55 protein-coding genes and 1 tRNA gene (1 of these 56 only partly in view) are annotated in these 55941 nt (G+C 60.9%); 28 read left to right on the top strand and 28 right to left on the bottom strand.

Annotated elements, in window-relative coordinates; genetic code table 11:
* From EJA72_RS28480 to EJA72_RS28420, 13 genes are all read right to left on the bottom strand, one after another.
* Nucleotides 1-1301: the beginning of an error-prone DNA polymerase gene (locus tag EJA72_RS28480; RefSeq protein WP_178129622.1), read on the bottom strand. 1798 nt of this gene lie to the left of the window's left edge; the window shows 1301 of its 3099 coding nt (coding positions 1-1301); the start codon lies at nt 1299-1301; its stop codon lies off the left edge, out of view.
* Nucleotides 1277-2692: a DNA polymerase Y family protein gene (locus EJA72_RS28475; RefSeq protein WP_157715197.1), complete on the bottom strand. Its 1416-nt coding sequence runs from the start codon at nt 2690-2692 to the stop codon at nt 1277-1279. Before EJA72_RS28475 ends, EJA72_RS28480 begins: the two co-directional genes overlap by 25 nt.
* 7 nt (nt 2693-2699) lie before the next feature.
* The gene (gene imuA, locus EJA72_RS28470) at nt 2700-3317 is read right to left on the bottom strand and encodes a translesion DNA synthesis-associated protein ImuA (protein WP_157715196.1); all 618 of its coding nucleotides are present in this window, start codon (nt 3315-3317) and stop codon (nt 2700-2702) included.
* Nucleotides 3317-3934 carry a transcriptional repressor LexA gene (gene lexA / locus EJA72_RS28465; protein WP_157715195.1) on the bottom strand — a complete coding sequence of 206 codons (618 nt, stop codon included), beginning with the start codon at nt 3932-3934 and terminating at the stop codon, nt 3317-3319. The genes imuA and lexA overlap by 1 nt, the downstream gene beginning before the upstream one ends.
* Nucleotides 3935-4062: 128 nt before the next feature.
* On the bottom strand, nt 4063-4356 hold the full coding sequence (locus EJA72_RS28460) for a DUF971 domain-containing protein (RefSeq protein WP_157715194.1): 294 nt from the start codon (nt 4354-4356) through the stop codon (nt 4063-4065).
* Nucleotides 4353-5315, bottom strand: a complete 963-nt coding sequence (locus EJA72_RS28455) for a HEAT repeat domain-containing protein (protein ID WP_157715193.1) — start codon at nt 5313-5315, stop codon at nt 4353-4355. The genes EJA72_RS28460 and EJA72_RS28455 overlap by 4 nt, the downstream gene beginning before the upstream one ends.
* Entirely contained in the window at nt 5312-6160 is an 849-nt protein-coding gene (locus tag EJA72_RS28450) for an ABC transporter ATP-binding protein (RefSeq protein ID WP_157715192.1), read from the bottom strand. The genes EJA72_RS28455 and EJA72_RS28450 overlap by 4 nt, the downstream gene beginning before the upstream one ends.
* Nucleotides 6160-6942, bottom strand: a complete 783-nt coding sequence (locus tag EJA72_RS28445; protein WP_178129621.1) for an ABC transporter permease — start codon at nt 6940-6942, stop codon at nt 6160-6162. The genes EJA72_RS28450 and EJA72_RS28445 overlap by 1 nt, the downstream gene beginning before the upstream one ends.
* 137 nt (nt 6943-7079) lie before the next feature.
* The gene (locus EJA72_RS28440; RefSeq protein ID WP_157715190.1) at nt 7080-8486 is read right to left on the bottom strand and encodes an ABC transporter substrate-binding protein; all 1407 of its coding nucleotides are present in this window, start codon (nt 8484-8486) and stop codon (nt 7080-7082) included.
* 259 nt (nt 8487-8745) lie between these two features.
* Nucleotides 8746-8991, bottom strand: coding sequence for a ferredoxin family protein (locus EJA72_RS28435; protein ID WP_008060065.1), 246 nt, complete (start codon nt 8989-8991; stop codon nt 8746-8748).
* Between the two features lie 26 nt (nt 8992-9017).
* Nucleotides 9018-10748 carry a fumarate reductase/succinate dehydrogenase flavoprotein subunit gene (locus EJA72_RS28430; protein WP_157715189.1) on the bottom strand — a complete coding sequence of 577 codons (1731 nt, stop codon included), beginning with the start codon at nt 10746-10748 and terminating at the stop codon, nt 9018-9020.
* On the bottom strand, nt 10745-11497 hold the full coding sequence (locus EJA72_RS28425; protein WP_157715188.1) for a GntR family transcriptional regulator: 753 nt from the start codon (nt 11495-11497) through the stop codon (nt 10745-10747). The genes EJA72_RS28430 and EJA72_RS28425 overlap by 4 nt, the downstream gene beginning before the upstream one ends.
* A 219-nt stretch (nt 11498-11716) precedes the next feature.
* Entirely contained in the window at nt 11717-12604 is an 888-nt protein-coding gene (locus EJA72_RS28420) for a Dyp-type peroxidase (RefSeq protein WP_157715187.1), read from the bottom strand.
* Between the two features lie 186 nt (nt 12605-12790).
* Here EJA72_RS28420 and EJA72_RS28415 point away from each other — a divergent pair, with 186 nt between their 5' ends.
* Both EJA72_RS28415 and EJA72_RS28410 read left to right on the top strand, forming a co-directional pair.
* On the top strand, nt 12791-14416 hold the full coding sequence (locus EJA72_RS28415) for an NADP-dependent glyceraldehyde-3-phosphate dehydrogenase (RefSeq protein WP_157715186.1): 1626 nt from the start codon (nt 12791-12793) through the stop codon (nt 14414-14416).
* A gap of 47 nt (nt 14417-14463) precedes the next feature.
* A complete protein-coding gene (locus EJA72_RS28410) occupies nt 14464-15504 on the top strand; it encodes an FUSC family protein (protein ID WP_157715185.1) in 1041 nt (346 codons plus the stop codon).
* 26 nt (nt 15505-15530) lie between these two features.
* Here EJA72_RS28410 and EJA72_RS28405 read toward each other — a convergent pair whose 3' ends face one another.
* On the bottom strand, nt 15531-16424 hold the full coding sequence (locus EJA72_RS28405) for a DMT family transporter (protein WP_157715184.1): 894 nt from the start codon (nt 16422-16424) through the stop codon (nt 15531-15533).
* A 135-nt stretch (nt 16425-16559) separates the two neighbouring features.
* Between EJA72_RS28405 and EJA72_RS28400 the strand changes: the two genes are divergently transcribed.
* The gene (locus tag EJA72_RS28400; protein WP_059182827.1) at nt 16560-16997 is read left to right on the top strand and encodes an Lrp/AsnC family transcriptional regulator; all 438 of its coding nucleotides are present in this window, start codon (nt 16560-16562) and stop codon (nt 16995-16997) included.
* A 65-nt stretch (nt 16998-17062) separates the two neighbouring features.
* Here the strand turns inward: EJA72_RS28400 and EJA72_RS28395 are convergent, their stop codons facing one another.
* Nucleotides 17063-17734, bottom strand: coding sequence for a Bax inhibitor-1/YccA family protein (locus tag EJA72_RS28395; protein WP_157715183.1), 672 nt, complete (start codon nt 17732-17734; stop codon nt 17063-17065).
* A 123-nt stretch (nt 17735-17857) separates the two neighbouring features.
* Here EJA72_RS28395 and EJA72_RS28390 point away from each other — a divergent pair.
* The 8 genes from EJA72_RS28390 to EJA72_RS28355 all read left to right on the top strand — a co-directional run bounded on the left by EJA72_RS28390 (nt 17858) and on the right by EJA72_RS28355 (nt 25197).
* Nucleotides 17858-17945 (top strand) — tRNA-Ser (locus EJA72_RS28390).
* A 548-nt stretch (nt 17946-18493) separates the two neighbouring features.
* Nucleotides 18494-19888, top strand: coding sequence for an ABC transporter ATP-binding protein (locus tag EJA72_RS28385; protein WP_157715182.1), 1395 nt, complete (start codon nt 18494-18496; stop codon nt 19886-19888).
* Nucleotides 19881-20363 carry an acyltransferase gene (locus EJA72_RS29565; RefSeq protein WP_157715181.1) on the top strand — a complete coding sequence of 161 codons (483 nt, stop codon included), beginning with the start codon at nt 19881-19883 and terminating at the stop codon, nt 20361-20363. The genes EJA72_RS28385 and EJA72_RS29565 overlap by 8 nt, the downstream gene beginning before the upstream one ends.
* Before the next feature lie 10 nt (nt 20364-20373).
* The gene (locus EJA72_RS28375) at nt 20374-21213 is read left to right on the top strand and encodes a 3-keto-5-aminohexanoate cleavage protein (RefSeq protein ID WP_157715180.1); all 840 of its coding nucleotides are present in this window, start codon (nt 20374-20376) and stop codon (nt 21211-21213) included.
* Complete coding sequence (locus EJA72_RS28370) at nt 21206-22441, top strand: glycosyltransferase (RefSeq protein WP_157715179.1); 1236 nt, start codon at nt 21206-21208, stop codon at nt 22439-22441. The genes EJA72_RS28375 and EJA72_RS28370 overlap by 8 nt, the downstream gene beginning before the upstream one ends.
* Nucleotides 22438-23334: a Gfo/Idh/MocA family protein gene (locus tag EJA72_RS28365; RefSeq protein WP_157715178.1), complete on the top strand. Its 897-nt coding sequence runs from the start codon at nt 22438-22440 to the stop codon at nt 23332-23334. The genes EJA72_RS28370 and EJA72_RS28365 overlap by 4 nt, the downstream gene beginning before the upstream one ends.
* 14 nt (nt 23335-23348) lie before the next feature.
* On the top strand, nt 23349-24473 hold the full coding sequence (locus EJA72_RS28360; RefSeq protein WP_157715177.1) for a DegT/DnrJ/EryC1/StrS aminotransferase family protein: 1125 nt from the start codon (nt 23349-23351) through the stop codon (nt 24471-24473).
* A gap of 175 nt (nt 24474-24648) precedes the next feature.
* Complete coding sequence (locus EJA72_RS28355; protein ID WP_157715176.1) at nt 24649-25197, top strand: hypothetical protein; 549 nt, start codon at nt 24649-24651, stop codon at nt 25195-25197.
* A 136-nt stretch (nt 25198-25333) separates the two neighbouring features.
* Here the strand turns inward: EJA72_RS28355 and EJA72_RS28350 are convergent, their stop codons facing one another.
* The 3 genes from EJA72_RS28350 to EJA72_RS28340 all read right to left on the bottom strand — a co-directional run bounded on the left by EJA72_RS28350 (nt 25334) and on the right by EJA72_RS28340 (nt 29274).
* Entirely contained in the window at nt 25334-26368 is a 1035-nt protein-coding gene (locus EJA72_RS28350) for a PDZ domain-containing protein (protein WP_157715175.1), read from the bottom strand.
* A gap of 507 nt (nt 26369-26875) precedes the next feature.
* Nucleotides 26876-28216: a sorbosone dehydrogenase family protein gene (locus EJA72_RS28345; RefSeq protein WP_157715174.1), complete on the bottom strand. Its 1341-nt coding sequence runs from the start codon at nt 28214-28216 to the stop codon at nt 26876-26878.
* A 134-nt stretch (nt 28217-28350) separates the two neighbouring features.
* Nucleotides 28351-29274, bottom strand: a complete 924-nt coding sequence (locus tag EJA72_RS28340) for a LysR family transcriptional regulator (RefSeq protein WP_157715173.1) — start codon at nt 29272-29274, stop codon at nt 28351-28353.
* A gap of 174 nt (nt 29275-29448) precedes the next feature.
* On the opposite strand from EJA72_RS28340, the gene EJA72_RS28335 reads away from it, so the two are divergent.
* The 11 genes from EJA72_RS28335 (at nt 29449) to EJA72_RS28285 (ending at nt 41966) form a co-directional block, all read left to right on the top strand.
* A complete protein-coding gene (locus EJA72_RS28335) occupies nt 29449-30588 on the top strand; it encodes an iron-containing alcohol dehydrogenase (RefSeq protein WP_157715172.1) in 1140 nt (379 codons plus the stop codon).
* 79 nt (nt 30589-30667) lie between these two features.
* A complete protein-coding gene (locus tag EJA72_RS28330) occupies nt 30668-31447 on the top strand; it encodes an enoyl-CoA hydratase-related protein (RefSeq protein WP_157715171.1) in 780 nt (259 codons plus the stop codon).
* Between the two features lies 1 nt (nt 31448).
* Entirely contained in the window at nt 31449-32657 is a 1209-nt protein-coding gene (locus tag EJA72_RS28325) for a CaiB/BaiF CoA-transferase family protein (RefSeq protein ID WP_157715170.1), read from the top strand.
* Nucleotides 32658-32835: 178 nt separating this feature from the next.
* Nucleotides 32836-33879: a TRAP transporter substrate-binding protein gene (locus tag EJA72_RS28320; RefSeq protein ID WP_157715169.1), complete on the top strand. Its 1044-nt coding sequence runs from the start codon at nt 32836-32838 to the stop codon at nt 33877-33879.
* 15 nt (nt 33880-33894) lie between these two features.
* Nucleotides 33895-35793 (top strand): TRAP transporter large permease subunit, encoded by a 1899-nt coding sequence (locus tag EJA72_RS28315; protein ID WP_157715168.1) that lies wholly within the window; start codon nt 33895-33897, stop codon nt 35791-35793.
* A 33-nt stretch (nt 35794-35826) separates the two neighbouring features.
* Nucleotides 35827-36285: a thioesterase family protein gene (locus EJA72_RS28310; protein ID WP_157715167.1), complete on the top strand. Its 459-nt coding sequence runs from the start codon at nt 35827-35829 to the stop codon at nt 36283-36285.
* A gap of 16 nt (nt 36286-36301) precedes the next feature.
* Nucleotides 36302-37261 carry an amidohydrolase gene (locus EJA72_RS28305; protein ID WP_157715166.1) on the top strand — a complete coding sequence of 320 codons (960 nt, stop codon included), beginning with the start codon at nt 36302-36304 and terminating at the stop codon, nt 37259-37261.
* Nucleotides 37254-38213, top strand: coding sequence for an amidohydrolase (locus tag EJA72_RS28300; protein WP_157715165.1), 960 nt, complete (start codon nt 37254-37256; stop codon nt 38211-38213). Before EJA72_RS28305 ends, EJA72_RS28300 begins: the two co-directional genes overlap by 8 nt.
* 32 nt (nt 38214-38245) lie before the next feature.
* On the top strand, nt 38246-39823 hold the full coding sequence (locus tag EJA72_RS28295) for an aldehyde dehydrogenase (NADP(+)) (protein ID WP_157715164.1): 1578 nt from the start codon (nt 38246-38248) through the stop codon (nt 39821-39823).
* 131 nt (nt 39824-39954) lie between these two features.
* Nucleotides 39955-40527, top strand: coding sequence for a PPC domain-containing DNA-binding protein (locus EJA72_RS28290; protein WP_157715163.1), 573 nt, complete (start codon nt 39955-39957; stop codon nt 40525-40527).
* A 131-nt stretch (nt 40528-40658) separates the two neighbouring features.
* Nucleotides 40659-41966, top strand: coding sequence for an OprD family porin (locus EJA72_RS28285; RefSeq protein ID WP_157715162.1), 1308 nt, complete (start codon nt 40659-40661; stop codon nt 41964-41966).
* Nucleotides 41967-42026: 60 nt separating this feature from the next.
* Here the strand turns inward: EJA72_RS28285 and EJA72_RS28280 are convergent, their stop codons facing one another.
* Nucleotides 42027-43064, bottom strand: coding sequence for a GGDEF domain-containing protein (locus tag EJA72_RS28280; RefSeq protein WP_157715161.1), 1038 nt, complete (start codon nt 43062-43064; stop codon nt 42027-42029).
* Nucleotides 43065-43250: 186 nt separating this feature from the next.
* Between EJA72_RS28280 and EJA72_RS28275 the strand changes: the two genes are divergently transcribed.
* Nucleotides 43251-43481, top strand: coding sequence for a DUF6555 family protein (locus EJA72_RS28275; protein WP_157715160.1), 231 nt, complete (start codon nt 43251-43253; stop codon nt 43479-43481).
* Between the two features lie 10 nt (nt 43482-43491).
* Here EJA72_RS28275 and EJA72_RS28270 read toward each other — a convergent pair whose 3' ends face one another.
* The 3 genes from EJA72_RS28270 to EJA72_RS28260 form a co-directional block, all read right to left on the bottom strand.
* Nucleotides 43492-43779, bottom strand: a complete 288-nt coding sequence (locus EJA72_RS28270; protein ID WP_157715159.1) for a hypothetical protein — start codon at nt 43777-43779, stop codon at nt 43492-43494.
* A gap of 278 nt (nt 43780-44057) precedes the next feature.
* Complete coding sequence (locus EJA72_RS28265; protein ID WP_157715158.1) at nt 44058-44255, bottom strand: YbdD/YjiX family protein; 198 nt, start codon at nt 44253-44255, stop codon at nt 44058-44060.
* 15 nt (nt 44256-44270) lie between these two features.
* Entirely contained in the window at nt 44271-46328 is a 2058-nt protein-coding gene (locus EJA72_RS28260; RefSeq protein ID WP_157715157.1) for a carbon starvation CstA family protein, read from the bottom strand.
* 236 nt (nt 46329-46564) lie between these two features.
* Here EJA72_RS28260 and EJA72_RS28255 point away from each other — a divergent pair, with 236 nt between their 5' ends.
* On the top strand, nt 46565-47932 hold the full coding sequence (locus tag EJA72_RS28255; RefSeq protein WP_157715156.1) for a cache domain-containing protein: 1368 nt from the start codon (nt 46565-46567) through the stop codon (nt 47930-47932).
* 32 nt (nt 47933-47964) lie between these two features.
* On the top strand, nt 47965-48597 hold the full coding sequence (locus EJA72_RS28250) for a response regulator transcription factor (protein ID WP_157715155.1): 633 nt from the start codon (nt 47965-47967) through the stop codon (nt 48595-48597).
* A gap of 333 nt (nt 48598-48930) precedes the next feature.
* Here the strand turns inward: EJA72_RS28250 and EJA72_RS28245 are convergent, their stop codons facing one another.
* The 4 genes from EJA72_RS28245 to EJA72_RS28230 form a co-directional block, all read right to left on the bottom strand.
* Complete coding sequence (locus EJA72_RS28245; protein ID WP_157715154.1) at nt 48931-50277, bottom strand: glutamine synthetase family protein; 1347 nt, start codon at nt 50275-50277, stop codon at nt 48931-48933.
* Between the two features lie 24 nt (nt 50278-50301).
* Nucleotides 50302-50856, bottom strand: coding sequence for a helix-turn-helix domain-containing protein (locus tag EJA72_RS28240; RefSeq protein WP_157715153.1), 555 nt, complete (start codon nt 50854-50856; stop codon nt 50302-50304).
* Nucleotides 50857-50881: 25 nt separating this feature from the next.
* Entirely contained in the window at nt 50882-52171 is a 1290-nt protein-coding gene (locus EJA72_RS28235; RefSeq protein WP_157715152.1) for an FAD-binding oxidoreductase, read from the bottom strand.
* Between the two features lie 138 nt (nt 52172-52309).
* Nucleotides 52310-53512, bottom strand: coding sequence for an NAD(P)/FAD-dependent oxidoreductase (locus EJA72_RS28230; protein ID WP_157715151.1), 1203 nt, complete (start codon nt 53510-53512; stop codon nt 52310-52312).
* Between the two features lie 289 nt (nt 53513-53801).
* Between EJA72_RS28230 and EJA72_RS28225 the strand changes: the two genes are divergently transcribed.
* Nucleotides 53802-54371: an Rrf2 family transcriptional regulator gene (locus EJA72_RS28225; protein ID WP_157715150.1), complete on the top strand. Its 570-nt coding sequence runs from the start codon at nt 53802-53804 to the stop codon at nt 54369-54371.
* Nucleotides 54372-54373: 2 nt separating this feature from the next.
* Here EJA72_RS28225 and EJA72_RS28220 read toward each other — a convergent pair whose 3' ends face one another.
* A complete protein-coding gene (locus EJA72_RS28220) occupies nt 54374-54709 on the bottom strand; it encodes a hypothetical protein (protein WP_157715149.1) in 336 nt (111 codons plus the stop codon).
* Between the two features lie 70 nt (nt 54710-54779).
* Nucleotides 54780-54998 (bottom strand): hypothetical protein, encoded by a 219-nt coding sequence (locus EJA72_RS28215; protein WP_157715148.1) that lies wholly within the window; start codon nt 54996-54998, stop codon nt 54780-54782.
* Between the two features lie 169 nt (nt 54999-55167).
* On the opposite strand from EJA72_RS28215, the gene EJA72_RS28210 reads away from it, so the two are divergent.
* Nucleotides 55168-55407, top strand: a complete 240-nt coding sequence (locus tag EJA72_RS28210; RefSeq protein ID WP_157715147.1) for a hypothetical protein — start codon at nt 55168-55170, stop codon at nt 55405-55407.
* A gap of 14 nt (nt 55408-55421) precedes the next feature.
* Nucleotides 55422-55775 carry an osmotically-inducible lipoprotein OsmE gene (osmE, locus tag EJA72_RS28205; RefSeq protein WP_157715146.1) on the top strand — a complete coding sequence of 118 codons (354 nt, stop codon included), beginning with the start codon at nt 55422-55424 and terminating at the stop codon, nt 55773-55775.
* Nucleotides 55776-55941 lie beyond the last annotated feature (166 nt).

Raw genomic sequence — 55941 nt, 5'->3', positions numbered from 1 at the left:
GCGTTGACCTGATCCGGTGGCAGTCCCAACGCCTTGGCCACGTCGCGCACCGCGCCGGCACCGTGATAGCTGCTGACCACCGCCGTCAGCGCCGCGCGAGTGCGGCCATAGCGCTGGAACACGTATTGGAGGACTTCTTCCCGGCGTTCGTGCTCGAAATCGACGTCAATGTCCGGCGGTTCGTTGCGCTCCCTGGACAGGAAGCGTTCGAACAACATGTTCATCCGCTCAGGATCGATCTCGGTAATGCCCAAGGCGAAACACACCGCCGAGTTGGCCGCTGAGCCTCGCCCCTGGCAGAGAATTTTCTGGCCCCGGGCGAAGGCGACAATGTCCTGGACGGTCAGGAAATAGCTTTCATAACCCAGCTCGGCAATCAGGCCCAGCTCCTTGTCGATCAGCTTGCGCACCTTGTCACTGGCACCGTCGGGCCAGCGCTCGCGGATGCCGCGCTCGGTCAGTTCGCGCAGCCAGGAATCGGCGCTGTGCCCTTGCGGCACCAATTCCCGGGGATACTGGTAACGCAACTGACCGAGGTCGAAGGTGCAGCGCCGGGCGATGGCCAGCGTTTCATCGAGCAGTGCTAGCGGGTAGATCGATTGCAAGGCGTCGAGGCTGCGCAGATGGCGCTCGCCATTGGGGTGCAGGCGCAACCCGGCCTCGGCCACCGGCAGGTGGTGACGGATCGCGGTCATGGTGTCCTGCAAGGCGCGCCGGCCACGGCTGTGCATGTGCACATCGCCGCTGGCCACGGCCGGAATCCGCAGCTCCCTTGCCAGCATCAACAGTTCGTTCAGCCGTCGGTTGTCGTCCTGGCCACGATGCAACTGGACCGCCAGCCACAAACGCTCAGCGAAGGCCTGTTTCAGCCAGTGCCCATGTTCAATATCGTCGACCGCGTCCGGTACCCACAACGCCAAAAGCCCCGGCAAGGGGGCGCCGAAGTCTTCGCGCAGGACTTGGTACTGGCCCTTCTGCGTGCGGCGCCTGGCCTGGGTAATCAGCCGACACAGATGTTGGTAGCCCTCGAGGTTCTCCACCAGCAACACCAATTTCGGGCCGTTCTCGATGCGGATTTCGCTGCCGATGATCAGCGGCAGTTCCACGGATTTAGCCGCCTGCCAAGCACGAACGATGCCGGCCAACGTGCACTCGTCAGTGATCGCCAACGCCTGATAGCCATGTTTTTTCGCCCGTTGGAAAAGTTCGAGGGCACTGGAAGCACCGCGCTGGAAACTGAAGTTCGACAGGCAATGCAGTTCGGCGTAGTCGATGCTCATGCGAACCAGCCTTGCAGCCACAACGGACCGCCCTCGCCCACCGCACGATAGGCCCAGCCCTGCTGGCCGGAACGGGTTTCGATCAGGTAGTAGTCGCGGCGCACATCGGCGCCGTCCCACCAGCCGGACTCGATACGTTCCGGTCCCATGAGGATGCGCGCCGAACCTTCGTGGACCGCCAGCGGTTCGGTCAGCAACCAGCCAGGACGCTGCACGCCGGACAATCCGGCGCACGGCTGCTTGTCGGCACGCGCCTGCCAGGCGCATTCGGGTCGATGATCGGCCTGGAACCGCAAGCCTTGCACGGCATCATCCCCCAGCCGCGCACGCAAGCGTTCACGCAGTTGCTCCCAGGGCAAGGACTGCTGCGGGCGGTCGTCGAACAGTTCCTGGCGCTGCGGGACGAAGCTGGGCAGGTCTTCGGCCCGCAGGCGGAAACCACGGACCGGCGCTTCGACCTGGACCTGCTCCAGCCGCCCCCGGGCCAGTTCGAAGAGCATCGCCGGATCGCGCTCGGCGCTGAGCAGGCCGACCTTGATCACGCTGTCCGGCAACCCGGCGTGCTCCAGGTGCAGGTCGAAACGCTGCACGCCGCTGTCCCGCCCGCAGAGGAAGGCCGACAAATCACCGGTCAGGCGCCTTAGAGGAAACAGCAGCGCCTGATGGGACTGCACATCGAAATTGAGCTCGATGCGCACATCGAACCGGTCCGGTGGCAGGTAGAACGCCAGCGCCAGTCGCCGCGCACCGAGCAAGGTGTCCAGATGTTTGAGTACTTGCGCGTCGAAGCGCCGGGCCAGGCTCTGCCGGGGCAACGCCTGCACCTGGCTCAAGGTGCGCAGCCCCATGCGTGACAACGCCGTGGCCACCGCCGGTTCCAGGGCAATCCGGTCGACGGGCAGTTGCCCGAGATAGTGCTGCAAGGCCTGATCGTCCGGCACCACCAGACCGTCATAAGCATTGGCCAATACCCGAGCCGCCGCCGGATTGGGCGCGGCAACGATCCGATGGCGAAACCCCAGCTCGGTGAGTTCGGCCCGCAACCTCGCTTCGAATTGCGGCCAGGAGCCGAACAAACCGAGGCTGGACTCGATTTCAAACACCACGGCACGCGGGTAATGCACGCTGACCTGGGAACTGAACCGGTATGCCCAGGCGGCCAGGAACTGCTGCCAGTGTTCGATCTCGGCAGCGTCATAGTCTGCGGTGACGAAGCCTTTGCTCAAGGCCTGCGCGGCGGTCATCGACTGGCCGGGACGCAATCCCAGCGCACGCGCCGACGCGTTGACCGCCTGCAACACCCGACGCTGCGCCGGGCCGATCAGCAGCGCCAGCGGTTCATCAGGGTCGGCGCGCTGACGCAGTACCGCGTCCAGCGCCAATTGCGGGAAGAGAATGCACACCCAGCGCATGGCAACCTCAATGCCCCACTGGGAAGGCAATCGGCGCCGAACGGGCCAGCCCGCCCCGGCACTTGAGCACGCGCAATTGCGCGGGCCTGGCATCGATGGCGATACGCAGCGCGGCCGGTGACGGGTTGACCGCTTCATGGATCGAGCGATAGGCGAACGCCAGGGTCGAGCCGGTTTCCGCCGCCACCTGCAAGCGGCGCAACGCCCGGTCATCGGCCTTGTGCGGCCAGCACAACACCGCGCCGCAACTGCCCGAACGCAGGCATTGCTCGGCGGCCCACAGCGCTTCGCGCTCGCTGGCCCGGATGATCGACAACTGCCGCAGATCGACCCCGGCGTTTTGCCAGGCTTGCGGATAGGGCACGTACGGCGGCGCCACCAGCACGATGCGCTCACCCGCCGCCGACAACCGCGCCAGTGCCGGCCACACCAGTTGCAACTCGCCAACGCCCTGCCCGGCCAGCAGGATTTCGGTCAGCGCGGCTTCCGGCCAGCCACCGGTGGGCAATGCCGCATCCAGCGCGGCATGCCCGGTGGGTTGCGGGCTGACAGCCGGTGGCGCAGGCCGGCCCTTCCAGACCTGGCCGCCATTGAACAGCGTATCCAGCGCGACGACGGCGCCCATCACCCTTGCCTCACCAGGCCGCAGAACACGCCTTCGATGGCCAGGTCCTGATCGGCTCGAACGATAATCGGCTGGTACGTCGGGTTGCGTGGCAACAGGCGCACCGCGTCGCCGACCCGCTCGAAACGCTTGATGGTCACTTCGCCGTCAAGCCGCGCCACGACGATCTGGCCATTGAGCGCCTCGGGATTGCGGTGCACGCCCACCAGATCGCCGTCGAGGATGCCGTCTTCGATCATCGAATCGCCCTTGACCCGCAGCATGTAGTCCGGCACCCGGGAGAAAATCGACGGGTCGAGCAGCAAGCGGCTGTGGACCTCGGCGTCGGCGCCGATCGGCGCACCCGCCGCCACCCGGCCGAGTACCGGAATGTCCAGCCACTCAGGCCGCGCCGGTTGCCCGAGCAGACGAATGCCCCGGGCCTGATGCGCATTGACCTCGATGAAACCGGCTTCGGTCAGCGCCAGCACATGCTTGCGCGCCACGCTGCGGGAGGCGAAACCGAACGCCTCGCTGATTTCAGCGAGGCTCGGGGACTGGCCGTGCTCCGCGATTCGATCGCGGATGAAGGTCAGGATGGCGGTACGGCGGGGAGTTAAAGTCGTCATGGAGTACATTTGTACTCTTTTGGCTTTTCCCTGGCAAGCCTTTGTAGGAGCGAGCTTGCTCGCGAAAAACGCCCAGGCACCGCGTTCATCCAGGCAGCGCGCGTTATCGTTGGCGTCCATCGCGAGCAAGCTCGCTCCTACAGGGGGATTTTTTCGGGGGCGAGTTGTGCCAGGTAGGGCCACGGGTAGATGCCGCGCTCGTGGCCGTCGCTGAAGATCAATTGCAGGCCGTAGCCTTGGGCGTTCAATTCGATAACGCGAATCCGGTCATCGACCAAAGGCGCCAATCCTTGCAAACGAAACGCCCGGCATTGCGAACACGGGCACTGCCGGCGCAACTCGGCGTGATCGAGCAACTGTTCGCGGCCGTCCGGCCAGTTCAGGCGCAGCTGCCGTTTGCCTTGGGAATTGCCAATCGCCAGCGGGTTCATTGCAGCTGACTCAGCGCAATACGCACGGCTTTGCGCACTTCCGGATCGCCATCGTCTTGCGCGGCCTGCAAGGGTGCGATCGCGCCTTTGTCGTTCAATTCGCCGAGGGCCAGGGCGGCCTCCTTGCGCAGGTTGCTGATGCGATGACCGAGGGTGTCGATCAGCGCTGCCAAGGCCGGCGCATACCGCAAGCGGCCGAGGCTGCGAGTGGCGCGCAGACGGACCTGCCAGTAATCGTCGCTCAATGCCTCGACCAAGGCGGGCCCGCCGTCGAGGTGACCGACCTTGCCAAGGGTGGTGGCGGCCTCTTCGCGCACTTGCCAGGCGGAGTCCTGCAACGCCTGACGCAGCGCGGGCAGCACTTGTGCGTCGGAGGCCAGGCCGAGGGCGCCGGTGGCGGCGCGGCGGACGTCGGTGTCCGGGTCATCACTGGCCAATCTGGCCAAGGCAGGCAGCGCATCGAGTTGCTTGAGCCAGCCGAGTACGCCGACGGCTTCGCGGCGAACGCTGGCGTCTTGATCATTTAACGCACCCGTCGCGGCTGTGGCGGCGCCGGGGAAACGCAACTCGCGCAACGCCCTGAACGCCGCGATGCGCACGCTGATGTCCGCATGCCCGGTCCACGGCAGAATCACCTGGCCCGCCGCTTCGCTTTTCAGCAGGCTAAGGCTTTGCGCAGCGGCGGCTTGCACGGCCAATGAGGGATCGGTCAGGGCCTGGCACAACGCCTCGACCACCGGCCTGTCCTCCCAGGCTTCCAGCAGCCGCGCGGCTTCGGCGCGAACTTCTTCAGTCGGGTCTTCAGCCAGGCGGTTGACCAGCCACAGCAAGCCATCTGGCTCTTCGAGATCGGCCAGTTCGATCAGCGCAATCCGGCGCACAACCGGATCTTCATCGGTCAGGCGCGGTTGCAGGGCCAGAATGTCGTCGTTATCGGTTACATCGAATAGAGAGGTCATAGGGCAAATCGCGGCAGTTTGTTTTGAGGGGGAAGTCCGAGAGGGTTCAGGCGCGGTAACTGCCGACCGTCTTCGTGACGCAGTAATTCGAGGCAATGGCGTTTCAGGCGCGAGAATTCATGGCGGGTCACCAGCTCGGTGGTGCGCGGCCGGGGGAAGTCGAGGCGCAGGTCTTCGATGATTCGGCCGGGACGAGAACTCATCACCAGCAGCCGATCGGCGAGAAACAGCGCCTCGTCGATGTCGTGGGTGACGAACACCACGGTGGTGCGAATGCGCGCCCAGATGTCCAGCAGCAGCTCCTGCATGTTCAACCGGGTCAACGCATCGAGGGCGCCGAAAGGTTCGTCCATCAACAACAGTCGTGGCCGATTGATCAGGACCCGGGCGATTTCCACCCGTTGCTGCATGCCCCCGGACAGCTGATCCGGCCAGCGCTCGGCAAAGCCTTCCAGCCCCACCAGTGCGAGCATTTCATCGGCGGCCTTGTGACGTTCGGTCTTGCCGACACCGCGCATTTTCAGACCGAACGCCACGTTGTCGCGCACGGTTCGCCACGGAAACAACGTGTGATGCTGGAACACCATGCCACGCTGCGGCGATGGCGCCGACACGTCCGCGCCGTCGACCTTGAGACTGCCGGCACGGGGTTGCAAATGGCCGGCCAGGGCGCCGAGCAACGTGGATTTGCCACAACCGGACGGACCGAGGATGCACACGAACTGGCCGGGCTCGATCTGGCAATCCAGACCTTGCACGGCTTCGAAAGCAGCGCTGCCCTGCCCCAGGCTGATCGACAACTGGCGAATATCAATCCGCCCTTCAGGGTGTTGAAAAACGCTCATCAGGTTTTTCCTCGTGGTCGATGCCAGGGCGTGAACAGCCCGCCGAGGCGTTTGATCAGCAGGCTGCTGCCCATCCCGAGCACGCCGATCAGCAACATGCCCACGACGATGTCGGCGTAGTTCTGAATGGTGTAGGACTCCCAGGTGTAATAGCCGATGCCGTACTGGCCGGAGATCATTTCCGCGGTGACCAGGCAGAACCACGAAGTGCCCATGCCGATGGCGAGGCCGGTGATGATGCTCGGTGCGGCGCCCGGCAGAATCACTTCCAGCAGAATCGCCCGACGCCCGGCGCCGAGGCTTTTCGCCGAGGCGATCAGCCGGGGGTCGACGCCTTCGACTCCATGCACGGTGTTGAGCAGGATCGGGAACAGCGCGCCGGTGAAGGTGATGAAGACCATCGACAATTCCGAGGACGGGAACATGAGGATGGCCAGGGGAATCCACGCGACTGCCGGGATCGGACGCAGGACTTCCAGGGGTGGCAGCAGTAAATCTTCGGCCCATTTCGAGCGGCCGATGGCCAGGCCCAAGGCGATGCCGATGATCAGGGCGGCGAGGTAACCGGCGAAGACCCGGCTGAGGCTGCTGCTCAGGTGCTGGCCGAGTTTGCCGGAATCGCCAAGGCCTAGCGCCGCTTCAATCACGGCCACCGGTGTTGGCACATTGGCGAAGGTCACCAGGCCGAGGTTCCAGTGGTGGCTGGCGGCGAGCTGCCAGAACAGCAGGCAGAGCAGCAGCGAAGCGGCTCTTGGAATCCAGCGCTTAAATGATCCGAACACAATACTTCCTCTCAACCTTGGTCCCTGTGGGAGTGAGCCTGCTCGCGATTGCGGTGTGTCAGTCGACATTGATGCCGACTGATCCGGCCCCATCGCGAGCAGGCTCGCTCCCACAATTGACCGAGTTGTGCCTTGGGTTAGCGGGCAGCCACGGCCTGGGTGGTGGCGTCGGTGAAATCGAAGACTTTTCCGCCCTGGGCCGTGGCGTATTGCTGGGCCTGGCCTTTGAGCAGGAACGCGCTGAGCCGCCCTTTCGCATCGCTGGCAAACCACGCCTGATCCGCCAGCAACTTGATCCCGCTGTCACTGGCCTGGGCATACACCGCGCGGATGTTTTTGCCTTCCTGCTTCAGGCTCGCCAACGCCGCGAACGCCGACTCCGCCGAGCCGTACTGTCGGACTTTCGGCTCGCCACGCACCCAGATTTCGGCGACATGACTGAAGTCGGTGATGGCCTTGCCGGTCGATGCATCATTGGCCTTGAGCGGCGTCTGCGCGTAGTTGGCCAGTTGCGTGGTGTAGTCGAGGTTCGAAGCCTTGAACGCGGCGCGGATGTATTGGTCGTCGATGAACGTGTTCAGATCGAGACCGCGATCCGCCTTCTTCAACAGCTTGAGGGTATCGATGGCCGTGCCGACGGCCTGGCGGTATTCCGGTTTCCAGCTCAGGTCGCGGGTCTGCACGCCGAGCGGGCCGTGGAACAGGTAATTCACCTCGGCATCGACACCGGTCACCTTGGCGATCAACTCGCTGTATTTCTCCGGTTCGGCAGCGAGCAGCTGATTGGCTTCGAGGCTCGCGCGCAGGTAGGCAACGACGATTTCCGGGTACTTTTTCGCGTAGGCCTGATCCACCAGTGCACCGTGGAACGTCGGCGCACTGGCCTGGGAACCGTCATAGATCTTGCGAGCAAAACCACGGCTCGGGAACAGCTCGGCGAACGGCACGAAGTCGGCGTGCGCATCGATTTTCCCGGCCTGCAACGCGGACCCAGCAACTTCCGGTGGCTGGGCGATGATGTTCACGTCTTTCAGCGGGTCCCAACCCTGAGCCGCGACGGCGCGCAACAACATGCCATGGGCCGTCGAGGCGAACGGCACGGAAATGGTCTTGCCTTTCAATTCGGCCAGGGATTGAACACCGGAAGCGCTGAGCACGACGATGCCGTTGCCGCTGCCCTTGATGCTGCCCGACAGCACGCTGATAAACAGGCTGTGCTTGCCTGCCGTTTCAAACGCCACGCCGTTGAACGCGCCCGGGAAATCGGCCATGGCGCCGAAGTCGAGTTTGCCGGCCACCATCTCGTTGGTCAGGGGCGCACCGCTGGTGAAGTTCTTCCACTCCACGTCGTAGTGGGCGTCTTTGTAGGGGCCGTCATGGGGCAGGTATTTGTCCAGCAAGCCGAGCTCGCGGATCAGCAGGCCACCGGCGGCACAGTTGATGGTGGTGTCCTGGGTGCCGATGGCAATGCGGATGGTTTCTGCCTGCGCAGACAAGGTGAATGAGGCCAGTACCAGGCCGGCCAGTGTTGCTCGCAATAACATGGTGAATCCCCTCGAATCATTTATAGGATGTTCGTCTCCGCCACGATCAGAGCGTGGTGGGAAACGAGGGGTGTTTTTCAATTTGGCGTCCGGTGTTGCCGGGTAGCATTTTTGGGTTGTCACAAAACCAATGTAGGAGTGAGCCTGCTCCTGGCGGCGTTCCGACGATGGCGATGGCACATCCAACATCTATTTACCTGTCCTACCGCTATCGTCGGAACGCCGCCCGGAGCCGGCTCACTCCTACAGGGATTGCATTTCAGCGCAGCAGGTACGGGATATCCACTTTCACTGCCCCGGTCGGGCAGTCCTTTTCACAAGGCATGCAGTACCAGCATTCGTCGAAGGCCATGTAGGCTTTCTGGGTGGCCGGGTTGATTGCCAACAAGTCCATCGGGCAAACGTCGACGCACACGGTGCAGCCTTTGTGGGCGATGCACAGGTCCTCGTCGACCGTGACCGGCGCATTGGAGCGGAAGAAGATTTCCTGGGGCTGATAGGCCATTTCGCGGTCTCTCTCTTGGGGCATGCTCAGGCGGCAAAGGCACCGACCCGCAGTCGGTCGTAAGCCTGCATTTCTTCGGCATCGAGCGGGATGATGTAAGGCTCGACGGCTTTCTTGAAACTGGTCATCTGGCCGTCGTCACCTTTCTTCAGGTGGCAATGGCAGAACCAGTCGCTGTCGTTGCGCTGCGGGTGATCGACCCGATAGTGGTAAAGCCCCCAGCGACTTTCAGCGCGAAATAACGACGCACGGGCGGCCATTTCGGCGCAGTCGCGGATCATGCTGACTTCCATGGCGCGCATCAGTTCGTGGGCGTTGTGGGCCTTGATCTGGTCGAGGTCGCGCTGGATATCGCTGAAGCGCTGCAGGCCGATTTGCATCTTCTTGGTCACTTTCGGTGGTTGCAGGTAGTCGTTCACAAAACGCCGCAGCTTGTACTCGACCTGCGCCGGTGGCAGCCCGTGCTCGCGGTCCAGCGGTGCGTAGACCCGTTGTTTTTCCGTATCGATCTGCCGGGCATCCAGCGCTGAAAACTCGCGCCCGGCGACAAAATCAGCCGCGTTGGTGCCGGCAAACCAACCATAGGTGAACGCGCCGAGCATGTAGTTGTGCGGCACGGCGGCCATGTCACCCGCCGAGTACAGGCCCTTGACCGAGGTCTCGGCCTTCTCGTTGACCCACACCCCCGACGCCGAATGCCCGCTGCAAAAACCGATTTCGGAGATGTGCATCTCGACCATCTGCGTGCGGTAATCGGTGCCGCGATTGGCGTGGAACTGGCCGCGACTCGGGCGCTCGTTGCTGTGCAGGATTTCTTCGATGTTCTGGATGGTTTCCTCGGCCAGGTGGTCGAGTTTGAGGAACACCGGGCCGTTGCCACTTTCGAGCTCCTGGTGGAACTCCCACATCATCTGGCCGCTCCAGTAGTCGCACTCGATGAAGCGCTCGCCCTTGTTGTTCGCGGTGTAGCCGCCCAGCGGGCCGGTGACGTAGGCGCAGGCCGGGCCGTTGTAATCCTTGATCAACGGGTTGATCTGGAAGCATTCGAGGTTCGCCAGTTCGGCGCCGGCGTGGTACGCCATGGCATAACCGTCGCCGGCGTTGGTCGGGTTTTCGTAGGTGCCCATCAGGTAGCCCGAAGACGGCAAACCCAGGCGCCCGGCCGCGCCGCAGCACAGAATCACGGCTTTGGCCTTGATCACATGGAAGTCGGCGGTGCGGCAATCGAAGCCCATCACGCCGTTGACCGCGCCTTCGTCGTCCGTCAGCAACCGCGTGCACACCAGGCGATTGGTGATGCTGACCCGCGCCCGCTTCAATTGCCGGTACAGGACTTTTTTGATGTCGTGCCCTTCCGGCATCGGCAGCACATAGGCGCCCATGTGGTGGACTTTTTTAACCGCGTAGTCGCCGGTTTCGTCTTTCTCGAATTTCACGCCCCAACGGTCCAGTTGCTCGATGGTTTCGAAGCTGTGGGTGGCGTAGGCATACACCGCTGCCTGATTGACGATGCCGTCATTGGCGATGGTGATTTCCTTGGTGTATTGCTCCGGCGTCGAGTGGCCCGGAATGATCGCGTTGTTCAGGCCGTCCATGCCCATGCTGATGGCGCCGCTGCGCTTGACGTTGGCCTTGTCGATCAACAGCACCCGCAGATCGCGGTTGCGCTCCTTGGCCTTGATCGCCGCCATCGGCCCTGCCGTGCCACCGCCGATCACGACGATGTCGTATTCCTGCTCCAGTGTATTTCGGCTCATGCCTGCTCCCCTTTTTGCCGGTCGATCCGCAGGCGGTACTGGAACGCATCGCCACGGTAATAAAGGTGCTCGAAGTCCACGGGGCGGCCATTGGCATCGTGGGTCAGGCGTTCGATGCGCATGATCGGCGAGCCGGGTTCGACATTAAGTGCCTGGGTCAGGTCGCTGTCGGCGAGCACGGCATCGATGGCCAGGTCGGCATGACCGAGGGCCAGGCCGCAGTCGTTTTCGAGGATCAGGAAAATGTCGCGGGTGACCAGGTCAGCCTTTTCCAGACGCTCGCCGATGGCTTTGGGCAGGTAGGTGATTTCCAGCGAGATCGGCTCGCGGTTGATCAGGCGAACACGCTTGATCTGCGCCACGGTCTCGCCTTCGGCCACCTGCAAACGCTCGGCGACCAGTTTGTCGGCGGCAATGAATTTGAAGCTGCGCAGGCGGTTGATCACTTCGTAGCCGCGACCGGTCATGGACTCGGCCAGGCCTTGCAGGGTGCTGACGTTTTGAAAGGTCTTGGGCTTGGAGACGAAGGTGCCTTTGCCGTGGATCTTGAAAATCAGCCCTTCTTTCTGCAAATCGCCCAGGGCCTGGCGCACGGTGATGCGACTGACTTTGAACAGCGCGCCGAGTTCGCTTTCGGAGGGCATCTGACTGTCTTGCGGGTATTCACCGTCGAGGATGCGCGCACGGAGCACATCCCGCAGCTGGGTGTGCAGCGGGACGCTGCTGAGGGAGAGAACGTTATCGGTCATGGCAGATCACTTGTTATAACGAGTTATGATGTGATCTTAGAGTTCTAATGGCGAGGTTGAGAAATACCGTTTGAGAATAAGGTTAGATGTGTCGAACCAACACCGATTCCTGTAGCAGCTGTCGAGGCACGAGGCTGCGTTGCGTGTCCGAGGACCGCCCTCGGAGGCCGCTGCGAAGCCCGACGCAGCCTCGTGCCTCGGCAGCTGCTACAGGGATGGTCAGGCGATGTTCAGTGCGCGCAGGTCCAGACGCCCGTTTTTGAGCGGTGGGCACCAGTAGTAGCCGCCGGTGATCGGTCGGCTGATGCGGTACAAACCGTCGGTGATGCCGTCTTCCAGTCCGCTCATGCGGCGCAGTTGAGCCTCGAACGCGTCCAGCGAGAAGCCGAACGCGAGGAACATCAAGCCGGCGCGATCGCCTTCGATCCACGGCATCGAGCGCCGGACCACGAACGCCTCGGGGGCGAAGCTTTCCTGGGCGGTGCGTTTGACGTGAGCGGAAATCGGCGCGTCGTCGATTTCTTCGTTATCAATCAAGCGACGGCCCATGATGTTGTCCTTTTCATGGGGCGGCATCGCATGGAAGCCTTTCAGGTCATGCTGCCACTGCTGGATCGCGGCAAAACTGCCACCGACCGTGCCGTCAGCGCCCTCACCCACCAGCGCGGCCGCCACGGCGGCTTCGTCATGGGGGTTTTCCGTGCCGTCTTCATAGCCGGTCAGGTCGTGGCCGGTCATGTGGCGGAAGGTTTCGTTCATCTGCACCAGGCGCAAGGCAGGCGCCAGTGCGGCTTCGATGGCATGGCTGCGATTGAGCAATTCGCCACGGTCGACGCCGTGCAACCAGCACCAGAGAGCGTGCTGGGTCGACGGGTTGTCGACGCCGACACCGGTCAGCGCCGGAAACGCACGCAGGCCTTCGACCTTGCCATCGAGGGCCTTAACCAGGGATTCACCGAAACCGACCACCGCCGACTGCCCGTCCACCAGCTGCATCAATTGACCAAGCGCGGCCGGCAGTGCATCGACGGATTCGAGCGCGAAGAACATATGACGGGCTTGAGGCGGAACGGGGGTGGCGAGAATGCCCGGCTGGTAGTAACTCATATGAACTCCTTGATTAAGAGCCCGAAGTTTACCTCCCGCATCGGCAATTGTGTGTTCTCAGGTCAAAAGAACGCAGGTTAGTGAGCGAGGGCACTTAAAAAGACCGCCCAATAAGGCGTATAACCTTTGAAGTGAATTCGAACTGCAAGCCGCCAGCGCATGGCTTACATCACATGGAGTAGCGACATGACCACAGCACCTATCCTCGGCAACCTGTTTCCTGACGCCACTGACATCCCTGAGAAATACCGCCTCGACGGCCAGACCGAACAACGGGAATACCTGGTCGATGGCGAGCTGAAGACCTGGTCCGGCCCCCTCGCCAAGGTCCGCAGCCCGGTGTACCTGAAGGGCGAAAATGGCGACGAACAAGTCATTCTCGGCAGCACTCCGCTGCTTGACGCCGAAACCGCATTGACCGCCCTCGACGCGGCCGTGCGCGCCTATGACCGGGGCCAGGGATTGTGGCCGACAATGCGCGTGGCCGAGCGTATCCAGCACGTCGAAACCTTTTTGGGGCACATGCGCGAGCAGCGTGAAGCCGTGGTCAAGTTGCTGATGTGGGAAATCGGCAAGAACCTCAAGGACTCGGAGAAAGAGTTCGATCGCACTTGCGATTACATCGTCGACACCATCAACGCACTCAAGGAGCTCGACCGCCGATCGAGCCGCTTCGAACTGGAACAGGACACGCTCGGGCAGATTCGCCGCGTCCCGCTGGGCGTGGCGCTGTGCATGGGCCCTTACAACTACCCGCTGAACGAAACCTTCACCACGCTGATCCCGGCGCTGATCATGGGCAACACCGTGGTGTTCAAACCGGCCAAGCTCGGCGTGCTGCTGATCCGGCCGTTGCTGGAAGCCTTCCGCGACAGCTTCCCGGCCGGGGTGATCAACGTCATCTACGGCAGCGGCCGCGAGACCGTCAGCGCGCTGATGGCCAGCGGCAAGATCGATATCTTTGCCTTCATCGGCACCAACAAGGCCGCCAGCGACCTGAAAAAACTCCACCCAAAACCTCATCGCTTGCGCGCGGCGCTGGGCCTGGATGCGAAAAACCCCGGCATCGTGTTGCCCGAGGTTGATCTGGACAACGCCGTCAGCGAAGCGCTCACCGGCTCCCTGTCATTCAACGGCCAGCGTTGCACGGCGCTGAAAATCCTCTTCGTCCATGAAGACGTGGTCGAGGCCTTTATCGAAAAATTCAACGCCAAACTCGCCAACCTCAAACCCGGCATGCCATGGGAAAGCGGCGTGGCGCTGACGCCATTGCCAGAATCGGGCAAGGTCGATTACCTGCACTCGCTGGTGGCTGATGCGGTCGATAAGGGGGCACGGGTGGTCAACCCGGGTGGCGGCGAAGCCCGCGCCTCATTCTTCTATCCGGCGGTGTTGTACCCGGTGACGCCACAGATGCGTGTCTATCAGGAAGAACAATTCGGTCCGGTCGTGCCGATCGTGCCTTACCGCCATCTGGACACGGTGATTGATTACGTCCTGGAGTCGGACTTCGGCCAGCAACTGAGCATCTTCGGCACCAACCCGGTGGCCGTCGGCCGGCTGGTGGACACCTTCGCCAATCAGGTCGGGCGCATCAACCTCAACGCCCAATGCCAGCGTGGCCCGGACACCTATCCGTTCAATGGTCGCAAGAACTCCGCCGAGGGCACGCTCTCGGTCCATGATGCACTGCGGGTATTCTCGATTCGCACGTTGGTGGCGACCAAGTTCCAGGAGACCAACAAGGAACTGATCAGCGAGATCATCAGCGGGCGCAGTTCGAGTTTCCTGACCACTGATTATATTTTCTGAGGACACTGAATCTGAGCACACTCAGGGCCAATAGACTGCCAGCGCTGATGCGCCGATTGCTGCGTCCGTTACTGGACCCGTATCAGCGCTATCGCCATGCCAGGGTTATTCACGCGGTGCGGGTGTCATTGGGTTTGATGGCCTCCATCCTGCTGACCACCGGCATCAACCTGCCCCACGGCGAGTGGGCGTCGGTGACGATGCTGGTGGTTATCGGCGGATTGCAGCACCACGGCAACATCGGCAAAAAAGCCGCCGAACGCGCCATCGGCACCCTGATCGGGGCGGGCGTTGGCTTGCTGCTGGTGGTGCAACAGGCCTGGCTCGGCATGCCATGGCTGACCTACTTCGCGATGTCCGTGGTGTGCGGAGTCTTCGCGTATCACGCCATCGGCAAGGGCGGCTACACCGCGTTACTGGCGGCGATTACCGTGTTTATCGTGGCCGGACATGGCGACAACCCGATCACCGACGGACTCTGGCGCGGGGTGGACATCCTGATCGGGATTGCCCTGGCCCTCGCATTTTCCTTTGCGCTGCCGCTGTACGCGGTTTACTCCTGGCGATACAACCTGGCGGATGCCTTGCGCGATTGCGCAACGATTTATGGGCGCATCATCAACGGCGAATCCGTCACGGATGACGAGCACCACAGGCTCATGGGTCGCCTGAACACGGTGATGGTGCAGTTGCGCTCACTGATGCCGTCGGTGTCCAAGGAGGTGAAAATTTCCATGACCGAACTCGACGCCATTCAGCGCCATTTGCGGATGTGTGTCAGCACGCTGGAAATCCTCGGCAATACGCGACCGGATGCCAATGACGCCAGCGCCATGGCGCATCTGCAGGCATCGCTGAGAGCGGAGCATCGTTTGATTCGAGTGCAACTGGTGGGGATGGCACGGGCGTTGAAATCCGGCGCGACCCAGCGACTGGGTCGCGTGGTGGAATTGCCCATCGCTTCAAGCCTGGATGCGCCGGTTTATAACCCGTTGGATGGCTATCAGTTACTGATTCGGCAACTGGCAAGCAACATTGGCGAGATGCGCCAGCGCCTCGCCAGGACGGCGCCGCGCTGGAATATCTGAAGCGGGTTTGTTGCGCTCCGGGCTGATCATTGCGTCGCAACGCGACGAAACCTCAAGCTCCAGCCCTGCTGCATACCGGCAGCCGCCAGGAGAATCGCGGCAACACCGATCCATTGCAGCATTTCCAGACGATGGCCGAAGGCAAACCAGTCGACGAAAATCGCCGCAATCGGGTAAATAAACGACAGTGCGCCGGTAAGCGCGGTCGGCAATTTTTGTATCGCGCCGTAAAGCAGCACGTACATCACGCCGGTGTGAATGATGCCCAGCGTCACCAGGCTTGCCCAAGCGCTGGGCGCTTGCGGCAATGCGGAAAAATGCGCGAACGGCGCAAGCAACAAGATACCGGTGGAGACCTGGATCAACGCGATCAGGTGCGGCGGCGTGCCGGTCAGGCGCTTGATGATCAGCGCTGCAATCGCGTAAAGGAATGCAGCCCCCAGCGCCAGCGCAATGCCCATCAAGTACTCATTACCACTCTCGCCCTGGGTTCCGTGAGCACTGACAATCGCCAGCATCCCGAGAAACGAGACGCCCAGCCAGAACAGTTTCTGCAGGGTGATTTTTTCGTTGAGGAACAGCGCGGCCAACCCGACCAGCATGAACGGCTGCACGTTATAGACCGCCGTGCCGATGGCAATCGAGGCACGTGAATAGGACGCGAACAGCAACACCCAATTGCCGACGATCGCCACGCCGCTGAGCACCGCCAGCAAGAAAGTAGTACGGGTCAAAATGCCGGGACGCAGGAAGCCGAATGCCGTGCAAATCAGCAACAGGGTGCCGGCCCCGAACAAACAACGCCAGAACACCACGTCCAGTACCGGCTGCCCGGATACCAGTACAAACCAGCCTATGGTCCCGGAGATCAGCATGGCGGCGGTCATTTCGAATGACCCGTGACGAATTGTTTTGTCCATCATCAGACTCCTGTGTTTGAGCCCAAAGTATGCCAATCCGTCGGGGGGCTTCTCCAGCGCAAAAAGCAGGCTAAACTCCGTATCTGCCTTTTTTATCAAGGCGGATTCGATTAATTGCCTTACAGGGGTTGCGCCATGACTGACGATATCGACCAGGTGCTGATTAGCGCGTTGATGGAAGACTCACGGCGTTCGCTCAAGGCCCTGGCCCACCTCAGCGGCCTGTCCTCACCCAGTGTTGCCGAGCGTTTGCGTCGCCTCGAAGAACGCGGCGTGCTCAAGGGTTATACCGTCGAGATTGATCCCAAATGCTTTGGCTATCAACTCCAGGCCATCGTCCGCATCCGTCCGCTGCCGGGCCAGTTGCAGGAAGTGGAACGGCAGATCCAGGCCATCCCTGAATTCACCGAGTGCGACAAGGTGACCGGCGACGACTGCTTCATCGCCCGCCTGCATGTTCGCTCGATGGAGCAGCTGGACACTCTGCTTGATCGCCTCAACACCCACGCCGAGACCAACACCGCGATCGTCAAGAAAACCCCGGTCAAGCGCCGGCTGCCACCGATGGCGTAACCCTCGCCCCGAATCACAGGCAATAAAAAACCCGCCGAAGCGGGTTTTTTACTTAACGCCGACGATTAATCATCGCGGCTCATGATGCCGAAGATCTGCAACAAGCTGATGAACAGGTTGTAGATCGATACATACAGGCTGATGGTCGCCATGATGTAGTTACGCTCGCCGCCCTGAATGATGGCGCTGGTCTGGAACAGAATGCAGACCGAGGAGAACAGCACGAAACCTGCGCTGATCGCCAGTTGCAGGCCGCTGATCTGGAAGAAGAAGCTGGCCAGCGTCGCACCCAGCAACACGAAGAAACCGGCGGTGATGAAGCCACCGAGGAAGCTCATGTCCTTGCGGGTAATCAGCACATAGGCCGACAGGCCGCCGAACACCAGCGCGGTCATTGCGAAGGCCGAGCTGACCACTTCAGCGCCGCCCTGCATGCCCAGGTAACGGTTGAGGATCGGACCGAGCAGGAAACCCATGAAACCGGTCAGGGCAAATGCCGACACCAGGCCCCAGGCCGAATCACGGAGTTTGTTGGTGAGGAAGAAAAGGCCGTAGAAGCCAATCAGCACCACGAAAACGTTCGGGTAGCCGACACGCATCTGCTGGGCAACGAACGCCATCACGCCGCTGAATGCGAGGGTGAGTGCGAGTAAGCCGTAAGTGTTGCGCAGGACGCGGCTAACCTCTAGCTGCTCAGCCTGCACGCTGTTATTAACTGCGTAATCCTGTTCGCGCATGGCGACACTCCTGTTGGTTTGAAACGTTCAGTCGCAAAGATCATAACAGACGCTCTGTAACAAGCTATGGAGAGAGTTTGACAGTGTGTTTCATTCAGGTATTATGGCGCCCGCAACGCAAACGGAGGTGTGGCCGAGTGGTTTAAGGCAACGGTCTTGAAAACCGTCGACTGTAACAGGTCCATGAGTTCGAATCCCATCGCCTCCGCCATCTTTATACGACAAAGCCCTGATTATTCAGGGCTTTGTCGTTTTTGGGGTTTGGGGATTGGCTGAGCACCCCGAGTGATTGTTTCCGCATCTTTTCGGCTTCCGCAACTCACTGAAGCCTTCAGCAAACCTCTTCCCTGATCATCCCCACACCCGACGTCCTGTCGAACCAAAACAACCTCCTCGGCCTGAACGCTCAATCGAACGCGCACAGAAAAACCGAGAAGAAGAAATGCAATTGTTGCCCCACTGCTGCTCTCCAAGGCCTCGCCTGACTCTGGCCTGGCAATCCGTGCCTGGTAAAGAGCCAGAGTCAGGCGGGCCGCCATACTCTAGCATATTGGATCCAATCGAGTAGCCTGTCGACGTCAAATGCCCGGCCCTTCGCCTCCTATATAAGCCGACGACGAGTGTTGGCTTGTACGTTTCCCCTGATGCTATCCTCGCGTGACAAAATATTTCCTACAAAAAAACATGCCAAACGCTAAGTTGCCGCCCTCTCAATGACATGTTGCGCGGAGCGATTGCGGGCTTTTCGGTCAGGGAACGATGTCAGATCAACACGCGACCGAAGTCATAAGCTGCACGCAACTGGGTAAACGCTACAGGCTGTATCACCGGCCGAGTGATCGGCTCCTCGACAGTCTCTACGCTCGCTGGCAGCGCTTGCTGGGCAGGAGGTCGCGCAACAGCACGCGGGAGTTCCGCGCCCTGGACAATGTCAGCTTCAGTCTTGCTCATGGCGAAGCCATGGCAATCATTGGTCGTAATGGCTCGGGCAAGTCCACCTTGCTGCAACTGATCGCCGGCACACTCGACCCGACCGAGGGCTCGATCCAGGTCAACGGACGCGTCTGCGCCATGCTCGAACTGGGTGTCGGCTTCAATCCGGAATTCAACGGAGTGGAGAATGCCCGCCTGTATGCCTTGATGTTGGGTATTCCACACTCAGTCATTGAGGAACGACTACCGGCGATCCTCGCCTTCGCCGAAATAGGCGAGTTTGCCTTGCAGCCGGTGAAAAACTACTCCAGCGGCATGTATGTGCGCCTGGCCTTCGCCGTCATCGCCCATGCCGACCCGGAGGTGCTCATCGTCGATGAAGCCCTGTCGGTCGGCGACGCCGCGTTCCAGGCCAAGTGCATGTTCTGGCTTCGCAATTTTCAGAAGGCTGGCGGTAGCCTGCTGTTCGTCAGCCATGACATCGCTGCGGTGCGCGCGATCTGCCATCGTGCACTTTATCTGGAGCAAGGTCGCGTGAAGGCAGAGGGACCGACCGGGGAAGTCACAGACCTTTACCTGCACGACATTCACCAGTCACAGAACAGCGCCCTGGTGCCGCGTCCCGCCATTCTCAACCAGGTCACACCTCCTTGCGAGCAAGGCGACGAGGCCTTTCGCCTCCGTAGCAACGCGTTTGAACAACGCTGGATCGACAAACGCCAAGGCACTGGAGACAGTCGGATTCGCCTGGTCGAACTGCTCACGCCCAACGGCGAGCCCATCGGCGCTTGTGCATTCAATGCCGAGGCCATTGTGCGCATCCATGTCGAATGCATGAAAACCGCTCAGGTCTCAGTGAACTACAAGATTCGCGACCGCCACCTGGTCTCGGTAGTCGGCGCAGACTTCCTGATCAGCGGGCACCCGTTGCTGGAGATGCGCCCTGGCGAGCTCCATTGCATCGAATACCGGACCCGCCTGCCGTTGATGAACGGCGACTACAGCCTGCGCCTTTCTGTCACCGAACCGATCGAGAAACACGCGCAGGCGGTATTCCACGACATTATCGAAGTCGCCCTTTCGTTCAAAGTCCTGCCAGCCGAACAGGGCTGGATCTACACCATGGCTTATTTGCCTAACACCGTGAGCGTACAGCCCCAAGGCTGTGGCTCAGTGCCCATCCCGCCTAACACTCGCAAGAACCCTGACTATCATGCATGAGCTCGAGCAACGCTTCCCCGAGGTACGTTTCTACAATCCGCTGCTGACCGAGGTCCAGGACAATGTGGAGATCGGCCCGCAAAGCCGCGTCGGCTCGATGAGCCTGATCCACCAGGGCGCTCGCATCGGTAGCGGTGTAACGATTGGCTCGCACTGCAACATATGCGATTGCCTCATTGGCGACCGGGTCTCGATACAGACCGCCTGCCACATCACCCGTGGCGTGGTCATTGAGGACGACGTCTTCATTGGCCCTCGAGTGGTCACTCTGAATGACAAGCTCACCGGGGGTGCCATGGTCTATCCGCGCATCTGTCGCGGCGCCAAGATCGGCGGTGGCAGCGTGATACTGCCCGGCGTGACCATTGGTGAAAACGCAGTGGTGGGCGCAGGAAGTGTGGTCACCAAGGATGTTCCAGCAGGCGCTACCGTCGTCGGCAACCCCGCACGAGTACGTGCCGAAAAACCGGACTGAGCACACCCAAATGGATGGTTTCATTCTCAACCTGGCCCCCACGGGCATGCTGCCCACCCGGGCAATGACTCAGCATGTCCCGTTGACGGTAGAGGAAATTGTCGCTGACGCCCGTCGCTGCATCGACCTGGGTGCAAATATGCTGCACCTGCATGCCCGTGACGACAGCGGACACCCGACTTATCGCAAGGAGGTCTATGCGCGGTTGATCGGCAGCATCCGGGAAACCCATCCTGACGTGGTGATCTGCGTTTCGCTTAGCGGACGCGACTTCAGTGAGTTCGAACAACGCGCCGACCCGCTCGGGTTGACCGGAGACCTAAAGCCCGACATGGGCAGCCTGACCCTGGCTTCAATGAATTTCAGCCGCACGGCCAGTCTCAACAGCCCGGAAATGATCCAGCGCCTGGCCGAGCGCATGGCCGAGGCCGGCATTCGTCCCGAGCTGGAGGTCTTCGACGCGGGCATGCTCAACTACGCCCATTACTTGCTGGACCGCGGGCTGATCCGTCCGCCGCTGTACTTTAATTTCCTCCTCGGCAACATCGCCGGCGCCCAAGCCAGACCGGCAGCGCTCGGCCTGCTGATCAATGAGCTGCCGGCGAACTCGCTGTGGTGTGGTGGCGGCATTGGTGCCTGCCAGTTGGCGATGAATACTCAAGGGTTGCTTTATGGCAACGGGGCACGGGTCGGGCTGGAGGATTATCTCTGGCTGGACGGCAATCGCGAACAGTTGGCCAGCAATGCGCAACTGGTACAACGCGTGATCGACCTTGCAGGCTTCTTCGACAAGCGCCCCGCCAACGCCAAGGCGGTACGCGCTGCACTGGGACTTTCCTCGCATGTCTGATTCTGGCAATCGCGCCTTGCGTATTCTCATTACCAACAACTCGCTGGCCGGACGGGCCGGCTCCGAACTGTATGTCCGCGATCTGGCCATCGCCCTGATGAAACGCGGGCATCATCCGATCGCCTACAGCTCGCAGTTGGGTGAGGTTGCCGAAGAGCTACGCCGCGCTACCGTACCGGTGATTGATGACCTGCGGGCCTTGAACAGCCCTCCGGACATCATCCACGGCCAGCACCACCTGGATGCGGTCACCGCGATGCTGCATTTCCCCCTGGTACCGGCCTTGTACATTTGCCATGGCTGGCTTCCATGGCAAGAGCTGCCGCCGGTGATGCCCGGCATTGGCCGCTACGTGGCCGTCGACGACCTGTGCCGCGAGCGCCTGCTGATCACTCCGGGCATTGATCCGCAACGCATCGAAGTGCTTTACAACTTTGTGGATCTTGAACGTTTCAAACCACGCGCTGCACTGCCAAAGCGGCCGAAATCGGCCCTGATCTTCAGTAACTACGCCGACGACCAGGCCATCACCGCCTTTCGCAATGCCTGCCAACAGGCAGGGATCGAAAAGCTCGATGTGGTCGGCAGCCAAATCGGAAACGCCGCTACCGAACCCGCCAAGCTCCTGGGCCAGTACGACCTGGTATTTGCCAAGGCCCGCGCGGCCCTCGAAGCCATGGCCTGTGGTTGCGCAGTGGTCGTCGCCGACCAGGTCGGGCTGGCCGGGATGGTCGATACCCGCAACCTGGCTGAACTGCGCCGGCTGAACTTCGGTGTGCGCAGCATGCAGCGTCATACGCTCAGCGAAGAGAATATCCTGCGGGAAATCCAGCGGTACGATAGCGCGGATGCTCAACAGGTCAGTCACTGGATACGCGAAGACGCGGACATGGAGAAAGTGGTCGAGCGCTGGCTGCAGATCTACGACGATCTGCGCGCAGAAGCAGCCGCCACTGCCAGGCAGCCTGCAGACCGGCTGCATGACCAGTTACGTGCAGGATCGGCCTACTTGCGCTGGCTCACACCAACGATCAAAGGCCGTGATCAGCAGGTCGAGGCCCGTATTCAGGAGCTGGAGCGGCTCGTCGACCACTCGCAGCAACAGCAAGCGATACTGGCTCTTCAGGCCGAAGCCACTGCCCGCGACCTTATGGCAATCACCGGTTCACGCACCTGGCGTGCACTGGGTCATTATCGAAAGCTCAGAAAATGGCTGCGCAAAGGATGACGTCACTGAACAAGCCCCTGCGCCTGGGTATTGTCGGTCTCGGCAAGATGGGTCGCCTGCACTGCAAGAGTTGGCGACAGGTGCCGGGTATACAACTGCGGGCCCTGGTAGACAACGATCCTGGCAAGGCTGAGTGGGCCGCCGAGCAAGGCTGTGAGTTTTTCAGCGACAGCCGTGCCCTGCTCGGCAAGGTCGATCTTGCCGTCATCGCCACCCCCAGCAGTGAACATCTGGGCAGCGCCTTGCCATTGCTCGAAGGCAGAATCCACTGCCTGGTAGAGAAACCCCTGGCGCTAGACTTCGCTGCCTGCCGTCAACTGGTCCTCGCCGCCCAGCAACACCAGGTGTTACTGGCGGTCGGCCACAGCGAGCGATTCAATCCCGCCATCCAACTGGCCCAACAGGCCTTGGCTGGCCCTGTGAGCAGAGCGGATATCCTTCGCGTGGTACCGCGTCTGATGGCCGGGATGGCCGACACCGACGTGGTCCTGGACCTGATGGTGCACGACATCGATTGGCTCCTTGACACGCTGGGCGAACCGGGAGGAGAGATCCGCATCCTCGAGCACCGCCGCAGTGCCGGCCAGCTTTCCCACGTACGCTGCGAACTGGCTTTCGCCGGCGGCAAGCGCGTAAACCTCACGGCCTGCCGAGAAGACCAGGTACGCCGCCAAGTCATCCTGCATGGTCCCGACGAATCCCGGATCATCGACCTGGACCAGACCGGCCTCAGCCATCAACCGGATGCCCTGACCCGTCAGGCTCTGGCCTTTGTGCAGTCCTTGGGTGGTCGACGGTCGGCCATCGCCTTGGGCCGTGACGCTCTGGCCGTCATGGATCTGAGCGAACGCATCCGACAACATTGCTCAATCAGTGAAGTCATAACCTGCTAGGCACCGGAGAGTTCATGCCCGCCTCGATTCCTTTCGTCGACCTGGTGAATGACTGGCAACCCCTCAAGGATGAGGTCATGCAGCGCATTCAGCGACTGTTCGAACACGGTCAGTTCATCATGGGGCCCGAGGTTATCGAGCTCGAACAGCGCCTCGCCGCCGACGTCGGGGTCGACCATGCCCTGACCAGCAGCACGGGAACCATGGCGCTGCAACTGGCGCTCATGGCCTTGGGCATCGGTCCCGGCGATGAAGTGATCGTGCCCGCCTTCACCTTCGCCGCGCCGCTGGAAGCGGTTCTGTTGCAGGGGGCCACACCCGTGCTAGCGGATATCTGTGCGGACAGTTTGAACCTGGATGTTGAATCCTGCGCCACCATGATCGGTCCGCGCACCCGCGCGATCATTGCCGTCTCGTTATTCGGCCTGCCGGCCAATTTCCAGCGCCTTGGCCAGTTGGCACAGAAGCACGGGCTGCACCTCATTGAGGACGCGGCTCAAAGCTACGGTGCCACCCTGCACGGCCAACGCAGTGGCAGCCTCGCCGAGATCAGCTGTACCAGTTTCTTCCCGACCAAACCCTTCGGCGGCGCCGGTGAGGGTGGCGCACTCTTCACCCGGAATCCGGAACTGGCCCGGCGCATTGCCGAAGCCCGCGACCACGGCCAATCGAGCAAATACCTGCACAGTTCACTGGGCACTAACGGCCGCCTCGATTCGCTCTCCTGCTGCGCCTTGCTGGCCGCCTTGGGTCGCCTGAACCAGCAAATCACCCGCCGACAGGCATTGGCTCGACGCTATGATGAAGGCTTCGCCGCTGCCGTCGCCGATGGCGCCCTGCAACTGCAACGAATCACTCCCGGCGCCCACTCGGCCTATGCTCAATACTGCATTCTGCTGGACGACCGCGACGCATTGGCCGAACGCTTGCGCGGTCGGGGCATTCAGGTCGCCGTGCATTACCCCACCCCTTTGCACCAGCAGCCGGCATTCATCCCGCACTGCCGGCTCGCCTCCCTGGACAATGCACAAGCGGCGGCAAAGCGAGTGCTCTGTCTGCCGATTTACCCGACGCTCGATGAAACACGGCAGGACCGGGTGATAGAGGCTGTGCTGGATGGATTGAGTTCATATAAATGAATCCCGTCCTCCTGATGACGCAACAATAACTGCTATCAGCCACGCCCGACTGGCGCGCTCGATAACCTCCCCGCCGGATTGTCATGGGATCACTCCGACTCTTGAAATAGTGGCGCGTTGCCGATATCACTACGCGCCGCGCAAAGCGGTGACGGATAGAATTTAAGGAATGAGCATGAAAAAACCCCAAGCTGACTTCGAGTACATGCATGGGCTCCTCAAGGATTTTTTTAAGCGACCCAACATTCGGTCAGCGCTAAGGGTCATCAACCAGCAGGAAATCACCGGCTGGGAAATTTGGTTCCAGATCGAATTTGCTCGTTTTCTAGCGGAGCATGTTTCAGAACCCGAATGGCAGCGCGAGTGTGCAGTGGAGTTTGACTATCGCAGAGAAAAACTACGGTATTTTTTCAAGCCGGATTTCATCATCAGGAAAAAGCAATGGGCACGGGAACGTTTTGTTGCGCTGGAAATAAAACAGCACACCCAACTCGGAAACTGCCTGACAAACATGGTTGCCGACTTGGCCAAAGTTGCCAGGATTCGAAAGTCAGAGCTTGATTTGAGATCAATTTGGGCACTGGGCATTTTCCCTTACGACCAGGAAACTGATGTGAGAGAGATGATCGAGGCAAAGCTCGAAGGGGCAGGAGAAACCTACTACAAAGCAAGGACTGCGACGGAGCGTATTCCTCGAACGGCATTTAGCTATGCACTATTTTAAGAGTGAAAAATGGACTGATGCCCAAGCAGTCAATCAGCATCCGCTCACCCAGCCGAAGCATGGGGAGAGACTGCAAGTCGCCCCCCTTGCCCAACTCCCACTGAGAACAGACCCTGTCCTTTGGGTGGAGGGATGTTTATGCAGGAGGACCCACTAACACAGGAATATCGATAAAAGCATCCTTTCGCCAGACTTTAAGCAACGTATTTGAGCCTATCGAGACCTTGCCCACGGCCAGCAAAAAATCGATGTCATCGCCTACGGATGTTGTATCGACACTCACTATCACGTCCGCATATTTCAGACCTGCTTTTTCAGCGTTACCACCTGGCGCAACCTTTTCTACGGATGCGCCCTTAAGCGGCATGCCCAGGCGCGCGGCTTTCACAGGATCAATGCTACCGATAGAGACGCCAATTCGCCCCCGGACAGCAGTGACCAGGGGCGGACAATCCTTACCGCTCAAAACCTGATCGATAGCCGTTTTCTTGCTTGCTCCCCAAGCCTGCGCTTCTGGCGTATTTACCGCTAAAATTTCATTGCTACGCGCATAGGCTTGGCGAAGGTATTCACAGGACTTACCTTTATATTTCTCTGGTGTTTCTTCTGCAATCCACTGGGCAAGCGACGTCTGTGGCAAACCAGATGCAAGCGATGCCGATCCGTAGCCAGGTCCAAAGTTCTGCGGCGGCGTCACAGCCGGTTTTATTGGTTGAGAAGCCGTTATGACTGGCGAACCCGCATTGGTTGAAGCAGCACCAGGGCCAGCAGGAGAACGTGCTCCCGGTGGCAACTGTGACTCAAGTTCTTTTGCAGCTTCTGGGTGCTTCGCAACATATTCAACAGCACCCGCCTGTTGCACAGTAGTGCCCGCCAGACAGCCCTGCTCTTGCTCAACTTGCTCAATCGATGCGAGCTTCCAACGTCCATGTTTTTGCACATACTCAGCGTGCTCGCCTGTATGTGAAATCAAGTAACCCGCATTTTGTCGTTCAACCGCCAGCTGGAGACAGGATTGCCCGCGAAAGTTAGCGGGTGACATGCCCATGCTTTCTGGCGTTTCGCTGGCGAAAGAAGCTTCCGCGATGCTGCCCGTAACCATTTCAACGATACACCCGGAAAGGTTGACCATAACCAACGATAACGCAGCGAAGCTGATTACTTTGTTCATATCCCGCCCAACGAAAGATGCCAATACGACATCATTGTCGAACGATTCTCGATTAGCAATATCAGCATTCACTAGAGCTTGAGATTACTGGCTTATCAGTGTTCCAGCCTTCACAACCAGCCGTCCTGTTGCCGACGCGATAAGGCTGCGATTGGCGCGACCTATACCGCGCCTGTCTGACAACCGGAGACAGCGGTATCAATCACAATAGTTGGCCGGCCATAACGAGCAGCAGTCCCCCAGCGCGCTCAGCAAAAACAAGTTTTGGTCCCGCTAAAAGAGCCCGCTACAGCATCCACTTCAGCAGCACATGAGAGGCGATCCAGGGCGACGCCTTGGCGACCCCCCATTCGACAAAGATGCAAATGGACAAGTACGCCGCAAAGAACTTGAGCATTGCCCGCCTCTCCATCACACCCTCCTGCCTCGGCAGTCAGTCGATTTGTTCTGGTTCGACGTTACGCGCGGTTCACAGTTCAACGAATTGTGAACCGCGCGCGCAAATTTTTAAGGTTTGCTCATTGCGATTCGCCAGACCTTGTTCCCGACATCATCGGCGACCAGCAAGGCGCCACGCTGATCAAGCGCTACACCCACCGGCCGGCCTTGTGCTTCGCCGTCGGCGTTGAGAAAACCGGTGAGGAAATCGACGGGGGTGCCTGACGGTTTTCCAGCGCTGAAGGGGATGAACACCACCTTGTACCCGGCCTGCGGATTACGGTTCCAGGAGCCGTGTTCACCGACGAACACACCCTCGGCAAAAGCGGCCGGCATTGCCCGCGAGTCGGAGAATGCCAGGCCCAATGGAGCGACGTGGGTGCCCAGCGCGTAGTCCGGGGCGATGGCTTGGGCGACCTTGTCCGGACGCGGCGGCTCTACGCGACTGTCGACGTGGGCACCGTAGTAACTCCACGGCCAGCCGTAGAACGCACCGTCCTTCACCGAGGTCAGGTAATCCGGTACCAGGTCGCTGCCGATTTCGTCGCGCTCGTTCACCACCGTCCACAACTCGCTCGTACCCGGTTTCCAGGCCAGGCCGTTGGGGTTGCGCAGGCCACTGGCAAACAGGCGCTTGTTGCCGCTTTTAACGTCGACTTCCCAGATCGCTGCCCGCCCGTCTTCAGCGTCAAGGCCGTTTTCGCCGACGTTGCTGTTGGAGCCTACCGTGACGTACAGCTTGGAACCTTCACGATTGGCCAGCACGTTTTTGGTCCAATGGTGATTAATGCCGGCGGGCAGATCGGTGACTTTCACCGGTTTGGCTTCAATGTCGGTTTGCCCGTCGACATAAGGCACCTTGACCAAGGCATCGGCGTTGGCAATGAACAGTTCCCCATTCACCAAGGCCATGCCAAACGGCGAAGTAAGGCCGGTCATGAAGACTTTTTGCACCTCGGCATGGCCGTCACCGTCGACGTCGCGCAGCAAGGTGATGCGATTGGCACTCGGCGCATCGGCCCCCACCCGCCCCATCACAAACCCCATGGCGGTGCGGCGCGCCCAGGCCAGCGGCCCGGTGCCGCCGTCCGTGGCGCCTTCCGGCATCGGCGGGTGATTGCTTTCAGCGACGAGTACGTCGCCATTGGGAAGCGTATAGACCCAGCGGGGATGGTCGAGGTTTTCCGCCAGGGCGGTCACTTTGAAACCGGCGGGCGCCTGGGGCATGGCGCTGCCCGTCCAGCCGACAGCCTTGGACACCTTTAACGTGGGAATCAGCGACGTGCTGGGTTCCGGCAACTGCGGAGTCGGGCCGACACCGGCCTGGAACGGCAGTTTGGACGACTCACCACAGGCGGTGAGCAACGCGGCAGTGGTCATCAGCAGCACAAATCGGCTGGGCACAATCATGGTTTAACCTCGCGATGGCCATCCGTGGGCCAGTTGTGGGAGACGCGTAATCCTGAGGAGTATCGCGACGTTAACCGGTTTCAAACACCGTGCCTGTCACAAATAAGATTTGCTCGCGCCGCACGAATGTCGAATCAGGCGGGATTCAACAACGCCTCCCGCAGCAGCCTGGCCGCTGGAGAGTCCGGCACGCCTTTGCGAGATACCAGCTCATACGGCTCGCTGCGCGAAGTAATGGCCAGCGGCAGCGTGGTGGTGAAACCGTAGCCGGAGCAGAACTTCGCCACGTCCGTTGACACCAGCGCCACCAGCGTCGGGTTTTCCTGAAGCAACGACAAAGTAGCGAACGCCGATGTCGTTTCCAGCAGGTGCACCGGGAAACGCAGGTTCGCCTCGTGAAACTCGCGCTCCAGCAGCAAGCGCATCGGCATGTTCGCGCGATAGACGACCCAGCGGTAATCCACCAGATCCTTGAGCAACAATCGCCGGGCATACGCGAACGGATGCTGCGTGCTGGCAATCACCGCCAGGGTTTCTTCGACGAACGTCGCGCTCTCATACAAGTAGGGCGTGGTGCTGACGGTCGTGCGGCAGATCGCGAGATCCAGTCGCCCGGCGTCGAGCTGGCTGAGCAACGCGGCGCTGGTGTCTTCGACGATTTCGATGGACAGCTTCGGGTTGTCGGCAATGACCCGGCTGATGGCCGTGGTCAGCAGCGGTACGGCGCCCATGATGGTGCCGACCGACACGCGCCCGCCCTGCCCGCTCATGATGCCGATGATCTCTTCACGCAGGTGCGCAAGGTCGGTCTGGATCAACCTCGCGTAGCGGATGACCGAGCGCCCGGCATCGTTCGGTTCAAGCCCACGGTTAGTGCGGGTGAACAGTGCCGTGCCGAAGGTGGTTTCAATTTCTTGCAGCGCTTTGCTCGCGCCGGGCTGGGTCAGCGCGACCTGCTTGGCCGCGCCCAGCAAGGAGCCGTGCTCATCCAGGGCTATCAGCAAGCGCAGTTGCTTGATGTGCAAGCGGGACATGATCGAATTGAGTGAGGGCGTCATCAGGGTTAACTAAAAGTTATAGAGGTATCGAAAGTTGTCAGTATCGGGGTCACCACGACGGACCTATAGTCCGCCCCACAGCCAGGCAATGCAATGGGTTTGACCAGAGCACGAAAGCGCTCCCGCCGCAGCCCGATTGCAACAATAACAATCCTGTATAACTTGTGGTGAATCATGTCCCTCATCAATTACGTCACCAAAATCCAGTTCGGCTACGACAGCCTGCAGCATCTGGCGGCTGAGGCCGACCGCGCCGGCATCACCCGCCCGCTGATTGTCACCGACGTAGGCGTGCGCAATGCCGGCATCGTCGACAAGGTCGTCTCGGCCCTCGGCGCTGACCGTCCCTTCACGATTTTCGACGCCACTCCGCCCAACCCCAACGAACACGCAGTACGGGAAGCCGTTGCGCGTTACCGTCAGGGCGAGTGCGACGGCATCATTGCCGTGGGCGGCGGTTCTTCGATCGACCTGGCCAAAGGCGTCGCCGTCTGTGCCACCCATGACGGTCCGCTGCACAGCTTTGCGGTGATCGAAGGCGGGCTGGACCGCATCACCTCGGCGACCGCTCCGTTGATTGCCGTGCCGACTACGGCCGGCACCGGCAGCGAAGTGGGTCGCGGCGCGATACTGATCCTCGATGACGGTCGCAAAGTGGGCGTCATTTCACCTTATGTCGTGCCTCGCGTTGCCATCTGTGACCCTGAATTGACCCTGGGTCTGCCGCCCATGCTGACCGCCGCCACGGGCATGGACGCCATCGCGCATTGCATCGAAACCTTCATGGCGCCGGCCTTCAACCCTGCGGCAGACGGCATTGCCCTCGACGGATTGTGGCGTGCCTGGGAGCACATCGAGCGGGCCACCACCGAACCCGGTGACCGCGAAGCGCGGATGAACATGATGAGCGCGTCGATGCAGGGCGCCCTCGCTTTCCAGAAAGGCCTGGGCTGCGTGCACAGCCTGTCCCATGCCTTGGGCGGGATCAATCCGAAGCTGCACCACGGCACGTTGAACGCGATTTTCCTGCCGGCGGTCGTGCACTTCAACGCCAACGCCCCGACCGTTCGCAATGAGCGCAAGCTGGAACGCCTGCGCCACGCCATGGGCCTGGACGCTGGCGCGAATATCGGCACGGCCATTGAGGACATGACCCGCCGCCTCGGCCTGCCGACCCGCCTGAGTGAAATTGGCGTCGACGAAAGCCTGTTCGCCGGCATCGTCGAAGGCGCGCTGCACGATCACAGCCACAAGACCAATCCCCGGGAAGCATCCTCGGCGGACTACCTGTCGATGCTCGAACAATCGCTGTAACCACCGGCAATCGCTATCCAACAATAATAAATCAGGAGGCATCCACGTCGTCGGCCAGGCCGACGCCAGTGGAACAATCATGAAGCCCACCGTCCTTATCGAACGGCAAGATTCAGTTGCCATTGTCACCCTCAGCAACCCCGGAAAAATGAACGCCCTGACCCTGTCCATGTGGCAGGACCTGGGCGATGTGATGACCGAGTTGTCTGCCGACACCCGCGTACGCTGCGTGATATTGCGCGGCGCAGCGGAACAGGCCTTCGCGGCTGGCGCCGATGTCGGTGAGTTTCCGGCGGTGCGCGCCAATCAGGCCCAGGCCCGGGTGTACGCCGAGGTCACCTCGGCGGCCATGCGCGCCGTGGTCGACTGCCCGCACCCGGTGATCGCGATGATCCACGGCGTGTGCGTCGGCGGCGGCCTGGAGATCGCCGCCCTCTGCGACTTGCGTATCTGCGGCACTTCCAGCCGCTTCGGTGCGCCGGTCGGCAAGCTTGGCCTGGTCATGTCCTATGACGAAATGGCCGGCCTGGTCGCCCTCGCGGGGCGCTCGACGACCCTCGAGATTCTGCTGGAAGGCCGCATCCTCGACGCCCACGACGCCTACGTGAAAAACATCGTGACCCGCGTCGTGCCCGACGCCGAGGTCGAGGCCGAAGCCCTCGCCACTGCCCGGCGCATCGTCAGCGGCGCGCCCCTCGTCGCGCGCTGGCATCGCCAGGCCGCACGCCAGCTCGAAGCCGGCCAGGCCCCCACCGTCGAGCAGATCGACAACAGTTATTTCTGCTACGACACCGAAGACTTTCAGATCGGCCTGAACGCGTTCATCGCGAAAGCCAAACCACACTTCAAGGGGAAATAACATGGGACCGCTGACAGGAATGCGCGTGGTAGAACTGGCTCACATCATGTCCGGCCCGGTGTGCGGAATGATGCTGGCGGACATGGGCGCTGATGTGGTGAAGGTCGAGAAAGTCCCGGACGGTGACGACTCGCGTCGCTTCTCGCCGATCATGGCCAGTGGTGAATCCGCTTCGTTCATGGTGGTCAACCGCAACAAGCGCGGCATCGGCCTGAACCTGAAAACCGACGGCGGCCGCGACGTGTTGCGCCGACTGCTGATGGACGCCGACGTGGTCACGGAAAACTACCGCGCCGGTACCATGGAAAAATTCGGCCTGGGCTATGACACCCTGAAAACCCTCAACCCGGGGTTGATTTACTGCGCGATCTCCGGTTACGGGCGCAGCGGGCCGTTCGGCGAGAAAGGCGGTTTCGACCTGATCGCCCAGGGCATGAGCGGCATGATGAGCATGACCGGTGAAGCCGGGCGTGAGCCGGTCAAGGCCGGTTCGCCGGTGGCCGACATCAACTCCGGCATCCTCGCTGCCCTCGGCATTGCCGCCGCCTACGCCGCCAAACAGAAAACCGGCCTGGGGCAGATGGTCGACACCTCGCTGTTCGAGGCCGGCCTGCAACAGATGTACTGGCCAGCGGCGGCCTATTTTGCCGATGGCACCATCCTGCCGAAAATGGGTTCGGCCAACTCCACCAGCGCACCGTACCAGGTGTTCCGCACCGCCGATGGCTGGATCAACATTGGTGCCGCCAACCAGGCCAACTACGAGCGCTTGGTCGAGGCGTTGGCCGTGCCGCAACTCAAGGCCGACCCACGTTTTGCCAGCAACACGCTGCGTATGGAGCATCGCCTCGCCCTGGTGGAAATCCTCAATGAAGTGCTGGTCGCCCGCACCACCGATGAATGGATGGTGCTGTTCGACAGCCTTGGCCTGCCTGCCGGACCGGTGCTGGACATCGCTGCGGCATTGGCTCACCCGCAAACCAAAGCGCGGGGCATGGTCGTCGAAACCGAACACCCCACCGAAGGCCGGGTGCGCGGCATGGGCTTGCCGATCCACTTCTCCGACATGGACAACGCCGCGCCACCGACCAGCCGCCCTGCTCCGCTGCTCGGCGAACACACCCGCGAGGTGCTGAAGGAAAGCGGCTACGCAGACAACGAAATCGACGAGCTGATTCGCAGCCAGGCGGTGGTCGCCCTCGCCTCCTGAACACATAAACCTGTAGGAGCGAGCTCGCTCGCGATGGACGTAAACGATGACGTGGGCTGCCTGGTTTAACGCGGCGCCCTCAGGTCCATCGCGAGCAAGCTCGCTCCTACAGGAAAGCCGCGATTGTTTCAGTGATTCGAATTTTTAGAACAACAACAAAAACAACAAGGTGAACCCCATGAGCCGTATCTTGACCGAGTCTGTCAGCCGCCGATCATTCCTGGTATCTGCCGGCGTTACCGTCGGCGGCGCTTTTGCCGCCAACCTGCTGCCGTCCGGCGTCTTCGCCGCGACCAAACCGATCGTGCTGCGCTACACCAGCAGCCTGCCCGACACCCACCCGCTGAACAAACAGATGAAGGCCGCCTCGGAAGCGATCAAGGCCGAAACCAACGGCGCGGTCGACCTGCAGGTGTACGCCAACGGCGCCATGGGCGGCGACACCGACATGCTGTCCCAGGTGCGCGCCGGGGCAATCGATTTCATCCCCTTGCCGGGCGCGATTCTCTCCACCCTGGTGCCGGCCATGTCCATCGAAAGCATGCCGTTCGCCTTCAAGGACTACGAGAGTGTCTGGGCCGCGCTGGACGGAAAACTGGGCGAGCACGTGCGCGCCAAGACCGAGAAGGTCGGCCTGATCCCGATGGAGAAAGTCTGGAACAACGGCTTCCGCCAGATCACCAGTTCGACACGGCCGATCAACACCCCGCAAGACCTCGCCGGTTTCAAATTGCGCGTGCTGGTCAGCCCCCTGTGGACGTCCATGTTCAGCGCCCTGGGCGCGTCACCGACCGGTATCAGCATCAACGAAACCTATTCGGCATTGCAGACCAAAGTCGTCGACGGCCAGGAAAACCCGTTGGTGGTGGTCGAATCCGCACGTTTCTATGAAGTGCAGAAATACTGCTCGCTGACCGACCACATCTGGGGCGGCTTCTGGATCGTCGCCTCGGGCAAGACCTTCCCGAAACTGCCCGCCGACGTGCAGGAAATCGTCTCCCGCCAGATCAACGCCGCCGCACTGGTACAGCGCCAGCAAGTGATCGACCTCAACGCCAGCCTGGAGCCGTCGCTGACTGCCCATGGCATCACGTTCAACAAAGTCGACCGTTCATTGTTCAGGGCCGACCTGCAATCCAAAGGTTTCTACACCCAGTGGAAGGACAAATACGGCCCCGAAGCCTGGAGCTTGCTCGAGCAGTACGCGGGTCAACTGTCCTAAGCCGGAGACACAGTCATGAAAAACGAACTGCCAATGACGGACGTTGCTCCCGCTGAAGGACTCAGCCCCCACCAAACCACCTTTCGCCTTGGGCGTGCACTGGACACCGGCCTGCGCTGGCTGACCGAGGGCAGCGCGGCGCTGCTGGTGGTCATCGAAGTCACGCTGCTGTTCTGCAACGTGTTCTCGCGCTACGTGCTCAACCAGCCGATTGTCTGGGGTGACGAACTGGCTTCGCTGCTGTTTCTCTGGCTGGCGATGCTCGGTTCGGTGGTGGCGATGCGGCGTGGCGAACACATGCGCCTGACGTCGTTCATTGGGCGGTTGCCGGTGGAAAAAAGCGCCTTTGTCGACACATTGGGCGCGGTGATCGTCATCAGCTTCATCGGCTTGCTGTTCACGCCGGCCTGGGAGTACGTCAGCGATGAGTGGATCATCACCACCGCCGCCCTGGAAATCCCCAACGCCTTTCGCGTGTCGGCCATCGCCGTCGGCCTGAGCCTGATGCTGATGACCTGCGTCGCACGGCTGTTGACCAGCGCGCGCCTGATCGACTTCTCGGTGTCGGTGGCGATGCTGGCGTCTCTCGGCGGATTGCTGTGGGCCGCGGAAGGCTGGATGTTGCTGATGGGCAACTGGAACCTGGTGATCTTCTTCATGATCGGGGTCATGGCCATGATCGTCATCGGCGTGCCGATCATGGTCGCGTTCGGCCTGGCCACCGTGGCGTACCTGTCGACCATGACCAGCACGCCGCTGACCCTGGTAGTCGGGCGTATGGACGAAGGCATGGCGAGCCTGATTCTGCTGGCCATTCCGCTGTTCGTGTTCTTGGGCGCGTTGATCGAAGCCATGGGCATGGCGCGGGCGATGATCCGTTTCCTCTGCTCGTTGATCGGCCATGTGCGGGGCGGTTTGTCGTATGTGCTGATCGGGGCGATTTACCTGATCTCCGGCATTTCCGGCTCGAAAGCGGCTGACATGGCGGCCATCGCGCCTGCGCTGTTTCCGGAAATGAAGAAACGAGGCGAGGACGAAAACGAACTGGTGGCGATGCTCAATGCGTCCGGTGCCATGTCCGAAACCATCCCGCCCAGCCTGGTGCTGATCACCATCGGCTCGGTGACGGGCGTGTCGATCTCGGCCCTGTTCACCGGCGGTTTCATGCCGGCGGTGGTGGGTGCGATTGCCATGGCGGCGGTGATCTGGTGGAAAAACCGCAAGGGCGAGGCCTCCACCGGCAAACGCGCGTCGGCCAAGGAAATCGGGCACTCGCTGCTGGTCGCGCTGCCCGCGCTGGCCCTGCCCTTCGTGATCCGCACGGCCGTGGTCGAAGGCGTCGCCACCGCGACCGAAGTCGCCGCCATCGGCGTGGCGTACACCTTTATCGTCGGCCTGCTGTGCTATCGCTGCTTCGACTGGCGCCGCTTGTATCCGATCCTGGTCAGCACCGCGTCGTTGTCCGGCGCGATCCTGATCATCATCGGCAGCGCGACCGCCATGGCCTGGGCACTCACCCAGTCGGGCTTCTCGCATCAATTGGCGCAGGTGATGGCGACGGTGCCGGGCGGCGCGATGGGCTTCCTGATCATCTCGGCCGTAGCGTTCATCCTTCTCGGCAGTTTCCTGGAAGGCATCCCGGCCATCGTGCTGTTCGGGCCGCTGCTGTTCCCGATTGCCAAAACCATGGGCATCAACGACGTGCACTACGCGATGGTCGCCATCTTCGCCATGGGCCTCGGCCTGTTCGCGCCGCCGTTCGGCGTGGGTTTTTACGCCGCCTGCGCCATCGCCAAGGTCGACCCCAGCGGCGCGATGCGTCGGGTCTGGCCGTACCTCGGCGCCCTGGTCGTCGCCCTTGGGGTGCTGATCGCCGTGCCGTGGATTTCCATCGGATTCCTGCCCACTGCCTGAATCAATTTTTGTCCTTCACACACGAGGTTGCTTATGAATTTCTCCACGCTGGAAAGCGGCACATCCACCGAACGCCAGTTGATCGTCGACCGCGAGCGCACCATCTCGTTCCTGGGCGAAGACCTGCGCATCTACGCCACGCCCCGCCTGGTGGATGACATCGAACAGACGTGCCTCGACTACCTGCTCGGCTTCCTCGATGACGGCGAAAACACCGTGGGCGCGGCGGTCGACATTCGTCACGTCGGGGCCACCTTGCTGGGCATGTCGGTCAGCATCGTCGCCACGGTCACCCGCATCGATGGCCGCAGCGTCACCTTCAACGTCGAGGTGCGCGATGACGTCGAGCTGGTTGCCACGGCGGCGCACACGCGGGTGGTGGTGAACGTCGCCAAACTGCGCAGCCGCGTCCAGGCCAAAGCCGTGGCGGCTGCCGCCGGGGAAGTCGAAGACGGTGTGCTCAGCCCGTCGCAATTCACCGCGTCACGCTGAGCGAAGGGACGACGACATGATCACCCTGCATGAGCGCAACGGTTTGCCGAACTTCGCCGCCGAGGATGCACTGCCGGTTGTCGACGCTCACCATCACCTGTGGGACCTGGGCAACGGTCGTTATCCGTGGTTGCAGGACGAATATCACGAGGACTTTTTCCTCGGTGACTACCGCAGCCTGTGCCGTGATTTCCTGCCGGAACATTTCCTAGCCCTCACCGAAAAACAAAAACTGGTGGGCACGGTGCACGTCGAAGCCGAGCGTGCGCGGGATGAGCAAGTGGCCGAAACCCGTTGGCTGGAACAGGTGAATGCCCGCTACGGCTTTCCGAACGCGGTGGTCGCCCACGCCTGGTTTGATCGCGACGACAGCGCCGAGATTCTTGCAGCCCAGGCGGCACGGCCGTTGGTTCGGGGTATTCGTTCGAAACCGGTCACCTCGGCATCACCGGATGTGTGCATTGCCGGGGCCAAGGGAACGATGCAGGACCCGAAGTGGCTGGAGGGGTTTTCGCGGCTGGCCGAGCATGATTTGTCGTGGGACCTGCGGGTGCCGCCCTGGCACCTGGTCGAGGCCGCCGACGTGGCCGCGATGTTTCCGCACATCCGCATCGTGCTGAACCACACCGGCTTCGCCTGGGATCGCAGCGCCGAAGGCATGGCACGCTGGCGCCAAGGCCTGGAAGCCCTGGCGATGCAGCCCAACGTGCACATCAAGCTCTCGGAATTCGGCCTGAAAGACTCGCCGTGGCGCTACGACGACAACCGGGTGGTGGTGCTCACGGCGCTGGAGATTTTCGGGCCGCAGCGCTGCATGTTCGCCAGCAATTTCCCGGTGGCCGGCTTGCGCGCCTCCTACGACACGATTGTCGAGGGTGTTGCCGCCATGCTCGCGCCCATGGGCCGTGCCGTGCAGGAAGCCGTGTTCGCCGGCAACGCACGGCGCTTTTATCGCCTGGAGCCACACCATGAATGACGTATCGGCCATCGACTGGCGCGCGCGTTTCCTGGCCAGCGGCGAAGACGCGGACCTGCCCATCGTTGACGCTCACCAGCACTATTTCGATATCGAAAACCATTACTACCCGTGGCTGAACGACCGTCCGTTGCGACCGTTCCGTTACGGCGATTACTCGTCGATCTGCCGCAATTTTTTGCCCGGCGACTATCACCGATTGGCGGGTCACCATCGCGTGGTGCACACCGTGGTCATCGAGGGCGAATGGGACCCGACGACGCCATTGGAGGAAGTGCGGTTTGTCGAGTCGCTGGCTCAGAGCGAACCCACTTTGGCCGCGATGGTGGCGCAGGTCTGGCTGGACCGCGAAGACGCGTCCGAGCTGCTGCGTCACTACGGCCATCACCCGCTGGTGCGCGGCGTGCGCCACAAACCCGCCGTGACCGGTCGTGAAGCCTGGCGCGAGGATTTTGTCGCCCCCGGTTCGATGCGCGATCCACGTTGGCGTGAGGGCTACGCGCAACTGGCGCAAAACGGCCTGCACTTCGAATTGCAGGCGCCGTGGTGGCATCTGCCGGAAGCCGCCGAGCTGGCCCGGGACTTTCCCGACGTGACGCTCGTAATCAATCACACCGCGCTGCCCGCCGACCGTTCCGAAGCAGGCCTGTCCGGTTGGCGGAACAACCTCGCGCTGCTGGCTAAGGAGCCGAACGTCGTGCTGAAAATTTCCGGCATTTGCATTCCTGGCCAGGCATGGCCCGTCGAGGCCAACCGCGTGGTGGTGAACGACGCGATCTCGATTTTCGGTGTCAGCCGCTGCGCGTATGCCAGCAATTACCCGGTCGATGGCGTGGTGAACAGCCTCAGCGAAGTGTTCGACGGTTTCAAGACCATCGTCCGCGACCGCTCGCCCACGGATCGGCTGGCCCTGTTTCATGACAACGCCCGGCGCATCTACCGGCTCGCTTGATCTCTATTTGAACTGCTCATCAGGAGTCCACCATGTTTGAAGTTTCAGGCCACAACTACATCGCCGGCGGCCGTTCGGCGCAAGGCTCGACCACCCTGCACAGCCACGATGCGAACACCGGCGAAGCTTTGCCCTATCGTTTCCATCAGGCGACCGTGGAAGAAGTGAATGCAGCCGCAGAAGCGGCAGCCGCGACATACCCGACGTTTCGCAACCTGTCCGCCGCTCGCCGCGCCGCTTTTCTCGATGCCATCGCCACGGAACTCGATGCGCTGGATGAGACGTTCATCGCCCTGGTGTGCCGGGAAACCGCCCTGCCCGCCGGACGCATTCAAGGTGAGCGGGCCCGCACCAGCGGCCAGATGCGCCTGTTCGCCACGATGTTGCGCCGGGGCGATTTCTACGGCGCGCGCATCGACCGTGCGCTGCCGGACCGCCAACCGTTGCCGCGCCCCGACCTGCGTCAGTACCGCACCGGGCTCGGTCCGGTCGCCGTGTTCGGTGCCAGCAACTTTCCGCTGGCCTTCTCCACCGCCGGCGGCGACACCGCTTCCGCCCTCGCCGCCGGTTGCCCGGTGGTGTTCAAGGCCCACAGCGGCCACATGGCAACGGCCGATTACGTCGCGGATGCAATCAGCCGCGCCGCCCGAAAAACCGGGATGCCTGACGGCGTGTTCAGCCTGCTTTATGGCAGTGTCGGTGAAGCGCTGGTCAAGCACCCGGCCATTCAGGCAGTCGGCTTCACCGGATCGTTGCGTGGCGGCCGAGCCTTGTGTGACATGGCGGCCGCTCGCCCTCAACCGATCCCGGTGTTCGCCGAGATGAGCAGCATCAACCCGGTGGTGCTGATGCCCGACGCGCTCAAGGTACGGGGCGAAAAAATCGCCGCCGAGTTGAGCGCTTCTGTGGTGCTGGGTGCCGGCCAGTTCTGCACCAACCCCGGTCTGGTGCTGGGGATTCGCTCGCCGGAGTTCACGGCCTTCCTCGATCGCTTTAGCGGTTTGATGAGTGAACAACCGGCGCAAACCATGCTCAACGCCGGCGCGCTGAAGAGCTATTGCCACGGCCTGGACAACCTTCGGGCGCACCCCGGCATCACGCACCTGGCCGGCGCCGAACAACAAGGCGATCGGGCGCGGCCGCAAGTGTTCCAGGCCGACGCGAGCCTGTTGATCAACGGTGATGAATTGCTCCAGGAAGAAGTGTTCGGCCCCACCACCCTCGTGGTGGAAGTCGCCGACCACGCTGAACTGATCCAGGCATTGCATGGTTTACGCGGGCAATTGACCGCCACGCTGATGGTCGAAGAGACGGAGCTCGATACCCTCGGCGACGTGCTAGCCCTGCTGGAACTGAAAGTCGGACGGGTGCTGTTCAACGGATACCCCACCGGCGTGGAAGTCTGCGATGCCATGGTTCACGGCGGGCCGTACCCGGCCACGTCGGATGCGCGCGGCACCTCGGTCGGCACGTTGGCCATCGACCGTTTCCTGCGGCCGGTGTGCTTCCAGAATTGCCCTGATGGCTTGTTACCCGAGGCCTTGAAAAACGCCAACCCGCTGGGCATCGCCCGACTGGTTGACGGCGTCAGCAGCCGCGACGCGCTGTAACTCTCAGCCAACCGGTTTCAACTGACACCCACCGTCAGCCACACCCTCCGCGCCTGTTGAACAACAGGCGTCGGATTCGCTCGTCCCAAAAACCGCTTCACCCACACAACAACAAAAACCGAGGAAGTCGCATGCACGTTCAACGTCACCCGAAACAGCGCTTTTGCAAACTGATGCTGGCCGTTACCGCCGCCGTGATGATCAACACGGCGGTCATCCAACTGGCCGTTGCCGAAACCACTCCCACCGCGACGACAGCGCCCATGCAATGTGCCACTGAAGCCACACCGCGCTACACCAAAACCCCCACCGGTTACCTGATGGTCCTGCGCATGGGCGACAACGCGTTCAAGGAACTGACCAAACTGGCCATCGCCGAAAAGATCCCGAGTGCCTCCATCAGCGGTATCGGCTTTGGCAACGTGAAGTTCGGGTTCTGGAACAAGGATAAAAAAGACTTCGACGCCAAGACGCTTAACAGCGTCGAGATGGCCAGCATCACCGGCTCCGTGGCCTGGAAGAACGACCAGCCTTCGATCCACATGCACGGCGTTGCCGGTGACGCCACGTTCCAAGCCTACGGCGGCCACATCCTCGACTTTGAAGTCACCACCGGCTCGATGGAAATCACGGTCATCGTCCATCAGCGCCGGCTCGAACGCGGCATCGACCCCTGCATCGGCGCCAACGTATTAGGGATCTGACCCAGGCGCTTCACGCTCCCGCCGGCACAGTCATTTGCCGACACCCGCCACGGCGGGAGCCACCACCATTGAGCATTCGCGGACACGTCCGCTCCCGACTTCAAACTACAAAAATAAATGGGGCGATACACATGCGCAGCAACAGAACCGCTTTAACCTTCGCACTGGGTGCCGTGGCACTGAGCACTCAGGCACACGCGGACTTCCTGAGTGACAGCAAAGCCACGCTGGGGATGAGGAATTTCTACTTCAACAACGACAACCGCGATGGCACCGCCGCACCGTCGAAAACCGAAGAATGGGCGCAGGGTTTCATGCTCGACTACAAGTCGGGCTACACCGCTGGCACGGTGGGATTTGGTGTCGATGCGTTGGGGCTGATGGGCATCACGCTGGACAGCGGCAAGGGACGGCACGTCGGCAGCAGCATGATTCCGTCAGACAGCGACAACAGCGCTGTCGACGAATGGAGCCGGCTGGGCCTGACCGGCAAAGTCAAAGTGTCCAAGACCGAACTTCGCCTCGGCACATTGATGCCCAAACTGCCGATCCTGGTGTCCAACGATGGCCGTCTGCTGCCGCAGACATTCGAAGGGGGCCAGGTGACCTCGGCCGAGTTCAAGGACCTGACGCTCTCGGGCGGCCGTCTTGAACACTCGACCGGCCGGGCCTCCAGCGATCAAACCGGCCTGGCCGCCACGGGCGGCACCCGTGAAAGCAACGCCTTCGACTTCGCCGGGGGCGACTGGAAAATCACCAAGGATTTGACGGCCCAGTATTACTACGCGCACCTCGACGACTATTACACGCAGCAGTTTTTCGGGCTGATCCACACCTTGGCGATCTCGGACAATCAATCCCTGAAAACCGACCTGCGCTACTTCAAGACAGATGCTTCAGGGGCGAACAGCTCGGGCACCTCCGGCTACAAAATCAGCGGCTTTACCGAGCACGGTGATGGCGAGATCGACAATCGAACGTGGAGTGCCGCGCTGATTTACACCCTGGGTGGCCACGCCATCACGGGCGGCTATCAGAGTGTGTCCAGTGGCAGCGGCTTCACGCAGCTCAATCAGGGCGGCCTGCCAGACAAGGGCGCCGCCGGGGTCAGCCTTTATCTGTACACCGATCGTTTGATTCAAACGTTCACCCGCGCAGGCGAACGCACGGCGTTCGGCCAATACGCCTACGACTTCGCGGCGCTGGGCGTGCCCGGCCTGAAAGCGTCGGTCATGTACCTCAGCGGGGACAACATCAAGACGGTGTCCGGCGACAACCAGAAAGAGTGGGAGAGAGACATCAGCCTGGATTACGTGCTGCAGTCCGGAGCGCTCAAAGGGGTCGGATTCGGATGGCGTAACGGCAAATCCAACAGCGAGGCAGCCCGCGATCAGGATCAGAACCGCTTGATCGTGAGTTACAGCATTCCGCTGCTGTAATAACGCGTCACACGCTGGCCCGTCAGTGATCGCACTGACAGGTCGGCCTTCCGCCGCCGGTTATTGCACGCGATTGCGCCCGCTGCGTTTGGCCAGGTAGAGCGCATCGTCGGCACGGGTCAGCAGGGTTTCCAGCGTGTCGCCCGGTTTGGACAGGGCCACACCAAAGGACGCCGCGATGGTGTCGAGCACCGTGTCGGTGCCTCGCGCCTTGATCCGCAACGACTGGATTTTCAGGCGCAGTTGTTCGGCAAACGCACGGGCCGTGTCCAGATCGTTGCATTCATGCATCACGACGCAGAACTCTTCACCGCCATAACGTGCCGCCACGGCGTCGGGCGGCAATGAGTTGCGCAGCACCTGCCCGACGTGTTCGAGCACGCGATCGCCCAGCGGGTGGCCGTATTCATCGTTGAATTTCTTGAAGTGGTCGATATCCAGCATGACCAGGGCGACTTTTTTCGGCGCCTTGCTCAAGGCCTGTTCCAGCACCCGGTTGAAGGAGTTTCTGTTAAGCAACTGGGTGAGGCCATCCAGCGATGCGGCCAGGCTGGCTTGCTCGAGTTTTTCGCGCAGGGTTTTGATTTCGTTTTGGGCGGAGCGCAACTGGAAGAGGAACAGGGCTTGCTGATCCTGCATCAGTTGAGTGCTTTGTTGCAGCTCGTTAAGGATCGTCGGGAGGCTCTTCTCGACCGGCGAATCGAGCATTTCCAGGCAATGCCCAAGGCTGTTCTGGTAGTTGAGGCTGCCGCTGACGCTGCGCGAAACGTCCCGTTCCATGCCGTCGACCAGGTTGATCGCCTGTTGTTGCCCGACCCGGGCGTCTTCCAGTTCGTCGCGAATGATGTATTCGCGGAACAGTTTGGTGGCCGATTCAGGCGGAAAACTCTCGAAATCCCGCACCACTCGATCAATGTGACGGTTCAGTTCGGGGTTCGCCCCCTTGCTGTAGGTGTACCAGAGCGCGTAGTGCACCGGGTTCGGCGGAATATTGTGACGAACCATCAGCGGCACCGCCTGCTTGAGCAACGCAGCCGCTTCGCGGGTGTCCTCGGGGTATAGCGCTAGGGCCGTTGCGCGTTTCTCTGACTGGTTCATGCGGTCACTGTTAGTCATCGGGAAAACGAAAGTAAATGGAGCATAGCCTTACTCAATGCAAACAGCCATTTACTTACACAACTTAATCCTAAACCTTAAGTGTGACCGTTGGGTACAGCGCAGGATGAAAAAAATCGAACTGGCACGGAGCCACTAGTGTCATAGTGGGAACTGCAGGAGAACTTAATGCCCGGCCTCAAACACTTTCAAATCACCTACTGCCTACACGCCAATGCGCAGGTGTTTGTGCAATTCGACTCGCACATGAGTGATGAAGACGCGTGGTACTACGCGTGCCTGCATGCCGGTATCGGGCTCGCCTATGCACAAAACATTTCCGACCAATCCCACGCGACGCTGCGCGAGCATGCCGAGCGCTGCGGCTTGACCGAGGTTAAATGGCGCGCGTTACCGTAACAACCTTCACTCAAGTGCCTTTGCGCAGCAACACGGCAAAGGCTTTTTCCGGGATCAGCGCTTTCAGAATGCCCAGGCCCGCAACAATGATCAGCGCCCCGACGCCGAAGGCAGAAACACGCTGCCCCCACTCAAGTTCGTCGCTGGTCCCCGCCATGATGGCGGTCACACCCAAGCCCAAGAAGATCACCAGAAGAAAGGCTGCAATCAGCCAGACCTTGATGAACAGAATCCGCCAGCGCCATGTGGTGCGCCTGACGGGAAAAGGGGTTTGAGCGTTTTCGCCTGGCATATCCATCGCCTCGTGTGACTCCATGGCAAAAGCCCGGCTCGGCGGCCGGGCGAACTGCACAGATAGTCCCGCACTTTGGGCTCTGGTTCAATGGCATTGCGCCATATCCCTATGCGATCGCAAAAACAAATGTAGGAGCGACCCTTTGTGGCGAGGGAGCTTGCTCCCGCTCGGCTGCGAAGCAGTCGCAAAGCTTTTGGGGCCGCTTCGCGACCCAGCGGGAGCAAGCTCCCTCGCCACAAAGGCTCGCTCCCACAGGGAGTGGCATCAAGCCTGGTGTTGCATCAACAACACTTCGGCCCTGCCTTGCTGCCGTATCGAGCTTCCTGGCGTTCCCGGAAGAACGCCTCGTAACTCATCACCGGTTTGTCCGGGTGTTTGCTTTGCATATGCTCGACGTAGTTGTCGTAGTCGGGCATGCCGACCATCAGGCGCGCGGCCTGACCGAGGTATTTACCGAGGCGACTCAGGTCATTGAACATGGGCACCCTTCTCCATCAAGCCTGTGGCACGGCCTGGAATGGTGCTTCTTTATCCGTACGTTCCTTGGTGCCCCAGGCGGCGATGCCGACTTTGAGCGCGAAGAACAGAATGCTGAAGACCACGAACAGGAACAACGCCGTCAGGGTTGCGTTGGTGTAGGCGTTGTAGATCACGTGCTGCATCTGCGTGATGTCCTTGGCCGGCGCGAGGATCTGACCGTTGGCCAGCGCATCGCTGTACTTCTTCGCCAGGGCCAGGAAGCCGATCGCCGGGTTGGCGTCGAACAGCTTGATGAAGCCGGCGGTGACGGTGCAGATCAACAACCATACCGCGGGCAGCATGGTGACCCAGACGTAGCGCTGGCGTTTCATTTTGATCAGCACGACGGTCGCCAACATCAGCGCGATACCGGCCAGCATCTGGTTGGAGATACCGAACAGCGGCCACAAGGTGTTGATGCCACCCAATGGATCGATCACGCCCTGGTACAGCAAGTAACCCCACATCGCCACACAACCGGCGGTCGCGATCAGGTTGGCCGGCCAGGAATCGGTACGGCGCAGTGCCGGCACGAAGGAGCCGAGTAAATCCTGGAGCATGAAGCGACCGGCGCGGGTACCCGCATCAACCGCCGTCAGGATGAACAGCGCTTCGAACAGAATCGCAAAGTGGTACCAGAACGCCATGGTGTTTTCACCCGGCAGGACGTGGTGCAGGATCTGCGCGATACCGACCGCCAGGGTCGGGGCACCGCCGGCACGGGCCAGGATGGTGGTCTCACCGATGTCCTTGGCCACCGCTTGCAGCGCATCCGGGGTAATGGCAACCCCCCAGCTGCTGACGGTTTGTGCAACCGAAACAACATCGGCACCCACCAGGGCCGCCGGGCTGTTCATGGCGAAGTACACGCCTGGCTCGATCACCGACGCGGCAACCATGGCCATGATGGCGACGAAGGATTCCATCAGCATGCCGCCGTAACCGATGTAGCGGGCATGACCTTCACTGGCCAACAGCTTCGGCGTGGTGCCGGAAGCAATCAGCGCATGGAAACCCGAGACCGCGCCACAGGCGATGGTGATGAACAGGAACGGGAACAGACCGCCCTTCCATACCGGCCCGGTGCCGTCGATGAACTGGGTCAGGGCCGGCATTTTCAGGTCGGGCATGGTGATCAGAATGCCGATGGCCAGCGCGACGATGGTGCCGATCTTGAGGAAGGTCGACAGGTAGTCACGGGGGGCCAGAATCAGCCACACCGGCAGCACGGCCGCCACGAAACCGTAACCGATCAACATCCAGGTGATCTGGATGCCGGTGAAGGTAAAGGCCTTGGCCCAGACCGGATCAGCGGCAATCTGCCCACCGAGCCAGATCGAACCCAGCAGCAACAGCACGCCGACCACGGAGATTTCACCAATGCGGCCCGGGCGGATGTAGCGCATGTAAATGCCCATGAACATCGCAATCGGGATGGTCGCCATCACGGTGAAAATGCCCCATGGGCTTTCGGCCAGGGCCTTGACCACGATCAGCGCCAATACAGCGAGGATGATGATCATGATCAGGAAGCAGCCAAACAGCGCAATGGTGCCGGGGATGCGACCCATTTCTTCACGGACCATGTCCCCCAGGGAGCGACCGTTGCGGCGGGTGGACATGAACAGGACCATGAAGTCCTGAACCGCACCGGCCAGCACCACGCCGGCAATCAGCCACAGCGTGCCGGGCAGATAGCCCATCTGCGCCGCCAGGACTGGACCAACGAGCGGGCCCGCGCCGGCGATAGCCGCGAAGTGGTGGCCGAAGAGCACATGTTTATTGGTCGGCACGTAGTCCAGGCCATCGTTGTTGATGACCGCGGGCGTGGCACGATTGGGGTCGAGTTGCATCACCTTGGTGGCGATGAACAGGCTGTAATAGCGATAAGCGACGAGATAGATAGCGACGGCTGCGACTACGATCCAGAGGGCGTTGATCGCTTCGCCGCGGCGCAGGGCCACGACACTTAGCGCAAACGCTCCAAGGACAGCCACGGCAAACCAGGCGAGGTGTTTAGCCAGACGGGGCATAGCGTGTCTCCTGCCGACAGCCAGTGACTGCGGCGGTAATTTTTATAATTGTGTCCGCTGGGCGGAGCTGGCCCACTATCCCCGCATGGCGTCTACAAAAAAATCCGCGTTACTACGTACGTGCGCTCTACGTAGTTCTACGTAGAAAACCCCGATCTGTCTGTTGAAATACAAAAGCGTATCTTTGGCATATGATGCCGGCCCTTCGCCCTCCTTCGGTCCGGTCAGGAGCACAGATGCAGCTCAAACACAAAATCGTCGCACTCGGAATCCTGCCACTGGTCCTGGCGATCGCGGTCATTTGTGCGCTGGTCATTTCCCTGAACCGGCAACTCGGCGATCAACAGGCGCAGCTGATCGAAGACAGCATCCTGGCCAGCAAGCGCGCCGAACTGAAAAACTACGTGGAAATGGCGCAGAGCCTGATCGCGCCGCTGTACGACGATGGCCACGGTGACGCGCACGCCCAGCAACAAGTGCTGGAAGAACTGCGCAAACTCAGCTTCGGCATCAATGGCTACTTTTTTGTCTACGACCATGAAGGCCGCAGCCTGATGCATGCGCGCCAATCGGAACTGGTGGGCCAATACCTGTGGGACATGAAGGACCCGCATGGCCTGCCGGTGATCCAGGCACTGCTGAAAAGCGCGGAATCCGGCGAAGGTTTTCAGCGCTACGCCTGGAACAAGCCCTCCTCCGGCCAGGTCACCGACAAGCTCGCCTACGTGGTGATGCTGGATCGCTGGGGCTGGATGCTCGGCACCGGCATCTACCTTGAAGACGTAGAACGCGCCACCCAACAGGCACGCGACGAAGTGGCCCAGGGCATCCGCAAAACCATGCTGGCGATTGCCGTAGTGGCGCTGGTCGCGGTGCTGTTTGTGTTCGCCAGCGGCATGACACTGAACGTCAGCGAGCACCGTCTGGCCGACAAAAAACTGCAGCGCCTGACCCAGCGTATTGTCAGCTTGCAGGAAGAGGAAAGGACGCGAGTGTCCCGTGAATTGCACGACGGCATCAGCCAGGTGCTGGTCTCGATCAAATTTCAGTTCGAACTGGCCAGTCATGTGCTGGAAAACAGACAAGACCACGACAAGGGCCTGGGCATATTAAGAGAAGCCACCGAGCGCCTGGGCGACGCGATTGGCGAGGTGCGCAGCCTTTCCCATGACTTGCGCTCGTCGTTGCTCGACACCCTGGGGCTGCCCGCGGCCATCGGCCAACTGGCGGCGGAATTCGAGCAACGCAGTGGCCTCAAGGTGACCTTCAACGACAATGAATTCGACTGTCACCTGGTCGACGGTGCCGCGGTCTCGCTGTTTCGCATCGTGCAGGAGGGCCTGACCAACATCGAGCGTCACGCCCAGGCTAAAAATGTCGACATTACCCTGCACGGCTGTGAAGAATCCGTGCGCCTGACAGTGGTCGATGACGGTATCGGTTTTAACGTCGCCCAGGTCGAGCGTCGCCACGCGGGCATCGGCCTGCGTAATATTCGTGAACGTGTCGAGCATTTCGGGGGTCGCTTCGACCTGATCTCCATGCCCGGCAGAAGTGAGCTGGACGTTTGGCTGCCGATGAAAACGCCCGGCGTAAAACGCTGACTCGCCCCCAACAACAAGAGTGATTGCCTGCGATGAACCTGCCCCACCCCATCCGCGTCGCCCTGGTCGACGATCACGCCCTGGTTCGTGACGGGATCAAAGCCTTGCTGGCGGTCATGGCCCCTCTGGAGGTCGTGGGCGAAGCCGAGAGTGGCGCCGACGCGATCGAGATGGTCGGACGCTGTAAGCCCGACCTGCTGTTGGTCGACATCAGCCTCCGGGACATGAACGGGCTTGAACTGACCCGCGTGTTGCGCGCGCAATACCCGACGCTCAAGGTGTTGATGCTGAGCATGTACGACAACAACGAATACGTGAGCGAGTCCGTTCGCGCGGGGGCCAGCGGCTACGTCTTGAAGAACTCGCCGTCACGGGAAATCATCGCCGCGATAGAAGCCATCGCCAGCGGCGGGACGTTCTACAGCGCCGACATTGCCCAGCGGCTCATCGCCGATAAAAGCACCGACAACGAGCTCACACCGCGTGAAAGCCAGGTGCTGTACAAAATGGCCCAAGGGCTGAACAACAAGGAAATGGCCCGCGAACTGGACATCAGCGTGCGCACGGTCGAAACCCATCGCCTGAGCATCCGCCGCAAACTCAACATCGACAAACCCGCCGCGCTGGTCAAATACGCGATCGATCACGGGATCATTTCGCGCTGAACGGCTGCCCCCGCTACAAATCAAAGCTTTTAATACTGTAGGAGCGAGCGAGCTCGCGAAGAACCCGAGAGCGACGCGCTCATCCAGGGCGCCCACATCATCGTTAACGCCCATCGCGAGCGAGCTCGCGCCTACAAAAAACTGTAAAACCCGGGCAAAAAAAAAAAATCCCAGGCAGCTGATGGACGCCTGGGATTTAAAAATGCATAAACCGTGGTGGTGAACGCGGCGCGGATATTACGGAATGTTTCCCGCTGTAACAAGATATTTTTATTCACCATCCAGTTACTAAGTTTTCTAACCTCTTATATATCCACACAATTTTAATGGGCACTAGAGAAACCAGCGATATTCCCGCGCATTGATTTCCTGCATGAACGCCAGATGATCCTGGCGTTTGTTCTCGCAATACACCTCGACAAACTCGGCCCCCAGGCCCTCGCGCAGCAGTGCATTGCTTTGCATCGACCGCACGGCCTCGAGCATTTCCGTCGGGAAATCGATGCCGCTGCCGCGATCTTCGTTCAGTGAAGCGATCGGCTCACGGCCCGCCTCAAGCCCTTGCTCCAGACCAACCAGAATCGCCGCCAGCACCAGATACGGGTTGGCATCGGCACCCGCCAGGCGATGTTCGATCCGCAGGTTTTTAGCGTCCGACTCCGGAACGCGCAAACAGGCATCCCGATCTTCAAAGCCCCAACTGGCGCGTGTCGCGACGTTCACCGTGCCGCTCAAACGGCGCATGGCATTGTGATTAGGGGCGAAGATCGGCATGCAATGCGGCAAGGCTTCCAGGCAACCCGCCACCGCATGGCGTAATGGCCGCTGGCCGTCGGCCGCCAACAGGTTATTGCCGGCCTCATCGTAGAGGCTCACATGCACGTGCATGCCACTGCCCGGGTGCTGCAAGTATGGTTTGGCCATGAAACTGGCGCGGTAGTTGTGCTTTTGTGCCACACCGCGCGTGCTGCGGCAAAACAGGGCAGCCCAGTCGGCGGCACGCAGGCCATCGTCGAGGTGGCCGAAATTGATCTCGAACTGGCCCGGGCCCAACTCGGCGGTGATCACCGTGGCATCAATGCCTTGTGCCCGCGCACTCTCGACCATGTCATCAAGCACCGAGGAAAACCGCGACAAGCGTTCGATGTGCATGTTCGGCTGATCGTCTGGATCGTCCGTCAGCGGGTCGCGGGGGAATTGCGGCAAGCCGTCACGCAGCTGCCGATCGAACAGATAGAACTCCAGCTCGAACGCCACCACCGGGCAAATACCCTTACCCCGCAACCGTTGCAGCACCTGGGCCAGCACTTCTCTCGGCTCGAACTCAATGGGCTTTTCAGTGCCATCGGACGTGATCAGCATCTGCCCCAGCGGTTGTTTTTCCCAACTCACTGGCTTGAGCGTGCCGGGCACCAGGCGGCGCGGCGCGTCCGGATCGCCGTCGTTGAAGCAGTAGTCACCGATTTTGAACAGCCCACCCTGGGTGCCGAGCAATACGCAGTTTTGCGGCAACTTGAGGGCGCTGCCTGCGGCGACCTTCTCGAGCATTTCAATCGGGTAGCGCTTGCCGTAGAAATGCCCGGGTATATCCAGCGCAATCAGGTCGACATAACGCACATCGGGGTAGCGCTGGCGAAACGCGCGAACCTCGGCAAGCAGATCAGAGCAAACAGCTTCCATCGTTGGTGTTCCTTGTTGTCTTTATCAGGTGTAGACCCAGAGCACTCGGGCCAGCCGGTCCGAGAGGTTGCCGTAGCGGCAATGGGTATGACTGGCCAGCTGAAAACTGTCGCCGGTGCGCAGCGTCACCGGCTGATCGTCATCGAGCCACAGCGTCAATTCGCCTTCCAGGACGTAGCCGCCCTGCTCCGAGCTGTCGTTCATGTGCCGGTCGCCGCTGCTGGCGCCGGGCTCCAACTGGCTTTCAAGCATCGAAAAGGACGCGCGCATTTTCGGCGACACGAGGATGTCGGTGATCCCGTCGGCGTAGTACAGCGTGCGCCGCTCATCCGGCCGGGTGACCCATGGCAATGCCATGGGTTTAGGCAGGCTGTAGAAATAGGTGGTCGGCACGCCCAGGGTTTCGCTGATGGCGGTCAGATCCGCCACGGTGGGACGAGACAACCCGCGCTCGACCTGCGAGAGAAAACCGACGGAGCGGCCGATTTTGTCCGCCAGTTCCTTCAGGGTGTATTTTTTGTGTTTGCGCAGGTCCTGGATCAGGATCGCCAACGCCGATATTTCTTCTTGCATGTCCATGCACGGGCTTCCAGAAATAGATACTTCAAATGCTGTCGCGTAACCGATACCAGGCCTTGCCGATGGCCTCCAGCGGTGCCGCCATGTATTTGCCACCGGGAAAACGGTCGTTGACCAGCGCCTGGTACAAGGCCAGTTCGTCTGTTTGACCGAGTATCGCATCGGAGACGGCGCGCGCCGCGGCCAGTGTCGGCAGCACCCCGTGCCCGGAGTAACCCTGCAGCCAATAAAGCGCACCGCGTCGACCGATGTCCGGCGTACGCTTGAGGGTGAGGTCAATGTGCCCGCCCCAGGCAAAGTCCAGCCCGACACCCTTGAGCTGGGGAAATACCCGTTCCAGAAACGGCCGGGTGGCGGCCGCGATGTCCTTCGGCATCCCGCCCAGATAGGTGCAGCCGCCGCCGAACAGCAGCCGGTTATCCGGCGTACGGCGGAAATAATCGAGGACAAACTGATTGTCGGTGACGCACACATTGCTCGGGATCAGCGCGTTCGCCTGTGCCTGAGTGAGTGGCGCGGTGGCCACCTGATACGTGCCGACCGGCAATACGCAGCTCGCCAGTTGCGGATCGAGCTTGTCCAGGTAGGCGTTGCATGCGAGCACCAGGACATCGGCGCGAACCCGCCCGCGCTCGGTATCGACCACGTAGTGATCGCCCTCCTCGCGATAGCTCAACGCTTTGCTTTGTTCATGAATTCGCCCACCGGCGCGCTCAATCGCGGCGGCCAGGCCCAGCGCCAGTTTCAGGGGGTTCAGATGCCCGCCTTCGGGATCGAACAGCCCCGCCTGATAACGGTCGCTGGCGACCCATTCCGGCAACTGCGTACGCGGGATGAACTGCAGGCTGTCGTGCCCCCACTTGTGGCTGGCTTCGTGTTGCCACTCGGTCAGCAGGCTCACCCGGCGCGGCATGACCGACGTCCAGAGGTGCCCGGGCCGATAGTCGCAATCGAATTCATGACGTCCGGGCAATGCGCGCAGCTCCTGCGCCGCCCAACGCATGCTGTCCCACAACCGCCGCGCGCGTTCATGACCCAGCGCGGCTTCCAGCGGCGGCATGTCGCACGACCAACCGAGAATGGCCTGACCACCATTGCGCCCCGATGCCGCCCACGCGACCCGACTCGCCTCCAGCACCGTCACGCGCTTGCCGGCCAACGCCAATCGCAACGCCGTGTGCAAGCCACTGAAACCGGCGCCGATGATCAGCACTTCGGTTTCGTGCTCACCTTCCAATGCCGCGCGATCCACCAGGCGATCAGCGCAGGTGTGAGCGTAGTAACTGGCAACATGCTGGGTTGAGTGCTGAAACATACGGGCCTCATGAAATTTTATACTTATAATTTCATGAAAAAATACACACTATATTTCACGCCTGCAACTGTTCCAGACGCAAAAAAAATCCCGCCGAGGAAAACCTGGGCGGGATTTTGCTTAAACAGTCAGAAGCGATCAGGCAATCGGGATCAAAGGATCGGCCGCGGCCCACGCTGTTTCACGATTGGCGACCGGAGGATAGATCCACACCGTGTTGATCTGCGTCTTCAACGACTTGCCTTCCTGCTTGACCAGCTTGACCTGGCGATCCCAACCCTCGGTGTACACCGCGCCCCAGGCGCCAAGGTCCAGGCAGGTCACGTACTTGGGCTGGCTGTACGGCGTCGGGTCCACACCCAGGATCTGCGCGGCCACGTTGTTACCGGCATGACGCCCCAGCACGATGGCGTGCTGGCAGGTCATCAACGCGTAGTTGCCGATGTCGTCAGAGGCGGCGTAAGCCACGTCGCCGGTGGCGAAGATGTCGTCCTGACCGATGACTTTCAAATGGCCGTCCACGTGCAGGCGTCCGAGCTTGTCGCGCTCGCCAGGGATCTGTTCGGTCAGCGAGCTGGCCCGTACACCGGTGGTCCAGACCACGGTTTTGGTCTCGATGCGTTGACCATCGGCCAGGGTGACGCCGTTTTCATCGACCGCCACGACCGAAGACTTCAAACGCCATTCCACGCCGGTTTCGGTGCTGGCCTCGGCGATTTTTTCAGCGATTTCGGCGCCCATGGAGCCGCCCACTGTGTCGCCGCGATCCACGATGATCACCTTGATGTCGGCGCGATCACCGAGAATGGCACGAAGGCGTGTCGGCATTTCAGTCGCCGTTTCAATCCCGGTGAAGCCACCGCCGGCCACCACGACGGTGTTGCGTGCAGAACTTTCTGGCAGGTTGACCAAGGACTTGAGGTGATTTTCCAGGCGCACGGCTTGTTCGATCTGGTCGACGTCAAAAGCGTGCTCGGCCACGCCAGGGGTGTCTGGCAGAGCGAGACGGCTGCCAGTGGCCAGAACGAGTTTGTCGTAGCTGGCCACTTGCGGTTGGCCGGACGCATCGGTGTAGCCGACGGTTTTCTTGTCCACGTCGATGGTCTCGGCGGCACCTTTGATGAACTTCACGCCCACAGCATCGAACAGTTCGCCAATCGGTGCGGCCAACTGATGAGCGTTCGGTTCGTAGAAGCGCGGACGAACACGCAACTCGGCCTGAGGCGCCAGCACAGTGACTTCAACGTCGTTGTGACCATGGATGTCGAAAAGACGCGTGGCGCTCAACGCCGTCCACATGCCACCGAAACCTGCGCCGATTACCAGGATTTGCTGTTTCATTTTTAACTCCAGGAAAGACCGAGTGTTGAATGCGTTGAGGTCATGCGCCTCGGCAGGAAGATTGCCGTTGCCGACCGAACAACTACGACTCTATCGATCCGAGTTATAACGCACAACTCTTTTTTTACGAATGGCTGTCATCTCCGCCGTCAATTCGTCCGAACAGCGCCATAAATGCAGGCTCATAGAGAATGGCCCTGAGGAATCAAAAGCATGGGAAAACAGGCATTTCGTTGCTTGGCGCACGGACCGCTGTTAATATTTACGACAACATTAGTCGGAGATAACGATGTCTCTTTATAGCGCGGGCGTTGAGTACGGCATTCATTGCCTGATTTTTCTGGTGGGCAATTGCGGCGATACCCGTGAAGCGAGTGTGCGCGACCTGGCCGAGCTGCAAGGCGTGCCTCTGGATTACCTGGCAAAAATCTTCACCAAACTGGCCAAGGCAAAACTGGTGGTGGCCACCGAAGGCGTGCGCGGCGGGTTCAAGCTGGCCCGGCCGGCGGATGAGATCAGCGTTCTGGACATCGTCAACGCCATCGATGGCCAGAAGCTCATTTTCGATTGCCGGGAGATTCGGGGGCGTTGTGCCTTGTTCGAAGGCAACACCCCCGACTGGGCAGTGGCCGGCCCCTGCGCCGTTCATGCGGTCATGATGACCGCCCAGAAACGCATGGAAGACGCCCTCGCCCAGCAGACCATCCTGGACCTCGCCAGAAGGGTCGGCAGAAAAGCCCCGGCGGAGTTTGGCGCGAAGGTCGACCACTGGATGAATGATCGACGGGAAAGGAAAAGCGCGTCAGGCGCACCCGCCAGTGACGAGGCGTTGATCCAGGTCACCGAAATCGCCGACTGACTCTACAGACAGTCCCGGACTGCTTTGCGCATCGCCGCCGACTTCGCCCAGGGTGGCCCCTGATACAGCGAGACCTGGCTGCCGTCCTTCGATTTCACGATGTCGAGAATCTCGTCCGCCGTGATGATGCTCGGCGCGGTGATCCTGTAGCCATTGGAGATGGTGGATTGCGCCGTTTTCGGAACCTCCTGCTGCCAGGCCGGCAGCACGCACGCCGCGTACTCCTTCGGCGGCTTTTCGCTGTGCTTGCTGACATTCGGCTCACCCGGCACCAGCGAAGCGGGCAACGAACAACCCGCTAGCAGTGCCAGCAACACGCCCCCCATCAACATCCGCATGACACGTCCTTATTCCTTAAAAAGGAAAATGTAGCGTGTCGTTGCCCGGACATCCATTCGCGGTATCGATTTAAGGGTTAGCGCTGTTTTCCCCGGGCTCGGCGTATGACCGCGTATTGAGATAGGTCATCCATCGTTCATAGGCCTCATGTTGCCATTGAGTCACCCGTTCCCATTCCGGGCCGTTGAGTTGATGAGCCGAAATCAGCTTCATCATGGCCGAGGTGGCCGCGTCCAGATCGACGATCAGCTCGTGTGCGTGGAACCTGAAGTCATCGGTAGTCGTCATTTGAGGCTGCCCCACCCTGGCGAGAAGTTGCTACCCCACTACGACAGCACGCTTGCTCGTTCGCCTGCAGATTCCCGACCAATGGCAGCTCTTTTGGATCAGACGAACACAACGCCTCGCCTGCGAAATGGGACTAATCTTGGGTAGCGGAAATTAGCAGGAGATCACCATGCGACTTAACGAACTTGAACAAGAATTTCGACGCGACCTGCAAGGCGTGGCATCGGATCTTCGGTGGTCGGCGGTTGAGTTGTTGCGTTTATCAGAGCAATTGCGTCGGGCCGGAAATGATACGGACGCCGAGGCAGTGATGCGACTGTGTGACCTGTTTCAAGGAGATGAAGAACGACTGTCAGGCTACGCCGAAGAAATCAAGGCGCGGGCCATCACTCGAACGAAACCTCATTAGCGGGAGCGTTTGCCATGAACAAGCCCCTGTTTGCGTTGATGGTTGTCCTGTCAGCGGCGGCGGGTTGCAGCAGTGAATCACGGCTTTATGGAGATCAGCCGCTGGTGGCCAAGGTCGAGAATGGCATGACCAAGGAGCAGGTTCAGCAGATTGGCGGCCAGCCGGTATCGATCTCTGATCGCGAGGTTGAGCCTGGTACGTGTTTCGATTACAAGCTGATCAAGAGCGGGCACAAGCAGGCGTTCAATGTGAGCTTTGATGATCGGGGCCGGGTTGATCACAAGAGTTTCATGACCTGTGCGGAGTGGAGTGCCGTGCAGCAGAAAGCCCGGGAGCCTTCGCGCAGTTCTGGGGGAGGTGGTTATTAGATTGCGGGCATATCCGTTTCTGCGTAACGGCTGCCAATGGTTTAGCCCTTACGGTGATTTTCTGGCGTACACATTCCCCTGTGGGAGCCAGCCTGCTGGCGATGGACTTCCAGACAACGCGATCATCCAGACTGGGCGCGTTATCGTTGACGTCCATCGCCAGCAG

It is taken from the genome of Pseudomonas sp. PB120, assembly GCF_009761815.1.
Taxonomy (GTDB): domain Bacteria; phylum Pseudomonadota; class Gammaproteobacteria; order Pseudomonadales; family Pseudomonadaceae; genus Aquipseudomonas.
Note: the sequence above shows the minus strand (reverse complement) of the source record. Positions and strands in the feature narration are given on the sequence as shown.

Excerpts from the sequence above, each read along its gene's own strand:
- EJA72_RS28475 (WP_157715197.1), bottom strand. The coding sequence starts at position 2,692 with ATGCGCTGGGTGTGCATTCTCTTCCCGCAATTGGCGCTGGACGCGGTA.
- imuA (WP_157715196.1), bottom strand. The coding sequence starts at position 3,317 with ATGGGCGCCGTCGTCGCGCTGGATACGCTGTTCAATGGCGGCCAGGTC.
- lexA (WP_157715195.1), bottom strand. The coding sequence starts at position 3,934 with ATGTACTCCATGACGACTTTAACTCCCCGCCGTACCGCCATCCTGACC.
- EJA72_RS28460 (WP_157715194.1), bottom strand. The coding sequence starts at position 4,356 with ATGAACCCGCTGGCGATTGGCAATTCCCAAGGCAAACGGCAGCTGCGC.
- EJA72_RS28455 (WP_157715193.1), bottom strand. The coding sequence starts at position 5,315 with ATGACCTCTCTATTCGATGTAACCGATAACGACGACATTCTGGCCCTG.
- EJA72_RS28450 (WP_157715192.1), bottom strand. The coding sequence starts at position 6,160 with ATGAGCGTTTTTCAACACCCTGAAGGGCGGATTGATATTCGCCAGTTG.
- EJA72_RS28440 (WP_157715190.1), bottom strand. The coding sequence starts at position 8,486 with ATGTTATTGCGAGCAACACTGGCCGGCCTGGTACTGGCCTCATTCACC.
- EJA72_RS28435 (WP_008060065.1), bottom strand. The coding sequence starts at position 8,991 with ATGGCCTATCAGCCCCAGGAAATCTTCTTCCGCTCCAATGCGCCGGTC.
- EJA72_RS28430 (WP_157715189.1), bottom strand. The coding sequence starts at position 10,748 with ATGAGCCGAAATACACTGGAGCAGGAATACGACATCGTCGTGATCGGC.
- EJA72_RS28425 (WP_157715188.1), bottom strand. The coding sequence starts at position 11,497 with ATGACCGATAACGTTCTCTCCCTCAGCAGCGTCCCGCTGCACACCCAG.
- EJA72_RS28420 (WP_157715187.1), bottom strand. The coding sequence starts at position 12,604 with ATGAGTTACTACCAGCCGGGCATTCTCGCCACCCCCGTTCCGCCTCAA.
- EJA72_RS28415 (WP_157715186.1), top strand. The coding sequence starts at position 12,791 with ATGACCACAGCACCTATCCTCGGCAACCTGTTTCCTGACGCCACTGAC.
- EJA72_RS28410 (WP_157715185.1), top strand. The coding sequence starts at position 14,464 with ATGCGCCGATTGCTGCGTCCGTTACTGGACCCGTATCAGCGCTATCGC.
- EJA72_RS28405 (WP_157715184.1), bottom strand. The coding sequence starts at position 16,424 with ATGGACAAAACAATTCGTCACGGGTCATTCGAAATGACCGCCGCCATG.
- EJA72_RS28400 (WP_059182827.1), top strand. The coding sequence starts at position 16,560 with ATGACTGACGATATCGACCAGGTGCTGATTAGCGCGTTGATGGAAGAC.
- EJA72_RS28395 (WP_157715183.1), bottom strand. The coding sequence starts at position 17,734 with ATGCGCGAACAGGATTACGCAGTTAATAACAGCGTGCAGGCTGAGCAG.
- EJA72_RS28385 (WP_157715182.1), top strand. The coding sequence starts at position 18,494 with ATGTCAGATCAACACGCGACCGAAGTCATAAGCTGCACGCAACTGGGT.
- EJA72_RS29565 (WP_157715181.1), top strand. The coding sequence starts at position 19,881 with ATGCATGAGCTCGAGCAACGCTTCCCCGAGGTACGTTTCTACAATCCG.
- EJA72_RS28375 (WP_157715180.1), top strand. The coding sequence starts at position 20,374 with ATGGATGGTTTCATTCTCAACCTGGCCCCCACGGGCATGCTGCCCACC.
- EJA72_RS28370 (WP_157715179.1), top strand. The coding sequence starts at position 21,206 with ATGTCTGATTCTGGCAATCGCGCCTTGCGTATTCTCATTACCAACAAC.
- EJA72_RS28365 (WP_157715178.1), top strand. The coding sequence starts at position 22,438 with ATGACGTCACTGAACAAGCCCCTGCGCCTGGGTATTGTCGGTCTCGGC.
- EJA72_RS28360 (WP_157715177.1), top strand. The coding sequence starts at position 23,349 with ATGCCCGCCTCGATTCCTTTCGTCGACCTGGTGAATGACTGGCAACCC.
- EJA72_RS28355 (WP_157715176.1), top strand. The coding sequence starts at position 24,649 with ATGAAAAAACCCCAAGCTGACTTCGAGTACATGCATGGGCTCCTCAAG.
- EJA72_RS28350 (WP_157715175.1), bottom strand. The coding sequence starts at position 26,368 with ATGAACAAAGTAATCAGCTTCGCTGCGTTATCGTTGGTTATGGTCAAC.
- EJA72_RS28345 (WP_157715174.1), bottom strand. The coding sequence starts at position 28,216 with ATGATTGTGCCCAGCCGATTTGTGCTGCTGATGACCACTGCCGCGTTG.
- EJA72_RS28340 (WP_157715173.1), bottom strand. The coding sequence starts at position 29,274 with ATGACGCCCTCACTCAATTCGATCATGTCCCGCTTGCACATCAAGCAA.
- EJA72_RS28335 (WP_157715172.1), top strand. The coding sequence starts at position 29,449 with ATGTCCCTCATCAATTACGTCACCAAAATCCAGTTCGGCTACGACAGC.
- EJA72_RS28330 (WP_157715171.1), top strand. The coding sequence starts at position 30,668 with ATGAAGCCCACCGTCCTTATCGAACGGCAAGATTCAGTTGCCATTGTC.
- EJA72_RS28325 (WP_157715170.1), top strand. The coding sequence starts at position 31,449 with ATGGGACCGCTGACAGGAATGCGCGTGGTAGAACTGGCTCACATCATG.
- EJA72_RS28320 (WP_157715169.1), top strand. The coding sequence starts at position 32,836 with ATGAGCCGTATCTTGACCGAGTCTGTCAGCCGCCGATCATTCCTGGTA.
- EJA72_RS28315 (WP_157715168.1), top strand. The coding sequence starts at position 33,895 with ATGAAAAACGAACTGCCAATGACGGACGTTGCTCCCGCTGAAGGACTC.
- EJA72_RS28310 (WP_157715167.1), top strand. The coding sequence starts at position 35,827 with ATGAATTTCTCCACGCTGGAAAGCGGCACATCCACCGAACGCCAGTTG.
- EJA72_RS28305 (WP_157715166.1), top strand. The coding sequence starts at position 36,302 with ATGATCACCCTGCATGAGCGCAACGGTTTGCCGAACTTCGCCGCCGAG.
- EJA72_RS28300 (WP_157715165.1), top strand. The coding sequence starts at position 37,254 with ATGAATGACGTATCGGCCATCGACTGGCGCGCGCGTTTCCTGGCCAGC.
- EJA72_RS28295 (WP_157715164.1), top strand. The coding sequence starts at position 38,246 with ATGTTTGAAGTTTCAGGCCACAACTACATCGCCGGCGGCCGTTCGGCG.
- EJA72_RS28290 (WP_157715163.1), top strand. The coding sequence starts at position 39,955 with ATGCACGTTCAACGTCACCCGAAACAGCGCTTTTGCAAACTGATGCTG.
- EJA72_RS28285 (WP_157715162.1), top strand. The coding sequence starts at position 40,659 with ATGCGCAGCAACAGAACCGCTTTAACCTTCGCACTGGGTGCCGTGGCA.
- EJA72_RS28280 (WP_157715161.1), bottom strand. The coding sequence starts at position 43,064 with ATGAACCAGTCAGAGAAACGCGCAACGGCCCTAGCGCTATACCCCGAG.
- EJA72_RS28275 (WP_157715160.1), top strand. The coding sequence starts at position 43,251 with ATGCCCGGCCTCAAACACTTTCAAATCACCTACTGCCTACACGCCAAT.
- EJA72_RS28270 (WP_157715159.1), bottom strand. The coding sequence starts at position 43,779 with ATGGATATGCCAGGCGAAAACGCTCAAACCCCTTTTCCCGTCAGGCGC.
- EJA72_RS28265 (WP_157715158.1), bottom strand. The coding sequence starts at position 44,255 with ATGTTCAATGACCTGAGTCGCCTCGGTAAATACCTCGGTCAGGCCGCG.
- EJA72_RS28260 (WP_157715157.1), bottom strand. The coding sequence starts at position 46,328 with ATGCCCCGTCTGGCTAAACACCTCGCCTGGTTTGCCGTGGCTGTCCTT.
- EJA72_RS28255 (WP_157715156.1), top strand. The coding sequence starts at position 46,565 with ATGCAGCTCAAACACAAAATCGTCGCACTCGGAATCCTGCCACTGGTC.
- EJA72_RS28250 (WP_157715155.1), top strand. The coding sequence starts at position 47,965 with ATGAACCTGCCCCACCCCATCCGCGTCGCCCTGGTCGACGATCACGCC.
- EJA72_RS28245 (WP_157715154.1), bottom strand. The coding sequence starts at position 50,277 with ATGGAAGCTGTTTGCTCTGATCTGCTTGCCGAGGTTCGCGCGTTTCGC.
- EJA72_RS28240 (WP_157715153.1), bottom strand. The coding sequence starts at position 50,856 with ATGGACATGCAAGAAGAAATATCGGCGTTGGCGATCCTGATCCAGGAC.
- EJA72_RS28235 (WP_157715152.1), bottom strand. The coding sequence starts at position 52,171 with ATGTTTCAGCACTCAACCCAGCATGTTGCCAGTTACTACGCTCACACC.
- EJA72_RS28230 (WP_157715151.1), bottom strand. The coding sequence starts at position 53,512 with ATGAAACAGCAAATCCTGGTAATCGGCGCAGGTTTCGGTGGCATGTGG.
- EJA72_RS28225 (WP_157715150.1), top strand. The coding sequence starts at position 53,802 with ATGTCTCTTTATAGCGCGGGCGTTGAGTACGGCATTCATTGCCTGATT.
- EJA72_RS28220 (WP_157715149.1), bottom strand. The coding sequence starts at position 54,709 with ATGCGGATGTTGATGGGGGGCGTGTTGCTGGCACTGCTAGCGGGTTGT.
- EJA72_RS28215 (WP_157715148.1), bottom strand. The coding sequence starts at position 54,998 with ATGACGACTACCGATGACTTCAGGTTCCACGCACACGAGCTGATCGTC.
- EJA72_RS28210 (WP_157715147.1), top strand. The coding sequence starts at position 55,168 with ATGCGACTTAACGAACTTGAACAAGAATTTCGACGCGACCTGCAAGGC.
- osmE (WP_157715146.1), top strand. The coding sequence starts at position 55,422 with ATGAACAAGCCCCTGTTTGCGTTGATGGTTGTCCTGTCAGCGGCGGCG.